Raw genomic sequence first — 45,280 nt, 5'->3', positions numbered from 1 at the left:
GATTGTAAAGGGGGAGACGGTTTTCTCCCCCTTTTCCCGTTCACGTACCTCGATGAGGCATTTTCTGCGACTTGATGGTGAACGGAACCCCTCTACACCCTCCCGGAGGCGGTGCTACGCACCTGTCCGGGCTACTTTTCCCCAGCGTAGTAGCCCATCCGGTTAAACAATATCCACAACTTTGTTAAGTTCTTTTTCGTTATAGATAAGAACTTTTTCTTCTTTGCCGCCGACGGGCGATTTGTGGGAGCGTGATAAACACAAAACAAAACAGGGATTCAGGGGAATAACAATGCGCATTGCAAAAACAAAAATCGCGCTGGCGCTGGGCATGCTGGTGCTCGCCGCGCAGGCTCAGGCCGATCAATTAGCCGATATCAAAGCCGCCGGCGTGGTCAAAGTCGCCACCTTCGACGCCAACCCGCCGTTCGGTTCGGTAGATCCGAAAACGCATAAAATCGTCGGTTACGACGTGGACTTCGCCGAAGCGCTGGCCAAATCACTCGGCGTTAAGCTGGAATTGGTCGCCACTAACCCGGCCAACCGCATTCCGCTGCTGCAGTCCGGCAAGGCCGACCTGATCGTCGCCGATATCACCATCACTCCGGAACGTGCACAGGTCATTGATTTCTCAACACCTTACTTTGTGACCGGCCAGCAGTTCCTCGTTCCGGCAAAATCACCGGATAAGCTCGATGATTACAGCAAAGCGCGCATCGGCGCGGTAAAAGGCACCACCGGCGAACAGGCGCTGCATCAGCGTTTCCCGCAATCGCGCGTGCTCTCTTATGATGATATTCCGCTGGCGCTGACCGCCCTGCGCAACGGCAACGTGCAGGCCATCACTCAGGACAGCACCATCCTGGCCGGACTGCTGGCGGAAGCGCCGGACAAAGCTAACTTCAAAATCATCCCCGACCTGCTGAGCAAAGAAGAGATTGGCGTTGGCGTGAAGAAAGGCGAACCGGCCCTGCTGAAAGCGGTCAATGACGAGCTGGTCAAGCTGGAGAAATCCGGTGAGGCGGCCAAAATTTACGACGTCTGGTTTGGCCCGAGCACCAAAACCCCGCAGCCGCGCGCCTTTACTATCGAAGCGAAATAAGCAGAGAAAGATGATGTTATCGGCTCTATTTTCACGCTCCGCGGCATCGTCCGCGGATTTTTCGCATCTGCAGCGCGCCAGCATTGAGTTTCGCGATGTTGCCAAAAGCTACGGCGACCATCGGGTGCTGAACGGCGTTAACTTACAGGTTGAACCCGGCGAAGTGGTGGCGATCCTCGGCCCTTCGGGATCGGGCAAATCAACCCTGATCCGTCTGATCAACCAGCTTGAATCACTCAGCGGCGGCGAAATACTGATCGACGGCAAACCGACAGCGCAGCTCACCGGCAGCGCTCTGCGCCAGCTGCGCAGCCGGGTCGGCTTTGTTTTTCAGCAGTTTAATCTCTATGCCCACCTGACGGCGCAGGAGAATATCACCCTCGCGCTGGAACGCGTTCACGGCTGGGGCAAAAGCGCCGCCCGCGAACGCTCGCTGGCGCTGCTCAACCAGGTCGGCCTTGCGGATAAAGCCCGGCAGATGCCGGCCCAGCTCTCGGGGGGCCAGCAGCAGAGGGTGGCTATCGCCCGCGCCCTCGCCTCCTCACCGCAGATTATTCTGTTCGATGAACCCACGTCGGCGCTCGATCCGGAGATGATCGGCGAAGTACTGCAGGTCATGAAAAACCTCGCCCATAGCGGGATCACCATGGTGGTGGTGACGCATGAGATGCAGTTCGCCCGCGAGATTGCTGACCGGGTGGTGTTTATCGACGGCGGCGATATTCTCGAAGTCGCGCCGCCGGCCGAGTTTTTTGCCCGGCCGCAGCACGCCCGCACCCGCCGTTTCCTGCAAAAGGTGCTCGATCCGCTGCACCAGGAGAGTGAGGCGTGATCCCGCATCTCGACTGGCATGGCGTGCTGAGCGGGCAGCCGCTGCAATGGATCATCTCCGGTTTTCTCACCACCGTCTGGGTCAGCATCGCCGGGATGGTTCTGGCGACCGTGCTGGCCATCCTGCTGCTGGCACTGCGTCTCGGGGGCGGCAGGCCCGGTCGTTGGCTGGTGGCGGCCTGGGTTTCACTGTTCCGCAATACGCCGCTGCTGGTCCAGCTGCTGTTCTGGTATTTTGCCGCCTGGAATCTGCTGCCGCTGGGGGCGCGGGATTTTATTAATGACGATCGCAGCTGGTCGATTCTCCCGGGCAACGTCTGGTGGCTGACGCCGGAGTTTCTCTGCTCAATGTGGGGACTCGGGGTCTTTACCTCGGCGTTTCTGATTGAAGAGATCGCCTCCGGGCTGCGCGCCGTTAGCCACGGTCAGCGGGAAGCGGCGCTGTCGCAGGGGTTTACGCCCTGGCAGGAGCTGCGCCACATTCTGCTGCCGCAGGGGCTGGCTAACGCCTGGCAGCCGATTATCGGCCAGTATCTCAACCTGATGAAGCTCTCTTCGCTGGCGAGCGGTATCGGCTTTGCCGAACTGACCTATCAGGTGCGGCAAATCGAGAGCTACAACGCGCATGCGCTGGAGGCGTTTGCCGTCGGCACCGCGCTGTATCTGGCGCTTGGGGTGCTGATGGGCGTGGCGCTGACGCGTCTCGGTCCGGGAAGAGCTCAGCAAAGGAGAGCCGGTTATGAACGCTAATCTGGCGGTCATCGTTGATAACCTCGATTATCTGCTGTGGGGGCGGCTGGCGGACGGTATCCCCGGCGGCGTGGTGCTGACGCTGCTGATGGCTATCGGCGCCGCCGCGCTGGCGCTGCCGGGCGGCGTTCTGCTGGCAGCTATCGCCTGGCGCTACGAAGGGATCGTGCGGCGGCTGCTATTTCTGTGGGCGGAAATTATTCGCGGCATCCCGCTGATCTTCGTGATTTTCTGGCTGTGGTATCTGCTTCCTATGCTCACCGGCAGCGATCTCCCGGGCGCGGTCACCGTCACGGTGGCGCTGGCGTGGTTTACCGCCGCCTCGGTGATGCATTCAGTGCTGGCGGGCCTGCAATCGCTACCCCGTGGGCAATACGAAGCAGCGCTGACCCAGGGTTTCGCTCCCGGGCAAACGCTGCGCCTGATCCTGCTACCGCAGGCCCTGCGTAACGTTCAGCCGTCGCTGGTTGGGATATTTATCGGCCTGCTCAAAGACACCTCGCTGGCCTTTATCGTCAATGTACCGGAGCTGACTACCGTCGCCGGGCAGGTCAATAACCGGGTGCAGATCTACCCGCTGGCGATTTTTGTTTTTACCGGCGCGGTTTACTATCTGCTGTGCTGCGGACTGAGTCTGCTGGCGAATCGCCGATATGGGAGAGCGACCGGGTAGCCATCGGCCGTGGCGCGGTGAAGGATTATCGCGCCACGCTGCGTTTCCTGAGCAACGCGTCTCTTCTGCGCCGGAGCAAGGCTGCTTGATACTATTTCAGGTAATGCATTGATTTATATAATATATATTATTTACGACCCATAACATTTACGCTCGCCCGGCGAAGGGATAAACGGCTGCCGAGCTTAAATCTCAGATGGCTAATTTATTTATTTTAAAATCCAGTTTCACCTCCGCGTTACGCTGATGGGTATAAACCGTTTTGACGCTGCAGTTCTCAATTTTGGCAATAGATTTCGGCTGTATCCCCTGCGCAAGATGACCAATGATTTGCATCTCTTTACGGGTCATTTTTCCTTTTTTTATATCACTGCGGCGAAAACGACCGTTTATGGCTCGGGTCAGCTCATGGCGAATAGCGTATAAGGATTCCGTATAAACCACGCCTCTGGCCTGGCTATTGAAATACCAGTAATTGGCCAGCGCCTCCAGCCTGGTTGCGGCAATTAATATCACCTGTTTTTTCTCGGCGATTTTCAGCCATTGGTGTTCATGGCTGATAAAGTGGCTCATAAATTTAGGGCTAATATTAATAAACATAAACCCGTCGCGTAGTTCATCCAGAGATGGGTAGATCAAATCGCGGATATCAAAAATAATCGTGGATAATCCGTCAACAAAGTAGCGATCTTCTCTCGGCCAGATACATGACCGTAAATCAGTGAGATAGTCCATATATCACGCGCTCCTCATCCATGATTTGCCGCTTTCCTTAACGGGAAGAGTACAAAGGAAGGCGACTCCTCTGCCCAAAAAACGCCACTAAACATATATAAGATGAATAATTCAGATTTTATATAAAACAAAATAAAACATACGCATGGCATATAATTTGTATTTAAATGCGCAATCACAATATGAAACAGCCACTTTATGTTTCAGAAGTTATGTGTTTAATTAACACGAGTCAATATGAAGGATGGATGAAATGGCACTTCACAACTAAGAAATTAGAACCCCTAAAATAAAATGATAAAAAAAATTAGAGTATCTTAATTAACTTAAAAACAAGAAATCACAAAAAAACCATTAATTACAATGAGATAGAAAAAACATGACGCTTGAAAATAATTCTCAATTCATCTAATCCAGGAATTTACCCACCAGCCATTAGGAACTTTCTTAGGAAAAAACACATTAATAGAAAAAATTCATAGCCGGAACGATAAAGACAATTAGCATGAATTATTTAATGATGGAATATCATATATATTCGGGATACGAAAACATCATTTCATCACGTATCAAAGCGGACATAATGTTGATATTTTTTCGGCGCAAAATAACATCAAAAAAACATAAAAAATCAAAAATAGATCATTCTCAATGATGAATGTTATCCGGATGGCGAGCGCTGCCCGGCTACTTCACCGGACAGTCTTTTGTCATTTTAATAAATTTGTCGTTATAGATAATATAGTGGTTCCCCGGCTGGCGCAGCGAAGCCTTGCGGACAACGTCCCCGGGCCGCAAATACCATGCATCCCCTTCCTCTTCCGTCGTATCGCATCCGGGCTTGATCAGCAGCTTAAACCAGGTATTGCCGGTGTTGCTGACAGTCCCCGCCGCGCGATCGTAAGCCCATTTGAACTGTACCTCGCGCGGGCGAACGACGAGGATAGTGTCCATGACCACCACCGGATCCATACTCACTTCCGTACCGCTTTGATTACGCATTACGTAATTACGGGTCGGAATTTCCCGGAACGACACCCGATAATAGCGCTCGCGGTTATCTTTCGGGCCATGGTAGTAAAACTTAAAATATTCGCTCTCCCCCGCCTGTAGAGTGAGCTGACGCGGGGCAAACAGCAGCTCGCCGTCCGCCGGACGGGAACGCACCTCTTTGCCGCCGGGGCGGTCGATAGCGACGATAGAGACCCGATACAGCCGGGCGCTTTTATTGTTGTTGATAACCCGCTTAGCAGCGAAATTGTCTTCCGCTGCCAGCGAGAAGGTTAAATTCCCCACCGAGATAGCCTGCGCTGCTGTCGCCAGTCCCAGCGACAGCAGGCAGATCAGCATCCGCAGCAAATTAGTTAATGTTACGCCACGTCGCCTGGACATGAATTTCTCCTGAAGCACTCACTTCACCAAACCAGCCGTTATCATCCACCGTTCGCAGCGATATCGCATTATCCATCGGGATGGAAAACTTCACCGTCGTTTTGTCCATCTGCCCGACATCGCCGGAAATATCCGTCCATGGCGTGGTTAACCACAGGGCATCGGTCATATCGCGCCAGGTATCATCGCATCCGGCATCGTAAGTTTTGGTTGACCCGGTCTGCGTCGTAAACGCCAGCGTCGCCGGGAACGGCACCTTCGCCGTGCCGTCGGATGAACTAAAAATACAGTATGAACGCCCGCCAATAACCTGTGCCGGGCCGGTGACTTTAATCAGCACTTCATCGGCGGCGGTCTTACCGCTGGTCGTCACAATATAGCCGAAATCCAGCGACGGCTCGCCGCTGCCCACGTAGCCCTCCCGGGTCGGCGCCGAGGTGTACTCATCGGAAATAATGCTGATGCTGAAATCACGCGGCTTAATTATCAGGGTGTTAGAGGTTGAAAACTCGTACCAGCCAGACTCGGGCGAGGTGGTGTTATAGAAACGGAAATTAAACAGATCTTTGGTATTCACGTCGCTGATGCCCAGCGTCACCATCTGCTTAAAAAAGTTGCTTGAGAAGAAGACATACACTGAATCTGATGATTTCATCTCATTAAACGTATAGTACTGAGAGATGCCGCTCACCGGCTTCCATGAGTTGCCGTCGAGGCTGAACTGCATATCGTAGCTGCCCACCGCGGAGGCCAGCGCCGAGTTGCTGATAGCCGGGAAAATATGAATGGAGGTATTGCTGAGGCCGTTGGTTTGCAAATTGTAGTTCACCATTTTGCAGCTCAGACCGGAACGGGTACCGATAGTCTGGGTGCGACAGTCGGCATTGCCTTCGCCCAGCGTCGGAACCCCGTCGCTGTTGATAAACACTTCCGCCAGCGCATGGGTGTTAATCAGCTTCAGGTTTGCCGCTTTAGTATGGGTGACGTTACGCACGTACCAATACCCTGAGGCCTGATCTTTGCAGCGTGCGCCGCTGCTGGCATCGTAGCTCACCGACGTCATGCAGGAGTTGATGGTCATTGAGAAGCTGCTGCCCACCGACATCTGCTGCAGATACTGGTAGAAAGCATCGGACATCATGCCGTGCATCCACTTTTGTCCGCCGGTGGTTACCGTCGCGCCATAGAAGCCGTTGGCATCGGTAGTTTGCGGCAAGATCAGGCTGGTGGCCATATCGCAGCCCGCATACCAGTTGATACAGCGCAGGCCGAGTAAAGGGTGCGAAGCCGGTGAGTTATCCAGCCACATATCGAAGAACCAGTTGGCGTACAGGCCGGTGTTATAGCCGTTGTCGATATAGCCCAGGCTCTGCTGATAAATGGTGCCCGAGCCGTTATATTTCAGCCCGGTCCAGCGGTTAGCCCCGGTCATACGCGGGTCCAGCGCGCCGCCCGGGGTGACAAAGAAGTTATCATCCGAGTTGTTTTCCACGAAAACAAACTGCATGGCCGCCGCATCCGGCCAGGTGGTTTTGGTGACCGCGGCGTTGACCCGCGTCACGCACAGCGCCGCCGTTAACATCACTAAACATGCCAGCCACTTAGCTTTCATTACCTTCTCCTGTCGGCTGCACGCGGGCATAGGTGGAGAGGCCGCTACAGACCACATCGCCCACCCATACCGCGCCGCGCGCCTGGCTTAGCTCCAGCGCCACTTCGCAGCTCTGGTTTTTACCGTAACTGAAATCGATGGTGGGATACTTTTTATCCACGTCCATCACAAACTCACCGTTCTCATCGGTGCGGGTACGACCGATATGGTTATTAATCCGCGCATTGGCCAGCAGCGTGCCGTCTTCCGCGCGAATGCGCCCGGAGACCGTGACCATCTGCTTCACTTCCGGCTCAATCACCGCCACGTTCCCCGGATAAAGGGTCAGCTGGCTCTTGCGCCCGGTCACGATATCGTAGCTGTCGAGCGAATTTTTACTGTTCTGCAACTCCACTTCATAGCGGCTGTAGGGCGACAGCGGCAGGTAGTTGCGGTTGCCGGAGAGCTGAACAATGCGACCGTTAACTTTGGCGCTCAGCTTGCCGTCATTTTCCAGTCCGGTGTTGAAAATCACCCCGGCATTGCCGTCGGTGCGGCCGCTGGCGGCGATATTTTTCCCCTGCCAGCCCACGCTGCCGTTGGCGGTCAGGTTGGTGTTCACGTAGCCATCCACGCCGCTGTTCACGTTCAGCGTACCGGTGGAGTAGCGGGTATCAAACTGAGCATATGCGCCGCCGCTGAGGGTTTTATCATCGCCTGTGTCGCCGGAAATCGCCCGCGAAACGTTGGCGCCGATGGTACGGATGGTGCTGCCTTCATCAAACTGTTTACGCGCCGACAGGTTGGCCATGGTGTAGCCGTTCTGATGGGTCATCCCGGCGCTGAACCAGTTGCCGAGCGGCAGCGAGAAATCGAGCGCAATATACTTCCCGGTGCTGGCGCTGCTGTCGCCGTTATTAAAGCGCTGTATCCCTGCGCGCAGGCCCAGCGATCCCCAGGATCCGGTATAAAGCGTCTGGTAGTAATCCGCCGTGTAGTAGTGGCTGTTATAGCGGCGGTCATCGTTATAGCTGATGCTGAACGTCCCCAGTTTTGACCAGAGTGAATTGAGATTCAGCGTACCGCCGATAGCCCGGTTGTCGGCATTACTGCGCCGAATCCGGTCGCCAATCTGCGTTTTTTCCTGGTTGACCCACACCGAGCTGAAGCCGCCGGGCAGCGTGGCGCTGATGCTGCCGATGCTGCTCCACGAGCTGTCGCTGGCCAGCATATTCTGCAGGTTCACGTTAATGGACTCAGTGATCGGCAGGGTCAGGCGCGTCTCAGCGACGGCGTTGTTATCGTAACCGTAGCCGGTCGCCGCCCAGCTTAAGGTGCTGAGCGAACCGGAGGCCGAGGCGCCCGCCAGCCAGCTGTCTTTAGCCGGAAGCGTCTTTTTACCGCTCTCAGACCAGCGGTCCATATGGAAGCTGCCGCCCCAGAACTGCCAGGCCAGCGGCGCGCCGGCGCCGCGTCCGCGGCTGAACAATTTATTGACCCGCTGGGTACGCTTGCTGACCACCCGGCCGTTCACAATGACTTCAACCTCGACATCGTAAATGCCATACGGCAGGCCGCGCGTGTCCACTTCGTGGTTACCCATGGCAAAGTTCTGCACGCTCATCAGGCGCCCGTCGCGGGTGAGATGCACTTCCCCGGCGGCGGGTAAAAAGGCGACCACCGGCGTCGCCGACTGGGAGTTGTCGAACACCGTTGAACTGGCCTGGTTGCCCCATGAGGCGCCGTAAATCTTCCCTGCCGAAACGGCGGTCATCGGGCCGAGGGACTGTAAATTCCAGGTATCCAGCATCCCGCCCGCAAAACGATGGCCGGCAAAATCGCGTTCATACATCGCTTTATAGACTTCGCTGTCCTGATTGCCGGAGCCTATACCGTACAGCGAGCCGTCGAGCACCACGTGATGCTCGCGCAGCGCGGTGACGTTGTTCAGCGACAGATAGCTGGAGGTGTTGTTGCCGCCGTTGCGCATCTGGTTGTTATATACGCCGAGGTTATAGTTCATCGTGCTGCTGAGGGTATTGACGCTGGACTGACCGATATCTTCGCTGCGCGAACGCAGCACGGTACCCAGCGCCTCCTTTCTCACCACCAGCTGCAGCAGCAGCTGGCGCAGGCTGAGCTGTAGCTGCGCATCATCTGTCAGACTAATTTTGAGTTCTTTAGTGAATGCTTCATTGGCCAGCGCGGTCAGCTGCTTGCGGGTCTGTTCACTGACGGTGGCATTGTTATCGTTCTCTTCCAGCTGTATTTGCCGGACGCGCAGTACGCCGTTATCCAGCCAGATAAAAGCGTTGCCGATGCGCTGATCGTCCTGGGTACCGTTGCTGCCTTCGAGGTGAATAAACAGAGGAATGCTCATTCCGTCCTGCAGCGCCTGGCTGAAGGCCTGAGGGATAATGACGCCGCCGATTTGCTGTACTTTGTCAGCCGCGGCGGAAACGCTGAGCGGAACAAGCAAGATGGCCATGCCAGAGGCAAGGAGCACTTTAAGTCCTGGGGCAATCCCTGGTATAAGCATAGTTTTGGTCCGTCAGCACAGTTGTCTATTTCACGGGAACAAACTGCTCGCCCTGCCAGAGCGCGACCCGTCCTTTTTTGTCAGCCACATTGACGCGCGTAAAGCGGCGCTCTTTTCCGGGCATCAGGAAGTAGTTTTCTTTGCAATCCTTACCATCCGCCGGTTTCAGGCACGGGCCATAGGCCAGAATGCGCAGGGTGGCGTTGCCGGTATTGGTCAACGTGCCGTTGGCGTACTGATAGCGGTAATTCACTTTTCTCGGGGCCACCACCAGGATGGTGCCGATGCGTGCCGAAGCCGTGGCTACCGCGCTGCGGGTCGAGCCGTTGCGCTGGGCATCGCTGAGCGCCTGATCGAACCAGACGATGCGGTAATAGCGCTCTTTATCGTCCGCCGGGCCTTTATAGAAAAAGCGGATCACGTCGCTGGCCTTCGCGGGCAGCAGCAGGCTGGCAGGGGTCAGTAAAATCTCGTCCTGCTTATCCATCGGGATCACCTTACCGCCATCCAGCGGCGAAGAGAGGCGTTCCATATGGATGTTGATTAAGCGACCGCTGTCGGTCGTATTTTTGATCTCTTTGCTCAGCGTGCTGCTGTCGCTGTTCATAAACGAAGAGATATCGCCCACATCCAGCGCCAGGGCAGGCGTCATTGTGCTGAGCAACAGGCCGATGGCCAGAATGTGTTTTTTCATATCATTTCATTCCGTGAAAGAAAGCAGGGGGAGAACCCCCTGCCTGGTGCTACGAGAGGATCAGCTGGTCCAGGTGGCGTCGAACTGTACGCTGACGTCACCGCTCCAGATACCTTCCGGCAGCGTGCTGTAGTCAGTAACGGCAGTTGTGCCGTTGGTGGTGCCGCTGATGATGGAGAACGTGAAGCCGTCCTGAGCGGTGGTGCGACCAGCGGTGTTATAGCCGTTAGACAGCGCGCTGAGGTTGCCGCCCAGGGTGCCCGCAGCGGTGTCGATCATGACGGTGTCAGCCGTTTTTTCGACCGCAGCGCCGTTGTAGTCAACGCCCACGCTCAGGGTGGAACCAGAGGTATCCAGCTGAGTCAGGGTATTGGTGATCAGACGAGAGGTCAGCTTGAATGCGGTCGCGGTGGTGTCACCTTCAATAGCCACATCAAACAGGCCTTTCTGTGAGTTAAAGCCTTTAACCCCTTCAGCATACTGGAAAGCCAGGCTGCCCAGCGGAGTCACAACCAGCTTGCTGGTTGTGTCTTTTTTGGCGGTTGCGGACCAGGTAGCGACTGCCTGAGCAGTAACGTCAGCTGCCTGAGCGACACCCATACCGGCAAACGCGGTTACCAGAGCAATTGCAAGAACCTTTTTTTTCATAGCTTTTTCATCCTGAGTTTATTAAGGGACCTGATGTCCCACGTCTGTGTGCATTCCCGCCATAGTTCAGGCCGCATCATTATTATCTGCGACGCAAATTATTTTGGGTGTTACGACCTGGTGCACAATTTTTAAATACAACGTTTATTACTAATTACAGCGCTAACTTATATATTTTTGAATACAATTTGGCCTCAGCATTTCGCCGATGGGTATAGACTGTTTTCACACTACAATTCTCAATTTTGGCGATAGATTTCGGATGCATTCCCTGCGCCGTCATACGAATTATCTGCATTTCCCGGTTAGTAATTTTATCTTTCTTTATATCTTTACGTAGAAAACGGCCATTGATAACGTAAGCCAGCTCCTGACGAATATCCTTAGCTAAGTCTACGTAGACCACGCCTCGAATGGAGCCATTGTAATACCAGTAATTGGCCAGCGCCTCCGAGCGCCTTGCAGCAATAAGTACAATCTGCTTTCCTTTCATTTCAGCCAACCACTCATTATCGCGGCGGATAAAATAATTCAGCGAACTGGCGCTAAGGTTAATAAATACAAATTCCCGGCGTACCTTTTCTAGTGAAAGATAGATTAAGTCATCGATATCCAGAATAAGCTCAGCGAGACCTTTTAAAAAAAAGCTATCATGCGCCGGCCAGATGCACTGATCTAAAGAATATTTATAATCCATATAGTGTTAAACCCCATAGTCCTGGAAATCTTGAACGTATCACAACACTGCTGATAGCCCAGGCCTGCAAAGTCTAATTCAGCAAATTCCCTCTTATAAATATATCCAATCTAAAACCACAAAATAGTATTGCTTGAGGCAAAGAACACTAAATGACTTGCTTGTTTCTTGTGTCACCAAATTTAGGATTTTTCGCCATGTGTGTCAATAAGTGCGCTGGGGGCTAATTACCGACCAGGTCAATTTAAGCCTGAAGAATAAAAATAAGGATATTGAGTTAAACACAAAAAGTATTTGTTTTCATATGGTTATTGGTGGGATATGCGTCGATTCTTAAGTGAATATTATATGTTCCAGGATCTTAGCTATTAGCTGTTAAGACTATTCTTAACCGCACTTTCATTCGAAAAAGCAAAAAAACCGAAGAAATTCAAAAAATAAGAAGAAAAAACCAATAATCAACACAAAAATAGTGGTTAATTTCATTAATTAGCGTAAATAATGAAATTATGCTCCGCACGAAAGGTATAGTCGCCGACAAAAAATTTAGCGCGGTGAATCGTAAACAAGCACGAAAAGATTATCTATTCGGTTAAATCGACTCAGAAAGAAGATTTGCACGAACATCCTGAGGCCTTGCTTTGCGCCAGCGGCAATAAAACCGTTGCGGCTAATGTCGCATAAAACGCGGCATCTCTATCAGATGAAATACGTATCATTCTTAATATCGTACGCATAGCGTATTAAAGGTAGGCTGAGTATTTTCAGACGCCGGATTGCCGATGCAAAAATGTGATCTCTGACGGAATTTTTCGTCATCCGTTACGCTGACTCACCGGTTCGTTCACTATTTGTTCGCCTTATTGTCATCTGGCAGTCATATAAAACACCATTAATAGTGCCCAGTTTACTGACGAATCTGGACGCACTTATGAACAGTTCCCTGGCTGCGGTTGCAGAAACCGATTATCAACCGTTTACGCCGCCGTTTATCGACCGGCAGCGTAAGGTCCTGAGCGTACGCAACCTGAGTAAAGCCTGGCGCGCGCAGCAAACCGTACTGGATAGCATCAGTTTCGATCTGCATGCGGGCGAATTGGTTGGCGTGATCGGTCGCTCCGGCGCCGGAAAATCAACGCTTTTGCACGTCATTAACGGTACCCATCGCGCCAGCGGCGGCGAAATCCTCAGCTTCCCGGAAGGAGGGACGCCGCAGGACGTATCAAAGCTGTCCGGGCGGGCGATGAACGCCTGGCGTAGCCAGTGCGGTATGATTTTCCAGGATTTTTGCCTGGTTCCGCGTCTCGACGTGTTGACCAACGTGCTGCTGGGACGCCTGAGCCAAACCTCAACCCTGAAATCATTATTCAAAATCTTCCCCGACGCCGACCGCGCCCGCGCTATCTCCCTGCTGGAATGGATGAATATGCTGCCGCATGCGCTGCAGCGAGCGGAAAATCTCTCCGGCGGCCAGATGCAGCGCGTGGCCATTTGCCGGGCCCTGATGCAAAACCCGGGGATTTTGCTGGCCGATGAACCGGTCGCCTCTCTCGACCCGAAAAATACGCAGCGGATCATGAATGTCCTGCGCGAAATTAGCGAACAGGGCATCAGCGTGATGGTAAACCTGCATTCGGTGGAGCTGGTGCGAGAATACTGCACGCGGGTTATCGGCATAGCCAAAGGCAAGATTATTTTTGACGACCATCCCACGCAGCTGAATCAGGATATTCTGCATCGGCTGTATGGCGATGAAATTAGCCAATTGCATTAATTTCACTCACACGGGCAAAATAATGAAAAAGTACATCACTGGCGCAGTTCGTTTATCCGCAGCGGTTGCAGGCATTATGATGGCGTGGCAGGCAAGCGCTGCTGAACAACCGAAGGAATTAAACCTGGGTATCCTTGGCGGTCAGAACGCAACGCAGCAAATTGGCGACAACCAGTGCGTTAAGCAATTCCTTGATAAAGAGCTGAAGGTCGATACAAAATTACGTAACTCCTCCGACTATTCCGGCGTCATTCAGGGATTACTGGGTGGCAAAGTTGACGTGGTATTAAGTATGTCGCCGTCTTCTTACGCCTCCGTTTATATTAACAATCCGCAAGCGGTCGATATTGTTGGGATTGCCGTAGATGATAAAGACGGGTCCCGCGGCTACCACTCGGTGGTGATTGTCAAAGCGGACAGCCCGTATAAAAAGTTAGAGGATCTGAAGGGCAAAGCGTTTGGCTTCGCCGACCCGGATTCCACTTCCGGCTTTTTAATTCCTAACCACGCCTTTAAACAGCAGTTCGGCGGCACCGCGGATAATAAATATAATAACTTCTTCTCCAGCGTGACCTTCTCCGGCGGCCACGAGCAGGATATTCTCGGCGTGCTGAACGGTCAGTTTGCCGGTGCGGTGACCTGGACCTCCATGGTCGGTGACTATAATAGCGGCTACAGCGTCGGCGCCTTCAACCGCCTGATTCGCATGGATCATCCGGATTTGATGAAGCAAATCCGCATTATCTGGCAATCGCCGCTGATCCCGAACGGCCCGATCCTGGTCAGCAATTCCCTGCCTGCTGATTTTAAGGCCAAAGTCATTACCGCGATTAAAAAGCTGGATACCGAGGATCACGCCTGCTTTATTAAAGCGATGGGCGGCACGCAGCATATCGGCCCGGGCAGCGTGGCTGATTTTCAGCAGATTATTGATATGAAACGCGAACTGGTTAGCGCGCGTTAATCCCACCCTGACGCTGCCGCCCGGCGAGTGTCGCGGGGGGCAGCGACTCGTTGAAGACACAGCGACGCATGAATAACACCCACACCCAATTCGAACGCTACTATCAGCAGGTACGCTCGCGGCAAAAGCGCGATACCTTTAGCGGGTCCCTGCTGCTGCTGGTACTCTATTTTGCCGCCGGCAGCCTGGCCGAGTTTAATCTCCTTACCATCTGGCACTCGCTGCCCAATTTTCTCGATTACCTGTTTGAGACGTTGCCCACGCTGCACATCGCCGATCTGTTTGCCGATTCGCATACTAAGGGCTCTCTGGCTTACTGGGGCTATCGCCTGCCGATTCAGCTACCGCTTATCTGGGAAACGCTGCAGCTGGCGCTGGCGTCGACGCTGGTTGCGGTGGTGATTGCCACCCTGCTGGCGTTCGTTGCCGCTAATAATGCCTGGTCCCCTGCCCCGCTGCGTGTTGCCGTCCGCGTGCTGGTGGCTTTTCTGCGCACCATGCCGGAGCTGGCGTGGGCGGTGATTTTCGTGATGGCTTTTGGTATCGGCGCCATCCCCGGCTTCCTGGCATTAATGCTGCACACTATCGGCAGCCTGACCAAGCTGTTCTATGAAGCGGTAGAGAGCGCCCAGGATAAACCGGTGCGCGGCCTGGCCGCCTGCGGCGCGTCGCATCTGCAGCGTATCCGCTTTGCCCTGTGGCCGCAGGTCAAACCCATCTTCCTCTCATACGGCTTTATGCGCCTCGAAATTAACTTCCGCTCCTCAACCATCCTTGGGCTGGTGGGCGCGGGCGGCATCGGCCAGGAGCTGATGACCAATATCAAACTGGACCGTTACGATCAGGTCAGCATCACGCTGCTGCTGATTATTCTCGTGGTCTCGCTGCTGGATATGCTGTCCGGCCGCCTGCGGCAGTGGGTTCTGGAGGGGAAAAAATGAGTCAGTGGCAAAATCAACCGGATATCGCCGCCAGCCGTCGCCGGCATCGGCATTTGTATCAGGCCCAGGGGCGCTATCTGCGCTATATCGGCCTGCTGACGCTGGCCTGCCTGCTCTACTATATCTGGTTCTTTATGCAGTTCGGCATCAGCGGCGAGCAGCTCGCCAGCGGACTGGAGCAAATCAGTCGCTATCTGTTGCGGATGTTCGTCTGGCACGACTTTTTTAACTGGCCGTTCCGCTATTACTTCACGCAAATCGCTATTACCCTGGCGATTGTTTTCGCCGGGACGCTTACCGCGACGGTTATCGCCCTGCTGCTCTCTTTCCTGGCGGCGCGCAACATTATGCGTGGCGTGATTCCGGGGACGATTGCCCTGCTGATGCGCCGGTTGTTCGACGTGCTGCGCGGTATCGATATGGCGATCTGGGGGCTGATTTTTGTCCGCGCGGTGGGGCTCGGGCCGCTGGCCGGGGTACTGGCGATAATCATGCAGGATACCGGGCTGCTGGGGCGTCTGTACGCTGAGGGGCACGAAGCGGTTGAGCGCTCGCCGGGACGCGGGCTGACGGCGGTAGGCGCGAACGGGTTACAGAAGCACCGTTTCAGCATTTTCACGCAATCTTTCCCCACTTTCCTGGCGCTGAGCCTGTATCAGATCGAATCGAATACCCGTTCCGCCGCGGTGCTCGGCTTTGTCGGCGCGGGAGGGATCGGCCTGATTTATGCGGAAAATATGCGTCTGTGGAACTGGGACGTGGTGATGTTTATTACCCTGCTGCTGGTGGCGGTGGTGATGGCGATGGATACGCTGTCCGCCTGGCTGCGCCGCCGCTATATTGGCGGCAGCGTGGTGCCGCTGTTTAAAGCGGATTAGTTTTTTCCGGATCGCGCTGCGCCTCCCCGGGGAAGTCTGATATCACAACATTCCCGGAGGCGGCGCTGCGCAGCTATCCGGGTTACCCAAACTGCACGAAAAAGTAGCCGGGTAAGGCGTTTACGCCCCCCCCGGGGGAAAATCACAGCCGCCACGTCAGTACCGGCCACTGATGCTGCGCATTCGCCGCCGTCAGCTGCGGACACGGGTTGACCAGCCGTACGCGATCGGCGCGCAGGCACAGCGGCAGATCGTTAATCGAATCGGTGTAGAAGGTCACCTCGCCCGAACAGGCGGGATGCGCCGCCAGCCACTGCTCAAGACGCACCACCTTCCCCTGCTGATAGCTCGGCGTACCGGCAATCACTCCGCTATAGCCGCCGTCCACCATCTCGACGTCAATGCCCAGCGCCTGCTCGATGCCCAGCTGCGCCGCAACTGCCTGTACCAGCAGGCTGACCGAGGCTGAGATCACCAGTATCTGCTCGCCCTTTGCCTGTAAAGTCCGAATCAGATCCCAGGCCTGCGGATAAACGCGCGGCATAATTTCTTCACGCACGCAGCGCGCCAGTAGCGCATCCACGTCCTGCTTTGCCACACCAACCAGCGGCGCCTGAATCAGAGCCACATAATCGGCGATATTCATCTCGCCGCGATCGTAATCGTCCATCAGCATCGCTTCCCGCGCCAGGTAATCGGCATCGTTTACCCACCCTTCGCGCACCATAAAGCGGCTCCACAGCGTACTGCTATCGCCCTTAATCAACGTATTATCCAGATCGAAAATGGTCAGCGTTTTACCCATCGTTTATTTTCCTTTATCGGCCACAGCGCCTCGCGCGAGCATGCGCAAGTAAAATGACAGCAGAATGAACCGGGCATAACGAGTCTCCTCTTCTATGCCAGTTATAACTGTTACCCATGTATCCGGTCTAAAGTGTTACCCATGTTTCCGGTTCATACCCTACGCTTATCCGGGCGACTCTCGGATGGATGCGCAGCGCCGCGTCCCTCATTATCCCCGCACGCTCATCACCAGCAGTACGGCTATCAGCAATAGCGGATAAATTCTCACATGCCAGCGATCCGGTAAACGCGCCAGCCAGCGGGAGGCTATTTTTAATCCCAGCCAGCTTCCCGCCACCAGCTGCGCCGCCGCCGATAGCCAGATGTTGCCGATAAACCCATTCGGTAACGCCACCGGCGACAGCCAGGCGAGCAATAGCCAGGTCAGCGTCGCCGTTGCCGCCAGCGGCAGCGTCAGCACGTTGGCCATCGCCGCTGCTTCGGACATCAGCACGCCGCGACGGCGCATCAGAGGAACGGTCATCACGCTTCCCCCCACGCCGAGAAAAGAGGCGATCAGGCCAATGATACCGCCTGTCGTAAGCTCATGTGGCACCGACGGCACCACCCGGCGGGAGGGCGGAGTCATAAATCCGGCGCGAAGGTAGCAATCGGCAACGGTTGCCAGCAGGTAGATAACGAACAGCCAGCGGATCCACTCCCCGCTCACCTCAAGCGCCAGCAGCGCGCCGGCGATGCCGCCAACGGCAATGCCGGTGAGCATGGCCCACAGACGACGCCAGCTCAGGGTGCCGGTACGCACGTGCCGCCAGGTCGCCAGCAGCGCGGAACAAAGCATAACCAGCGCCGAAGTGGCGACCGCGATTTGCATCGCCTGCTGTCCGACTGCGCTTTGCGCTCCCCACGCGCCGGTGACCAGTAAATAGAGCAGCGGGACGGTAACGAAACCGCCGCCGAAACCAAAGAGCCAGGTGGTCACGCCGGATAGCATGCCACACAGAAAAAGCCAGTCGCTCATTCGAACTCCTCCACAAAAGGAGGTAACGATATAGAATAACCTCATGGCCGGCTTACGCTTTAAAGCCAATCTATTACGAATTTCAGCCAGGGCAACTTTTTATGCGCAACGTTGCGATTAATGACGTCGATCATCTGCCTCGCCGGGTGCTGGCGCTGGGCAGCGACTACCCGCCCAATACGCTGCTGGAGCGCCACAGCCACCGCCGGGCGCAGTTTCTGTACGCGATGAACGGGTTAATGAAGGTCGAAACGGATGACGGCCAGTGGCTGGTCCCGCCGTTCAGCGGAGTATGGATCCCGGCGACAAAACCGCATCGCGTCTGGATGCCCGGCGTCAGCACCCACAGCCTGTATATTGATGCGCAGATCGCCCCGCGTGATAGCGAGCGCTGCGAAGTGTTACAGGTTTCTCCGCTGACCCATCAGCTCCTGCTGGCCGCCTGCCAGCTGCCGCTGCTGTATGAAGAGAGCGGGCGCGATGCCGCCCTGATTGCGCTCCTGCTCCATGAACTGGGCGCCGCCGCGCCGCTGCCGATGTTTACCCCGCTCCCGCAGAACAGCCACCTCGCGGCGCTATGCGGCGATTTTCAGCGACAGCCCAGTATCCGCAGCACGCCGCAGCAGTGGGCGCAAAAGCTGAGCAAAAGCGTACGCACCTTTAATCGTCTGTTTCGCCGGGAGACCGGGATGGCGTTTTGCGACTGGCGCCAGCAGGCGTGCCTGATGTACGCCATGACGGCGCTGCGTGAAGGGGATTCGATTACCGAAGTCGCGCTGAGTCTGGGCTATGAGTATCCGGCCGCCTTTACCGCGATGTTCCGCAAAGCGATGGGCTATTCGCCGATGGCCTTTATCCGCCAGATCAACGGCGGACCGGCAAACGCCAGTCCGCAATAATCGCGACTTACTCTGCTGCGCGATTCAGCCAGTCGAACAGATTATCCACCGAAAGCTGCGCGGGCGCGCGCGTTGCTGGCTGCCCCGCTTTAAGCAGCAGCAACGTCGGCAGGCCGCGCACGCCGAGCGTGGTCGCCAGATCCTGATGCTGGTCGGCATCCAGATAGCGCGTATCCAGTTGAGCAATTCGCGAGCTGAGTTTCTCATGCGCCAGCAGTTGCCAGAGCTTGCGGCAGTGCACGCAGCGCTCCGCGCCTACGAACAGCAGCACGGGCCTTTTACTCTCCAGCTCGCTCGCCGCGCTTATCGGCGTGAACGCGCTTTCCGCGACGCGGAACAGCTTCGGACTGCGGCGCAGGGTATCGTTATCGGTTGCCACGCACAGCGCATCGGCGCTCTTACTGTACGGCTGTACGCCCGCCACCCGCACCACGCTTTGCGCCGGTCCCGCTGCCGCCGCACCGGGCTGGCGCAGGGTTCGTACATCGACCGCCGCAATCGGCGTCTCCTGCGGCTGCGCCAGCTGCGGGATCCAGGCGTAGGGAATGCGGTAGGCGCGATAGACCATATTGTTGTTCAGCGTCTTGCCCCAGAACGGCGAAAGATATTCCCAGACAATTTCGTGATCGCGGGTCACTTCAAAAATGCGCCCGTTCGATCCTTCGTTAATCAGGGTATTGCCGTTTTCCAGGCGCTGCATATTGCTGATGTACGGGCTGTAAAAGCGGTACGAATCGGTCGGCTGCGGCAAATCCGCTTCATAAGGCGAATAGCGCCATTCGATATCAAGGGTCAGCGGATTGATCTCCAGGATCCGGGAGTAATCGCGCCAGGCGTTTTTCACTCCGTCCGCCGATGCCGGATTCGGCGCGCCGTATCCGGCCCAGCCGCCGTTATCGAAAATCAGGATATTGCCCGCGCCCGGTAGCCCCTGCGGGATCATATGCGCATGATGCTGGCCGATAATCCAGCCGATGTGTTTCAACTCCGGTTTGCTGTAGTCCGGGCCCAGCTGCCAGACGATCTTGCCGCTCTGTTTGTCGATAATGGCGATAATGTTGGATTCACGGGCGTCCCAGATAATGTTGTCGGGATGAAAACGCGCATCGCCAGCGTCATACCACTTATTCGGCCCCAGCGCCGACATCGAATTGATATGCATCCAGTCGCCCATTCCACCGCCGCTGGCGCGCATATTCGGATTGTTGTAGAGCGCGGTACGCGCCGCGTCGTCGAAACCCAGCTCGTGGAAATGGTCGCTGCAGCGCCACTCCCACACCACGTTGCCCTGCCAGTCAACTTCAATAATGGTGTCGTCCAGCAGCAGCTTGTCGGAGATCGCTTCGTTCAGCAGGTTGGTATGGGCGAGGATCAGGGTATTGCCGCCATCCACCTGCGGCTCCAGCCCCGGCGCGTAATAGCCCACCGGATTGCCTGCCCGCTGATAGTCGTGATGAGCTCGCGCCATCCAGCGCGTTTCATTGCCGGGATCGCTCACCTGCTCATAGCGATCGAATTTCCAGGTCACATTGCCTTCCCAGTCCACCTGGATCAGATCGAGCATATCCTGCATGCCGTAGCGCGGATCGCGCTCGCCGCTGTGGCCAAGGATGGCGCCGCCGGGCAGGATTTTATTGGGAAATCCATGCAGTTCAGGCCATTCGCGTACCACGTGACCGTTCATATCCACCAGCACCGCGCCGTGTTCGGTGGCCTGGAAAAGGGTGTAGCCGCTCCAGGCGCGCTGCGGATCGTAGAGGGTGGCGCCGGTCGGGAAGACGGAGGGGTGTCCCATAAGTTGCTCCTTACATTAAAGAATCAGGCAGAAGTAATCAGATTGCGTATCTGGCGGCAGGCGGCGGTAAACGCGGCATCATCGCGCTGGCGCGGATGGGGCAGCGCCAGGCTTACCACTTCCCGTATCCGCCCCGGACGCGGCGAGAGCACAACGACCCGGTCGGCCAGGGCGACGGCTTCTTCCACATCGTGCGTCACCAGCAGCGTGGTGGTTCCCGCGCGCTGATGTATCTGTAAAAGTTCCTGCTGCAGGGTATGGCGCGTCAGGGCATCCAGCGCGCCGAAAGGCTCATCGAGCATCAGAATCTGCGGACGGGCCACCAGGCCGCGGGCAATGGCGACCCGCTGGGCCATACCGCCGGAGAGCTGCGCGGGCAGTGCGTTGGCGAATTCGCTGAGCTGCACGCGTTCCAGCATTTCCAGCGCCCGCTGGCGCTTATCCGCCCGGCTGAGCTTTTCATCCGCCAGACCGAGCATCACGTTGTCGAGCACCTTCAGCCACGGAAACAGGCGCGGCTCCTGAAATACGATGCCGCGCTCTTTGCCCACGCCGGTGACCGGCTCGCCGTTAATGCGAATTTCGCCCTGGGTCGCTGACTCCAGGCCTACCAGCATCCGCAGCAGCGTCGATTTACCGCAGCCGCTGCTGCCCACCAGCGCCACCAGTTCACCGGCGGCGATATCCAGGCTGAAATTCTGTAGCGCCGTTACCTGTTGCCAGGATTTACGCACGTGGCGAAAAGAGACCAGAGTTGAAGAGGTCATAGCTGCTCCTGTTGACGCCAGCGGGTGGCGCGCATTTCCAGTAAACGTCCGGCTTTATCCAGCGCCGCGCCGGTGATACCGACCAGCACCATGCCGCAGAGAATGGTGGGCATATCCAGCAGCTGCTGGGCGTTGATCATCAGGCTGCCGATGCCGACGCCGGAGGACATGAAATATTCCGCGCCGATATTGCCAAGCCAGGCGTAAATCAGCGCCAGCCGTAGACCGGCGAAGATCCCCGGCGCCGCGCCGGGAAGAATAACCCTGCGCAGGCGCGCTAATTCGCCCAGGCGCAGTACCCTGGCCACTTCATCGAGCTGCGGGTTACGCTGCAGCACGGCCTGCAGCGTGCTGAAGAACATCGGAAAGAACGACGCCAGCGCGATAAAGACGATTTTGCCGCCGTTATCGTTGCCCACCCATGCGGTCAGCAGCGGTAGCCAGGCAAACAGGGCGATATGGCGCAGCACGTTTAACGTGGGCGTGAAGATTTGCCCGGCGCGCGGGCGCAGCGCCAGCAGCAGTCCGCAGAGCAGGCCGCTCGTAATCCCCAGCGCGCCGCCGACAAAGGCCCGTCCGAGACTGGCCAACATCGCCGTAGTCAGCTCCCCGCTCAGGATGCCCTGAATAAAGCGCACCGCTACCGCCAGCGGCGAAGAGAACAAGGCTTCATCAATCCAGCCTGACTGGCTGGCCAGCTGCCACAGCGCCAGCAGAACTAACGGCAGCTGCAGCGCCCGCCAGCTGGCCTGCGGTTTCCACGCCAGGCGTCCGGCGGCAGGCTGCGGCCAGAACACCAGCCGGGAACAGGCCCGGTTCGCCGCCCACTCCATCAGCATGCCGCTCAGGCCAACCACCGCAATGGTGACGAAGACGATATCCAGCTGAAACAGCTGACGACCCCAGACCATCAGGTAGCCAATACCTTCCGAAGAAGCCAGCAGTTCCACGACGATAAGCGACACCCAGGCCTGCGATAGCGCCAGACGCAGGCCGGTAAACCAGCCCGGCAGGCTTGCCGGGATCACCAGCCAGCGCAGCCGCTGCCAGCGGGAAAAATTCATTACTCTTGCGGCTTCGCTCAGGGTCAACGGCACGCCGGCCACCGCCTGCTGCGTATTAATGGTCATCGGTACTACGGTGGTTTTGACGATCACCGCCAGCTTGAGGCCGTTATCGATCCCGAACAGCACCATAAACAGCGGGATCCAGCCGAGCGTCGGGATTTGCGCCAGCGCGTAAAACAGCGGTTCCACCCGCTGCGCGGCGGCCGGCACCAGGCCGAACAGCGCCCCGAGCAGCGTGCCTGCGATGGCGCCCAGCAGCAGGCCAAGCACCAGATGCTGAAGGCTGAATCCCCACTGCGCCAGTAGATCGCCGCTCAGCAGCGACAGGGCAGTATCGGCAACCACCGACGGCGCGGGCAAAATTTGCTCCGGCATCCATCCCTCGCGCGCGGCGATGTACCACAGCAGCAGCAGTAACGCAGGCAGCAGCCACGGCCAGCCGTTAAGCCTGAACCCCGGCCTGCCGGGAGCATCCGTTCTTAAGATCATCTGCGACATTTCGGTCCACTTTTCAGTCAGTCATGTCGCTATCAAAACGTGCCTCACGCTTCACCGCCATTGCGTAAGGCGAATAATCGCGATGCATCAAATGCATTTCAGCCTGGCGGGCACGCGGCTTCTGATTTAGCTTTTTTTCGGCAATGCTTGGCGAATAAAAGCATTTAACACGTTACCCGTCGGCTCTTTAGGGTGAGAAAAAACTCAAGGGAGCAACACGTTATGATGAAAGCAATATTCAACCGCACCTTGCTGGCGCTGGTCGCGGTCATCGGCCTGGCGTCCAGCGTCCAGGCCGAAACGCTACGCACTATCCGCATCGGCGTGCCGGACCAGAGCGCGGGCAGTAAACCCTTTATTGAGGGGCCGGTCGGCATGGCGTTTATCCGCCATCAGCTGGAAGAGGTGTTTAAGCCGCAGGGCGTGGAAGTGCAGTGGCAGTTTTTCAAAGGCGCCGGTCCGGCAGTAAATGAAGCGTTAGCCAACCGCCAGCTGGATTTTGTCTACCTCGGCGATCTGGCGGCGATTATCGGTAAGGCCAACGGGCTGCCGACGCGCCTGCTGCTGGGCAGCCGGGGTTCGGAATCTTACCTCGCGGTGACCAAAGCTTCCGGGATTAAAACCCTCGCCGATCTGAAAGGCAAACGGGTGGCGGTTTATCGCGGCACGGCGGACCAGCTGGCCTTTGACCGGGCGCTGCAAACCGTCGGCCTCAACGAGCGCAGCCTGCAGGTGATCAACCTCGACTGGAACGCCGGCAAAGCGGCGCTGGCGGCCGGTCGCGTCGATGCGGTGTGGGGCGGCGTTTCGCTGCTGGCGCTACGCGGCGATAAGATTGATGTGGTCGTCAAAAGCGGTGACTCCGGCCGCCAGAACACCACTCAGGCCGGGTTCCTCGGCACGCAGACGTTTATAGACGCCTGGCCGCAGGCGACCCAGCAGATCGTTAACGTGTTGGTGAAGAACGCCGCTGAAATCAGTGACCCCGCCAATCGCGACGCCTGGTCCGCCGAGATGGCGCAGCAGAGCCAGATCCCGCAGGCGCTGTTTCTCGAAGAGCTGCAGCCGCAGGATCTGAACTTTACCACCTCGCCGCGCATCGACCCGTTCCTGACCGCCAGCTTTAGCAGCAGCGTCGGGCAGGCTCACTCGGGCCGCCTGATCCGCAGCGCTTTCGACGTCAGCCAGTGGGTGGACGGCCAGTTTGTCGAGCGGCGCTGAAAGCCCAGCAGCTGGAAAATCGTTGGCCGCAGTACGATGCCCAAGGCCAGGCGAAAAACGCCGGTTAACTCCCCTCCTCCTGGGCCAGCAGCTGCAGCTGATGCTGACGATCGGTATGGAGGATCATCTCTATCAGTTTCGCAACCAGCGGCGGCTGAGCCGCATGAACCGGAGAGATAATGGCAAACCGGGTCTGCATCAGCCGCCACTCTTCAGGCAGATCGCTGAGCTCCAGCTTAACCAGCCGATGGCTGTGCTGGCATAGCGCGAAGCCATCCTCGCTGGCGAAGCTAATCGCATTGGTTCGCGCCAGGGTCGAAAGCAGCGCGTAGATATGGTCGCACTGAATCGCCGGCGCGAAGTCCTGCTGCTGGCTGAGGGTCGCCAGCACTTTGCGCACGCCCGGCGGCAGATAGGGTGCCGCAAAGGGGTAACGCAGCATCGCCTGAATAGAGACCGGACCCTGTTTTGCCAGCGGATGCCCGGCATGGCAGACGAAAAAGCAGCGCTGCGGGCTGAGTGGCTGAACGCGCAGCTGCGGGTCGAGCTCGGCCTGCCAGCTGTCGGCGACGACAAAAGGATAGCTCTGGGAGGTGAGCGCGTGATGCAGAGCCAGCCAGTTATCAATCTGAAAGCGCACCCTCGCCTGCGGCAAAAGACGATGAAACTCGCCGATGGCAGCCGGAATCAGCCTCGCGGCGGGGGCCGGGCCGCAGCCAAAGGCGACCTCGCCGGTTTGCGCATCGTCCGCTTCGCGCAGCTGGCTGCTGAGCTCGACGTTAAGTTCCTGAAAACGGCGGGCGTAGGGCAGCAGCTTTTGCCCGTGCAGAGTGAGCGTCGGTAGCTTGCTCTGCCGGTCAAATAAAGGATGCCCGACGCTCTGCTCCAGCGCCTGGATGCTGCGGCTGAATGCCGACTGCGACAGGCACACCGCCTCGGCCGCACGATTAAAACTGCCGTACTCAACGAGCGCCACAAAGTTGCGCAGTTGGCGAAAATCCAGATGCATTAGCCCGCCCCACTCTCTCTTTTATTCCTCAAAAGTACTGGAGGGGAGCCTGGCGGCGCAATGGCGGGATGATGAGGATCTTTCACCTTGAAGTGAATCTGCCCGGTTGCGTCACACGCGAATATTTGTGAAATATTGTTTCACGGAGAAAAAATTTATTAATACGATAAGTTCAGGTTGGCGTTAAATAATGCGCGTTATTTTTCACTGCACGATCCTGCCGCTATTAATTACGTAAGGTTTCGTAAATTTTGCGTTTGGTCATTCTGAGGCCGTAGCGAATCGGCTATAAAATATCACGGCCCGTTTTCAGTGACGAAAAACAATGATATGAAGCCCAGACTCTCTCACGCGCTACTGTTTGTTCCTTTTTTGCTTTTGGCAGGATGTTCATCCTCATCGAAACCGCATAAAACCGCCGCCCAGAGTAGTCACTCGACCATCGACGGAGGTTCAGACGATCTGATCCCGGTGATCGCCGCGCTGCACGATCAAATGCATACCTGGGAGGGAACGCCCTACGAATGGGGCGGGACGGAGCAAAGCGGCGTCGACTGCTCCGGGTTTGTCTGGCGCACGCTCAAAGATCGCTTCAACCTGCCGATGGAGCGCATTACGACGCGCGAGCTTCTGCATATGGGCGAGCGCGTAAGCCCGCGGCAGCTGCGGCCGGGAGATTTAGTCTTCTTCCGTATTAAAGGCGGCATGCACGTCGGTTTCTATGATACCGACCGTAATTTTCTTCATGCCTCCACCAGCCAGGGCGTGATGCGCTCTTCGCTGGATAATCCATACTGGCAATCGGTATTCTACCAGGCTCGCCGCCTGCCGAAGGAATATAACGCCCAGATAACCATGAATAACGATAATCTGCATCTGGCAAAAAATCGTTAATCACTCATAACAAAGCCACCCTGTCACCACGGCGGCTTTGTTGTCTGTTAGCTGTTAACTTATCAGAACTGATAGGTCATACCGACAGCAACGATATCATCATCGTTGATGCCGAGCTTATTATCGCTCTTCAGCTGGTTAATTTTGTAATCCACAAAGGCATTCATATTTTTGTTGAAGTAATACGTCACGCCAACGTCAATATAGTTGACCAGATCTTCGCTGCCTACGCCCTCAATATCCTTACCTTTTGACAGCACGTAGCCCAGGGACGGACGCAGCCCGAAATCGAACTGGTACTGCGCCACGGCTTCGAAGTTCTGCGCTTTATTGGCAAAACCGCCGCTGATTGGCGTCATTTTGCGGGTTTCTGAGTACATGGTCGCCAGGTAAATATTGTTGGCGTCATATTTCAGGCCGGTTGCCCAGGCTTCCGCTTTTTTACCCGTACCGCGAGACAGCAGGTTCTGGTCGTTCGTGCGATCGGAGCTGGTATAGGCCGCGCTGACGGCAAAGTCGCTGCCGCCGAAGTCGTAGCTTAGGGCGGTACCGAAACCGTCGCCGTTCTGTTTCTTCGCGTCGCGCCCTTCGTTTTTGCCCTGATATTGCAGGGTCAGATTCAGGCCATCTACCACGCCGAAGAAATCGGTGTTGCGCCAGGTGGCCAGGCCGCTGGCGCGTTTGGTCATAAAGTTATCGGTCTGCGCGGAAGAGTCGCCGCCGAATTCCGGGAACATATCGGTCCAGGCTTCGACGTCGTACAGCGCGCCGAGGTTACGACCATAGTCGAATGAGCCGTAGTTTTTCACTTTCACCCCGGCGAACGCCAGACGCGTTTTCTGCGTGGAGTCGCTTTCGGTTTTGTTGCCGGAGAACTCCGATTCCCAACGGCCGTAGCCGGTCAGATCGTCGTTAATCTGCGTTTCACCTTTAATGCCGAAACGAACGTAAGTCTGATCGCCATCTTTGCTGTCATAGTCGCTCATATAGTGCATCGCTTTGACTTTGCCGTAGACGTCCAGTTTATTACCGTTTTTATTATAAACTTCTGCCGCCTGGGTAGCCGAAGAAGCAATAAGACCCATCATCATTAATGCCAGTGAGCTCTTTTTCATTATTCAGTCCTGGTAATTTATTTATACGCGCTAATCAATTCCGGGCGGAAGCCCTGTCAAAAACTGCAGGTTTTTTAACGCTCTAATATTAAAAATTTATGACAACATGGAACTTTTACTTAAAAAGAGTATTAAATTATTTCCGTCATGAATGTGTCATATTTTCTCGCCAGAATGCCCGATCCGCGCAATGAAGTGGTTCGTCCACCACGCCAGGTGTTGGCAAGCGGGCTCACTCCTGTTACAACATCAACTCGATATCGAAACTCCTTTTTGAACGGCAGAGAATCATGAGTGATAGCCAGACGCTGGTGGTAAAACTGGGCACCAGTGTTTTAACGGGCGGATCCCGCCGCCTGAACCGCGCCCATATCGTTGAATTAGTGCGTCAGTGCGCGCAGCTGCACGCGATGGGACATCGAATTGTGATCGTCACCTCCGGGGCGATAGCCGCCGGACGTGAGCACCTCGGCTACCCGGAACTGCCCGCGACCATTGCGTCGAAACAGCTGCTGGCAGCTGTCGGCCAGAGCCGTCTTATCCAGCTGTGGGAACAGCTTTTTTCTATTTATGGCATTCACGTTGGCCAGATGCTGCTGACCCGCGCCGATATGGAAGACCGCGAACGCTTCCTTAACGCCCGCGATACCCTGCGCGCGCTGCTGGATAACAATATCGTGCCGGTCATTAATGAAAATGACGCCGTGGCGACCGCTGAAATTAAAGTCGGCGATAACGATAATCTTTCGGCGCTGGCGGCAATTCTCGCGGGCGCCGATAAACTGCTGCTGCTGACCGATCAGCAGGGGCTGTTCACCGCCGACCCGCGCAACAACCCGCAGGCCGAGCTGATTAAAGACGTTTACGGCATTGATGACGCCCTGCGCGCTATCGCGGGCGATAGCGTGTCGGGTTTAGGTACCGGTGGTATGGGCACCAAGCTGCAGGCCGCCGACGTCGCCTGCCGCGCGGGTATTGATACGATCATTGCCGCCGGTAGCCGCCCTGGCGTGATTGGCGACGTGATGGAGGGGGTTTCCGTAGGCACCCGCTTCCACGCCCAGGAGTCGCCGCTGGAAAACCGCAAACGCTGGATTTTCGGCGCGCCGCCGGCGGGCGAAATTACCGTTGACGCCGGTGCGACCCAGGCAATTCTTGAACGCGGCAGTTCCCTGCTGCCGAAAGGGATTAAAACCATCACCGGCAACTTCTCGCGCGGCGAAGTGATCCGCATTCGCAGCCTTGAAGGCCGCGATATCGCCCACGGCGTCAGCCGCTATAACAGCGATGCGCTGCGCCGTATTGCCGGGCAGCACTCGCAGCAGATCGATGCCATTCTGGGCTATGAATATGGCCCGGTCGCCGTCCACCGTGACGACATGATTATCCGTTAAGGAGCTGAAAATGCTGGAACAAATGGGCATTGCTGCCAAAGCGGCCTCGTACAAACTCGCGCAGCTTTCAAGCCGCGAAAAAAACCAGGTGCTGGAAAAGATTGCCGACTATCTTGAAGCGCAGACCGACGCGATCCTGCGGGCTAACGCTGAGGATCTGGCGGAAGCGCGCGCTAACGGGTTGAGCGAGGCGCTGCTCGATCGCCTGGCGCTCAACCCGGCGCGCCTGAGCGGGATTGCTCACGATGTTCGTCAGGTCTGCAACCTGGCGGACCCGGTTGGTCAGGTGATCGACGGTGGCCTGCTGGACAGCGGCCTGCGCATTGAGCGCCGCCGCGTGCCGCTGGGCGTGGTCGGCGTGATTTACGAAGCGCGCCCGAACGTGACCGTCGACGTCGCCTCTCTGTGCCTGAAAACCGGCAACGCGGCGATTCTGCGCGGCGGCAAAGAGACCTGGCGCACCAATGCCGCCACGGTGAAAGTGATTCAGCAGGCGCTGCAGGAGTGCGGCTTACCGGCAGCCACCGTCCAGGCGATTGAGAGTCCGGATCGGGCGCTGGTCGGCGAGATGCTGAAGATGGATAAGTATATCGATATGCTGATCCCGCGCGGCGGCGCAGGTTTACATAAGCTGTGCCGCGAACAGTCGACGATTCCGGTGATCACCGGCGGGATCGGCGTTTGCCATATTTATATCGACCACTCCGCTGACGTTGCCGAAGCGCTGAAAGTGATCGTTAACGCCAAAGTGCAGCGCCCGAGCGCCTGTAACTCGGTCGAAACGCTGCTGGTACATCAGGATATCGCCGAACGCTTCCTGCCCGCGCTGAGCAAGCAGATGGCGGAAAGCGGCGTCAGCCTGCACGCCGATGCGGCCTCCCTGCCCGCGCTGCAAAACGGCCCGGCCAGCGTAGAGCCGGTGAAAGCGGAGCAGTATGACAATGAGTACCTGTCGCTGGATCTGAACGTGAAGGTGGTGGCCGATCAGGATGAAGCGGTAGCGCATATTCGCGAGCACGGTACTCAGCATTCCGACGCCATCCTGACGCGCACCCTGGGCAACGCGAACCGCTTTATCAACGAGGTGGACTCCTCGGCAGTGTACGTCAACGCTTCTACCCGCTTTACCGACGGCGGCCAGTTCGGCCTCGGCGCGGAAGTGGCGGTCAGCACCCAGAAGCTGCACGCGCGCGGCCCGATGGGGCTGGAAGCCCTGACGACCTATAAGTGGATTGGTTTCGGCGACGATACCATTCGTGCTTAATGCTCATTGGGTGATGCAAAAGTAGCCGTTTGATTCACAAGGGCATTGACGCATCACCCACTTAGTTTTAACCTTCTAACCCGTGCTTACGCTCGTCAGCACGTCTTGCAGGGCCGATATAGCTCAGTTGGTAGAGCAGCGCATTCGTAATGCGAAGGTCGTAGGTTCGACTCCTATTATCGGCACCATTTCAAACTCTTCCCAAGTCTACCGAAATCAACTTAAAGCCCGTATACTGCGGCTTCAAGCCCGTATCTTATCTCCTGTTATCAACTGGACTCATCCGAAATCAAGACATAGTTGAGGGCATAAGTGGGGGCATTTTGGGTTCAGTCCTGAGAGATGCCCCCAATGAAGCTTAATGCGCACGCTGCTAAACCCAGAGAGAAAGCCTATAAGCTGGCAGATGGTGCTGGTTTGTATCTTGAAGTCGTTCCCTCAGGTTCCCGATACTGGCGGATGAAATATCGCTTCAATGGAAAAGAGAAGCGTATGGCTTTTGGGGTCTATCCGGCAGTATCCCTTGCACAAGCGAGAGCACTGCGTGATGAAGCCAAGAAAAAACTGGCCGAGGGTATCGATCCATCGTTTGTCAAGAAAGAAGAAAAGCTGGTTCGCGATGTGCAGCTCAATAACACGTTCCAGTCTGTGGCGCTTGAGTGGCACGGTACGAAGGTGAGCAGATGGTCAGAAGGCTATGCCTCCGACATCATCGAAGCCTTCAATAAAGATATTTTCCCCTATATCGGCCAGCAGCCAGTGAATGAAATCAAACCGCTGGTTCTGCTAAATGTGCTGCGTCGAATGGAAAGCCGTGGTGCGACAGAAAAGGCCAAGAAGGTTCGACAGCGCTGCAGCGAAGTCTTTCGTTACGCCATCGTGACTGGTCGTGCGGAATATAACCCTGCAGGGGATCTTACCAGCGCGATGTCAGGGCATGAATCGAAGCATTATCCCTTCCTTACCGTTGAGGAGTTACCAGACTTCTTTAAAGCTCTCTCAGGCTATACAGGAAGTCCGCTGGTTGTTCTTGCCGCTCGTCTGCTGATCCTTACGGGAGTTCGCACTGGCGAGCTTCGAGGTGCTTTCTGGAGTGAGTTTGATCTTGAAAAAGCGGTGTGGGAAATACCTGCAGAGCGTATGAAGATGAAACGGCCTCACCTGGTGCCCCTCTCTACCCAAGCGCTGGAAATCGTACAGCAACTCAAAGTGATGTCTGGGCAATATCCTCTTGTGTTTCCTGGAAGGAATGACCCCCGTAAAACGATGAGCGAAGCGAGTATAAATCAGGTGTTCAAGCGGATTGGATATACGGGGAGGGTTACTGGACATGGTTTTCGGCACACGATGAGTACGATTTTGCATGAGGAAGGGTTCAATACGGCGTGGATTGAAACTCAGCTTGCGCATGTCGATAAGAATGCGATTCGCGGGACGTACAACCATGCGCTGTATTTGGAAGGCAGGAGAGAGATGATGCAGTGGTATGCTGATTATATTGATAAAGTTGGAAGGGTTACTCTCAGGAGTGCTTCATAATTAGATTTCTCTAAGCCTAACTGGATCGTTAGGAATACAGGAAAACTATACAATTATTGCTCCTCCATAATGGAGGGGCTGAAAATAATAATTTTTTTTATGAATCACACTCAAGTTGATTATTAACTTCCTCAACTATTAGATATAAGGTTTCTAAATTCCAGAACTATATGTAAATTATAACTTATTTATTAGTTAACTTGAGGGGGCGATAAATAAGTTCACATTTAATGATGCTACAAACCTCGAAATACTATCCCTTAATATGTGAGTTGGTTTTTATATGTAACTAATTGACTTATATCACATTTCATAATACACAGCATTCATTGTTTTAGGTATAATAATCCGATTACAGCATTTTAGATTAGTACATGTTCCTTATAAGGGTGTTATCTAAATGGATGATTTTGAAGATAAAAAAAGATTTGAAGAGGCAATCGAAGCTGGTCAACGAAATCTCCGTGCTGTACACCTACTTAGTAACTGGTGTTCTCACTCTGAATTCATTCGATCAGAGGGGAGAGGCATGATTGAGGCTGAAACAGGGTTACCCATTGGTCACATGGGAGTTCAATGCAAATTTGTTAAGCAAAGTTCAATGCTTAGCTGGCTTCTGGAAGACTCGGTTTACAGCTTCTATAAACAGAACTGTAAACATTGTAATCAACGAGTTCCGGTGGGATTTCCCAATATTTTAGAGTTTGTAGGCCCAAGAGAAAAATCTGCCGAAGAACGAAATTTGGCTCGCAAAGAAGAAGAAAGGCAGAGAAAGCAGAAGCAGCTCAATAGACAACAAGAACGAGCAGTTTTACGTCTTTCACTTACTCTAGAAGAAACGTTTGTGCTTGATTTGCTTGATGAACTCGATCAAGAAGATATAGAGAACAACGATCCCCGTTTGGAACAACTTGCTAATCTGGCACCTGAGACATTTACTAGTAAAATAATTGAACACTTGTTGCCTGCACTGTTACATGAGAAATTACCATATTCAATGCCAGCAGCAAAAGCTTTAATAAGAACTGAATTATCACAAGCGGAAAAACTGGCAATTTCAGTATATTTAATAAACAACTTCGAATATTGTCCACCTGCTATAGAAGCAATCCTCTTGGAAGCAGAGAATCTATCTGAAGATGATTTCTTAACAGTCCTTTACCACTTTGTTAGAATGGCTGTTGAATCTCCTCCTGGAATGATGATTGGTACATTTGAGCGAAAAGTACTTAATAAAGGCCCCATTCAGTCACTTTTTAAAAAAAGACAAGCTGATATCTATGATGTTGTTGATGAATACATAAAAGATACTCACCGGGGAAAATTTCAATTTGCTATTGAGATAATTATTGCATCGGATGATGATGAGCTGCTTCTAAGACATATTAGAAGTATATTTTCTAAGCTGATGCGTCGACGGACTCTACTCCCGGAGGAGCGGAGAGATAGCAGCATTCTTTTCTTTCTTCGGGAGGCTGCTACGAAATGCTTAGATAGATTTCCCGATGAAAGCGATAAAGTTATTCAATCCTATCTTGCTGACAAAGATGATATTGGGAGACATGAGGCCAATAGAGCTTACAGATCTGTACTGCGAAATAACTATAGAAAAAAAAGTAAAATAGGAAAGACGCAAAAAATAGCTTTTAGGCGTTTGCTCTGGGCTGCAGTGGAAAATCCAGAGGATAGCATGGATGATGCAGGACAATTCTTTAGACACTCTTGGGACGAATTTTCTGAGCTTGCAGTTGATAATTTTGACGATTTGATCGGAGCGGCTGCAACGCTAAGCGAGAAATTTGAGGCGTTGAATAAAGAAAAAATCATAGAAATAAATGAGAGTTTTCTTGATCATTTAGATAAAAGTAATAAGCGTAATGCTATTGATGGCTTACAGGGTGCATTGATTGAATGGGCCGCGATTGGAGCTAAATCTAGAGGGAGTGAAGGAATCGATGATTTTCTTCAGCTCTATAGAAGCTTACCAGAAGAACAAACTCAAATGCGTGGGAACATGATTGCCCATGTTTCTAAGTTATTAACTGGTATTGACAGCCTAACACTAGTGCTCTCTGATTGGTATCGTGCTCTTATGGATGAGAGTACATTGATTCGAGCACGTGCCGTACAAGCGTGGGAAAATGTTCCCTATGATTTAGTGAAGAATTTCCCAGATTTATTCTTCGAAGCATATTCAGTCTTGCTATTAGATCAATATGTTATGGTGCATCAGTATGCTGTTCGCGCTTTGAGCCGTAGATCTTTTCCTGAGGAGAAACGGGGACTTGTGAGATCCCGGCTATGGAATCTAATTTGCTATTATACTCAACAAGATAAAAAAGATAATTTCATTGTAGAATGCATTGACGTTTTTGCTTCTCTTTGCTTATCAGATGAAGAGAGAAAGGGAAAAATTGGATTGCTTCTTTCTAATATATTATTAATTTTAGAAGGAAGTGCACTTTATGATGCTATCAATCGATTGCGTTTTCATTTTGATGATATTCACGGTTTTGTCAAAGTCGCACTCAAAGCAATTCAGGATAAGTATACCCGCAATATTTCTATTGATGACTGCATCTCAGTGATATTAAGAGCGCCACTTGATGAGCTTCGAAATTGTAAAGACGATCTCCAAAAAGCATTCAATGCTCTGAAACCATTTAAACCTCAACAATTTATTGAAGCATTAGTGTACGTGGCTGCGTTAAGCAAGTGTGGTGATAACGTAACTGCAAATGTTTGTTTAAAGGAACTACTGGAAGAAATTCCAAATGATGAAAGAAATACACAATGGAAACTTAAGGCTGCTTTAGTTACAGAAGCAGCTAGCATTGAACATGCCATAAGTGTTTGCGAACCCTATAATGACTTAATTGAAAAATGGAATGGCCTTACGGCTGAGTTGGAGAAAGAATATGAAGAACGAGCCAAATTTCGAGATTTTCCGCCAAGCTTTTTCTCCGAGAGTTGAGATTGCAGCAGCGTTGGATGGTGCACTCAAGTCCATTCCGAATGACTTGGTGAAACTTAAAGAAGCGTGTCAAAAACTCAATGAAACGCTCGATGAGCTCGGTCAGGGATATGTTGAAGATCAGTATCGTGCATATTACATAGCAATGACTATATTTGTATCTCTAGCTGAGTGGAAACATGCTATACGTAATGCTGAGACTGATGCTCAAAGGTTTTTAAATTCAGCACAATTAAAAGCATCAGAGATCGACATGACGACGAGTCTCTCGGAGAACAAACAATTTAATGAATTTATAGAGCAAGTCCGTTCAATCAGTAAATTAGATTCATTAAAACAAATACAAGACCAGTTAACAAGCTGGTCATTGCCACTACTCTTATTCGCAAATCTTCGCGATAAAAATATTGAGGGGATTAGGCAAGGAATATCTAGTAAAGGGACAAAAGAGAATAAAACACAAGAATCAACAGTTGCATTTCTAAAGTTTGATATTGATGGGGAACCAGCTCAGCAATGGAATTATCTTAAGCCGGGTACGGCTTATGACCTTAACATAGAGGTCAGGGTTTCAAATTGGCCAAAAAGTGCAAATTTCCTCTCATTAAAGCCAGTGACAATTGATGCTCGTGAGCGAGACTGGTTGCCTGATTTTAGATTTGAGAAACCAGAGGGGGAAGGCCCCTTCACACTGAAGGGGATCGGTCGTGTCGTCTTGGAAGTGGCAAATTCATTTGGCTCGAGACCTTACGAATTCCTATATGCTGCCGAGTTTGACAATTTAAGTAATTGCCAAAATATTGCTATCGTAGGACATAGGCGCTTACTACTTGAAGGGAGTGATTCCGCTCAAGCTCCATTAACTGGATTTTCAAACGTCGATAGGCATCTTATAAAAATTCGTAACATATTACGAGCTTTCCCTGGATTACACTCAGATGACATTGCTAATACAATGGTTATACTTGGCGGCTTAGGAAATGTTGCAGCACAAGCTCTTAAAGCTAGTTTATTTATTGCTGGCACATCAGAGCAAAAATTTCAGCGTAAAATAGCCGAAATGCTTAGAAGTAGGAATGAGATTGGCGAGAACTTACAAGGCCATCCAGAGGCTGCTGGCGGGATAACGGATCTCACATTTGAAGACATTCCGATAGAACTAAAAGTTGAAAATAATAAGGTTCTTTTCCCCAAAGATTTTCAAAAATATTTCGATCAAACAGCAGCTTATGCCATTGGATTAGGTAAGCGTATCGGTATTTTGGTTGTTCTGGAATCAACGTCAAAATCAGCGCCGGTGGGAGTAATAGAGGATGATATTGAAGTATTCACTCATCCAACAGGTCAATCTCAAGTTGCAATTGTTGTTGTCGTCGTAAGAGGTGGTTTCCCTAAACCCAGTTCTTATTCTCGATAGCCATTTATATCAACAATTAGTAGAATATAAAGATTATAGGAAATTGTATTCTGTCTATATAATTTTATTTTTTTATGCAGAGGGCTGCGTGTGAAAAGAAAAGTTGAAATAACCAAGAACAGCTTTTTTGAACTTTTTTCTGATGCAATAACTCTTTATGAATTATCAGCTGCAACAAAAAAATCACACATCAAAAAAACACTTGCCAAATCAAGTGTACTTTCAATTAACTACGCTATTGAGGCTGCAGCTAACTCATTTTTATCTTCTATAGAAATAACGCAAAAGTTAAAAGATCAAATTGACAGGTTCTCTTCACTTGATAAATTTGACTATACTCTTCAATGGCATAAAGACATATCTTTACCTCGTGGAACCACTCAAACACAAATAATAAAAGAATTAATAGCACAACGAAATGCATTGGTACATCCTAAGATTAAAATTTTCACTGATACAATAGAAACTAAACCGGGTGAAGGAAAAATTGCTTATCAACACCAGTCTAATATTAATTCCGAACAAGCTAAAAGTAATATATCAGGTATATCCCTCGATCCTGAAACATATACTGAAAAAGATGCTTTTATTGCGATTAAGGCTCTTGTTGATTTTTTAAATTGCTATGTTAACGATTGGTGGGGTATTGATTTGGAAACATCTGCTTTACTGCTTTTGCCATCATGGAACGGCTCAATACAAGCACAATCAATAATTTATGAGCGGAACTCACTTGAGACTGTTCTAAGGCATGATCCTGCACTAAAAATAAAATTTATTGGGTTGCATGGTATATTTGAGCAATTTCAATAATACTCCAAAGATTATTTCTACCAGAAGGAATGGTTAGAGGTTCTCCTTTAACCAAACTTTAACGCCTGCTTCTCATCTTAGTCAAGAACAGGCGGTAAGCGCTACGGCATGTCGAAAAGTGTTGCTGAGTAATCAACAACGGTAAAAAACCATAAATGCTAATTTTTCTCAACCAGTGCAATAAGCCGTAAGTACCGAGAGTCCTTGATCAGACTTGTATCTGTATCTTCAATTAGCTCAAGAATCTTCTGCAACTCTCCTGATGTACGCGTGAATATCTGTGGTATTATTTTGTCCATTAAATCAAGTGTGGTTTCTGGAAAAATAGCTGCAATTGCTCCTTTACCACCGAGCTCCCGAGTGAATCTGTAGAACAAATGATCAATTGTCTCGATTGGTACTAAGTATGTTTTTACTGAATCGTAAACCTCCGGAAACTTATCGCCAGTATCGTCAAGTAAACCAACCCATGCTTTTACAGAGCTCGTGGTTCTATATTGGCGTTCTTTGGGCCAGTCCTCTCTGATTAATGGGATCACATACTTAACCCAGCCACTCTCGTTTTTCTGCCCGACCAATCCTAACCAGGAAATAAAACGATTTCGAGCCTCGTCAGATAATGCTCGTAATATGGAGCGCATTTCATTCCTGGAAGGACTGGAGGGCTCATCAGGGTGAAACATTCTCATTAAGCCAAGCCATTGCGAAGCTCGAACTGAATAATCTTTTTCCCAAGAAAGAGATTCGATCCAAGGGATAAGGTTAAGAAAAGCTGGTTTAATAAGTTCAGCTACTGCAATTGAAGGCATAGCATTGCACTGAAGGTAACCATTCCATGCTGGTTCTGCCGCAGGATGTTTTAAATCCAAAAGGGGTATAAGCCATTCCTTTACCCATGCAGGATCAACAAACATTAGCCGATTTAGATTGCGAGACGTTATAGCTATAGCGTGGTCCGCACCTTCTCCTGGTGCAGTAAAAAGACGTTCAATACGAGACTTAATAGAATACGGAATAAGCGAACCAGCTTTTTTTTCTTCACTTGGCATTACTTGAAAAAGCGCTTGAGTACATTTACCGACAGGACCATTGATTGCATGGCTGAATGTACGCCGAGACTGTATTACAACCTCACCATTTCGGATAACTTCTCCGAAACCACTCCGTGTTGCATCAGCCCCACCGCTCAGTATGCCCTCTATGACATGATCGTAAACTGCCCACCCGAGATCCTCATCAAATTCAAGAGTCGCAGCTAAATTTTGTTCAAGCCAGTTACTTAATGTATGTCGTAACTCGACCAAAGCTGTAACTGGCAACCGCACAATTCGGTTCAGGAATACTCGTCTCACCCTTGGTTTAAGATCTGTAGGTAACTCACTTATCATTGGCGACCAAAATTCCTTAGGGTAATCACCGCCTCTCCCTGCAATAGCTAGTGCAGATAAAGCCTTACGCGGGTTTTCTTTTATCAATCCGACAAAGGGTTGCCTACTAGTAAAGCTGTCATCTTCTCGTTTAAGTATCTCTTTTACTTTTGGGATTATTTCGTTTGCTGGAAGATCTAAGATTATATCTGGCTTTTCGTCTGTACGAACCCAACCTGTCCGTGACCCCCAATTGATGACAACAGATGTAGCCCAGCCATCATTCCAGTCAGGAATTCTTTTAATCATCGCAGTTAGTTGGTCACGATGAATAGTGGACATTTTACAGCCGCTTAGTTCGAGATAGCGAGCGTATCTAGCTGCCAGTATCTCCCTTTGTTTTGGAATGTCTTCCTCGGGAAAATAAAGTAAATGGTTCGGGCCGGTTAAAATATGCTCTATAATTCGATTCTGATTTTCTTGCGAGAATTCTTCCCAACGATCAGTGAGCAGAAAAAGAAGTTCGCGGGTAACATTTGTGTCCCAAAATTCACTTTGATCCAAAGACAAAAGCTCTTCGGCAACACGGTCAGCCTCAAAGACGCCTGTTTTACTGAATGCATAAAGTCTAAGCTTTCGGAAGAAAAACGGCTCCTTTACTGGCCAAGTTGTTACGTGTGCCTTAGCCAATTCTGGCCACTTCATAACAACTCGGTCTAAAAGGTGGACAAACCATGTCAATATCTCCGCACCTTTCGCGAAATGTTCTTCTCCTTCAACCGCACGTTCTGGATAACAACTTGGGCTTGGAAAGTAGTACGTATCAATATCCTCTAACATTCCGGAGGCAATTATTATTTGCGCTTCTAAAGCACTAAATACTTGTAGTAATACATTGTCAGGTACGTCTAAATCGTCATCATGTCTTTCGGTGAACACAACTTCAAATTGGCCTAATTCGCTGAACTGAATTTCCTCCCAGGAGCCGCTTGGCGGTCTGACTTCACCCAATCCATACGGCAACTTCTTTTCCAATCGGGGTGTCATTACCCTACGAAATTCTCGTAAGACACCAGCTGTCCAGCCTTGGTTTGTAATTCGAGCTTTTAAGTCGTACCAATCGACGTCATAACGACGATTGCGGGGATCTTTATGATGTTCAAGAATTAAGCTCCACAGTTGACGAGAGCGTTTGTGGATTGATGTTGAATGCTCAATATTGCGTTCAATATTTTGTAGTAGTAGAGGATGAATACTGATTTTTCGGATAGCCCACCAAGCCATCACGGGGCTATCAAGAGATTTGCAGAACCAGACCATGAGATGGCTCAATCGTTTCGGCATTGTCTCCAAACATCCAGCCAAGCGATGGTAATCTGACGGATTATCATCTTCGTCGCGCCATTCAAGGAGATTATCGTTACTCACTCCACGTTTACGTTCATCGTCAGCGATATCTTGCAGATCGTCATCAAGCCCATAAGCTTCTTGTGGATCGAAGGTCTCTGCATCATTGTCATCAAGTTCGTAGTATCGTTTCTTCTGTTTGGCTGACCGAATATTTGCATCCATCACACAAAGCCACTCTGGATGGGGAAGAGGAACAGCTTCAGAGAACAATTTCGCACCTTGTGTAGTGCGAAGTATATGGGCAAGTTGACCACGTTCATACGGTGCTAGAACTTTCGGATCTTGCTGGCTTTTAGCGATAATAGAAGCTCGCCATCGACGTGGATCATCTGCTCGCTCAGCCCATGCTTCCAAAGTCTTCCAAAGAGCTGGATGATCGGAATAGGCTATGGCTGTAACTCCTCTGTCACGCCATTTGGCTTCGATATCCTCGGCAAGGCCGCGATCAAACGCATAAAGTCTGGAACGATCATACTGGCCATCATGATTGAGACCCTGAAGGAGGTATTTAACTGGTGGGTCTTCTGCCTGATAACCGACCAAAACAACGATGTATCGTTCCAGAAGAAGCTTAATAAAATTGGTCGCCCATCCTTCTGAAAGATATGCTCGTCCAAAGTCTGCACTGCTCAGTACATAAGGATGGTTTACAGCATTTTCGTCGACCAGGCGGCCGTGAAGATATGTTATTCCCTCAATTGTCGAACCGAAATTCAGATTTGGAAAAGCTGGCGGCACATATCGAGTTAGATTATCTTGCGCTTGGTTATCCTCGAACAGTCGGTCAAAGTTCGTTGTGACAATCTGTGGAACACCACTCTGATTTGAGGAAATTCTTTTAATCAGGGCATGCTCTCGTCCAATCTCTATATCAGTTCTTGCAGTCCCCAGACGCTTTGATACCAAAGCATTCACCTCATCCTTGCCATATTCCAGATGTAGGAGGTTGAAAATTTGGTCGAGAGGGACATTAGCCGAAGATTGGTCGTGAAGCCATGGGCGAAATGCTGCCATGATTTCTGAATCGTGTGGTGGGTCAAAGTATTCAATTACATGCTGGGTAAGCTCTACAAAGCTTGGCATCCCTGAAGGTAATGAAACCCCAGCGCCACAGAGAAATACAACTCGACCTGTATCACAGCGTTCTAAGAGGATATCGGGTATGGAAGGCCCTTCAGGGTGGAATCTCATGAGCTCAACTTTTCTAAGCGTTAATTTATGCTTGGATTCTACTATTCATAGCCATGTGATGAACACTGGTAATGAAAAAACCTTGGTCATTCAAGTGATTCATCTCAAAGTAAACGATATGAATTGCCACTGTTTTGGTAGTCATCCTTTTAGGTGGCTTAAGTCAGGAGGTATTTAAATAGGCCTCATCGTGAGGACCCGAAGTATGTACGGTTGTGGGGGCAGCCCAACCATAGGGCAGGATCGTTTATCGGGGCGGGGTCAGTCCAGATGTCTTCTGTTCTGAACATAAATCAACGCTCACTATACGAAAGCTGTGACTCATCCTGTTCAAGATGCTAATGATTTACTTATATATTTCAGCAACCCCATGTAGCCTGTTATCCCCCGTTGTCGACAGGATTTTGAATGATGTTGCCCCTTGCTCATCAGCCTTACGAGAAAGAACATCCGATAACTCATCAAGCGTATAGGCATTGCTGGCTGAAATTACACCCATCTTTTCTTTCCCATCTGCGTGGTTAATTTCCTGAGCGGCAAATGCGGCATTCACTGAAATAAATCCCATGACCAATGTAGTAATAAGTAGTGCTTTCATATCTCGTACCTCTTTAACAATATGCTTGAAACTGGACTTGTATCAGGAGTAACTTCCTCCATCTGTGTATTCAAATATACAGACTTAAGCTGTCATGAGGCTGACTGCTATATGACAAAATTGTCAGGGTTGTAGATTGGTTAATTTTTTTGAATACAAATTCAGCTCGTTAATAATGCATTCAGGTTCTTCACGCAGAGGCATATTGTCTATGTCCAGAACCCCATCATTTTTTTGTGGATCATCAGTCTGCAAGTCTGCAAAGAGTGGGGAAAGATACTGCTGTGCTTCACCTCGTTCAGCTACCAGCTCGAACGTTTTATTTTTTGCCTCGTCGTGGGTCAGGGCACTGACCAGAACCTGGGCGATTTGCTCCCGGGATATCACACCATCTTCCGGTGTTCCCGTATGGCGACGGTCCCCCTGAAGCATAACGATTCTGTGCTCATCATCATTGTTGTAATCAAACCAGCCGGGCCTGACGATGGTATAGTGGTGACCACTTGCCCTTACCAGACGCTCGGCACGTCTTTTCCAGTCATGGACCTCAGTGCGTTGATTCCAGGTGCTGAGTCGTTCAGTCACGCCAATCGTGGTCATCAGGCCGATACGAACAGGTGTATCCCTGAATATTCGTAAAATATTGCGCACTCCGCCGTAATCTATCGCCCTGGCACCAATACGCCCCTGGCCATCGGAACCGAGCGTGAAGATGATGGCATCAATATCTTTCGGCAAATCGCTGAGGGTTTCAGGTAATGAAACATCGCCGTAAAAAACATCCGTTCCCCGAGGAAGCGATTTCACTTTGCGCTTATTTCTGACCAGCGCTACAGGCTGATGACCCATTTTGATAGCGGTATTGACGACATGAAGGCCAATACTTCCTGTCGCCCCTGCAATAAGTATTTTCATGATAAACCTACTGATAATTCAGACTTATTTTCGATACAGTCAGAATATCAATTATCATTATTGTCAGTAATGGGGCTAAAATGATTGTGTCTATGAACACCTTTCATGAGTGTGCGATGAAGGGAATGCCTCCATAAGGAAATCGCCGATGCTCAAAGAAAACTTCAACGAACTGCAAATCTTTCTTGTGGTGGCAAGGGAGCGAAGTTTTACCAAAGCAGCGGGCAAACTGGGCGTCTCTCAGTCTGCCCTCAGCCATGCGATGAAGGCCCTGGAGGAAAGGCTGAATATACGCCTTCTGACCCGTACGACCCGAAGCGTTGCCCCTACAGAAGCCGGTGAGAGAATTATTGCCTGCCTTGAACCTCGTATTGCCGATCTTGAACAGGAACTGGAATCGCTGGTTCAGCTGAACGGCACCGCCTCCGGCAATATCCGTTTATCTGCCGGGGAGCATGCCGCTCGAAGCCTGGTATGGCCGAAGCTAAAACCCTTCCTCAGGGAATATCCGGAAATTAATCTCGAACTGGTGGTGGATAACGGCTTTGTCGATATTGTTGAGGGGCGTTTTGATGCCGGGATCCGCCTGGGCGAAAGCGTGGATAAGGACATGATTGCGGTAAGAATTGGGCCGGACATGAGAATGGCCGTAGTGGGAGCACAGTCCTATTTTGCTGCTAATCCTGCGCCCCAAACGCCGCACGAGCTACAACATCACCGGTGTATCAATATGCGCCTGCCAACTGCCGGTGGGCTTTACCACTGGGAGTTTGAGAAGGATGGGAAACCGTTAAGGGTCAGAGTGGAAGGGCAGGTCACGTTTAATCTGCAGGCGGAAAGAATTGATGCGGCGTTATCCGGTTTTGGCATCGCCTGTATACCTGAAGACAGGGTGCAGGATTATATAAAGTCAGGAGAGCTTATTCAGGTTTTGCAGGACTGGTGCCCATCTTTCCCCGGATATTACCTCTACTACCCGAGCCGCAAGCAGCATCCCCCCGCTTTTGCGCTGATGATCGATGCACTTCGCTATCAGGAATAACGGGTCCGCCAATTGCAGCGGACCCGTCCGGGTATTAACGTCCTGTGCGAGCCTGGTGCTCAGGAGAGTAACGTTCGCCGACGATTTTAATGGTTTCAAGCGCCTGGGTTATCTGTCGCGAGTCATCCTGAGAAAGGATGATGTCGGCGGCCCCCAGGTTTTCCTCCAGCCGGTGCAGTTTCGTAGTTCCAGGGATAGGCACAATCCACGGCTTTTGTGCCAGCAGCCACGCCAGCGCGATCTGTGCAGACGTCACGCCTTTCTCTGCCGCCAGTTCACCCAGCAATAAGACCAGCTTTTCATTGGCTTCAATCGCCTGCCCGGCGAAACGCGGCACCTGGCTTCTGTAATCATCCTTGCCAAAAGTGGTTCCTGGCTTAATCGAGCCCGTCAGGAAGCCCTTGCCTAATGGGCTGAAAGGAACGAAACCAATGCCCAGCTCCTCCAGTAACGGCAGGATCTCCTGCTCAGGCTCGCGCCACCACATGGAGTATTCGCTTTGCAGCGCCGTGACAGGCTGTACGGCATGCGCACGACGAATGGTTTGCGCACCCGCTTCGGACAGACCGAAATGTTTAACTTTGCCTTCAGCTATCAGGTCTTTTACCGTACCCGCAACATCTTCAATCGGGACATCCGGATCGACACGGTGTTGATACAGCAGGTCAATGACATCAGTCTTAAGACGGCGTAATGATCCTTCCACAGCTTGACGGATATGCTCCGGACGGCTGTTTAAAATCTGCTGCTTGTTGTCGTCACCAAAAGTAAAACCAAACTTGGTGGCGATGACCACGCGGTCACGGAATGGTTTTAAGGCTTCGCCGACAACTTCTTCATTGAGGAAGGGGCCATACACTTCAGCGGTATCGAAGAAGGTGACGCCACGTTCAACCGCTGCGCGAATGAGCTCGATAGCCTGACGGGTATCGGTCGCCGGGCCGTAGCCGTGGCTTAAGCCCATGCAACCGAGCCCAAGCGCGGATACTTCGAGTCGGGATTTACCCAGATAACGTTTTTGCATTGAATGAATACCTCTTTTATCGCGACTTAAACATCAAGTTTGCGGCCAGTCAGCCATTCCACCATCGCCGGGTCGCGGTGAGAGAAGAAGGCGCTGGTTGCGGTGTCGAGGGCGGAAATCTGCAGCATATCTTCAGCGCTGAGTTCAAAATCGAGAATGTTGATGTTCTCTTCCATGCGTTCTTTGCGCACCGATTTCGCCAGTGAAATGATGCCTCGCTGGAAGATCCAACGCAGCACAACCTGACCCACGCTTTTGCCGTACTTCTGGCCAATTGCCGTTAACACGGGATGCTGGAACAAGCCATTTTTACCCTCAGCAAATGGTGCCCAGGCTTCCGGCTGAATGCGATGGCTTTGATTCCATGGAACGGCATGTAGCTGCTGGTTGAAGGGGTTAACTTCAATCTGGTTTACCGCAGGGACCACTTTGTTGAATGCGATAAGGTCAGCCAGTCTGTCAGGATGGAAATTGCTGACACCAATGGCGCGAATTTTTCCTGCCTGATGCAGTTCTTCCATGGCACGCCAGGCTCCATGCACATCACCGTAAGGCTGGTGAATCAGATACAGGTCGACGTAATCAAGCTGCAGCCGATTCAGGGAGCGTTCGAACTGGGCTTTAGCGCCTTCGTAATTCGTATCCTGTAGCCAGAGTTTGGTCGTCACAAAGAGCTCGTTACGGGCGATACTGGTCTGTTTCAATGCATTCCCGACCTGGGTTTCATTCTGGTAAGACGCGGCGGTATCGATCAGGCGGTATCCCGTATCGATGGCATCAATAACTGCTCTTTCGCATTCAGCAGCATCCGTCATCTGGAAGACACCAAAGCCCAGCAGGGGCATTTCAATACCGTTGTTCAGTTTTACAGTTTGCATGACGTTATCCTTCAGCTGTCGTGTTGGAAAAGCATAACGCAAACTGATTTATTCGATTAGATGGGGTAATTAGCTAGGGTTTATTAGATGTGTTCATTAATTTAGAAAGAGCTGAAGGTCGGCTTTGTGCTGTGAGTTCAATGGGTCGATGCAAC

36 protein-coding genes, 1 tRNA gene and 1 pseudogene are annotated in these 45,280 nt (G+C 52.3%); 19 read left to right on the top strand and 19 right to left on the bottom strand.

The window, feature by feature from the left end; all coding sequences use genetic code 11:
• Positions 1-292 precede the first annotated feature (292 nt).
• From HMPREF3178_RS10920 to HMPREF3178_RS10905, 4 genes are read left to right on the top strand one after another with little or no spacing between them, the layout of a single operon-like run.
• Positions 293-1,102: an ABC transporter substrate-binding protein gene (locus HMPREF3178_RS10920; protein WP_004099328.1), complete on the top strand. Its 810-nt coding sequence runs from the start codon at positions 293-295 to the stop codon at positions 1,100-1,102.
• 13 nt (positions 1,103-1,115) lie between these two features.
• Positions 1,116-1,934 (top strand): amino acid ABC transporter ATP-binding protein, encoded by an 819-nt coding sequence (locus HMPREF3178_RS10915; RefSeq protein ID WP_004099327.1) that lies wholly within the window; start codon positions 1,116-1,118, stop codon positions 1,932-1,934.
• On the top strand, positions 1,931-2,683 hold the full coding sequence (locus HMPREF3178_RS10910) for an amino acid ABC transporter permease (RefSeq protein ID WP_004099326.1): 753 nt from the start codon (positions 1,931-1,933) through the stop codon (positions 2,681-2,683). Before HMPREF3178_RS10915 ends, HMPREF3178_RS10910 begins: the two co-directional genes overlap by 4 nt.
• Complete coding sequence (locus HMPREF3178_RS10905) at positions 2,673-3,356, top strand: amino acid ABC transporter permease (RefSeq protein WP_004099324.1); 684 nt, start codon at positions 2,673-2,675, stop codon at positions 3,354-3,356. Before HMPREF3178_RS10910 ends, HMPREF3178_RS10905 begins: the two co-directional genes overlap by 11 nt.
• A 192-nt stretch (positions 3,357-3,548) precedes the next feature.
• Here HMPREF3178_RS10905 and ecpR (HMPREF3178_RS10900) read toward each other — a convergent pair whose 3' ends face one another.
• The 7 genes from ecpR (HMPREF3178_RS10900) to ecpR (HMPREF3178_RS10870) all read right to left on the bottom strand — a co-directional run bounded on the left by ecpR (HMPREF3178_RS10900) (position 3,549) and on the right by ecpR (HMPREF3178_RS10870) (position 11,652).
• Positions 3,549-4,091 carry an ECP biosynthesis operon DNA-binding transcriptional regulator EcpR gene (gene ecpR / locus HMPREF3178_RS10900; RefSeq protein ID WP_004099323.1) on the bottom strand — a complete coding sequence of 181 codons (543 nt, stop codon included), beginning with the start codon at positions 4,089-4,091 and terminating at the stop codon, positions 3,549-3,551.
• Between the two features lie 687 nt (positions 4,092-4,778).
• Positions 4,779-5,483 (bottom strand): fimbria/pilus periplasmic chaperone, encoded by a 705-nt coding sequence (locus HMPREF3178_RS10895; protein ID WP_004099322.1) that lies wholly within the window; start codon positions 5,481-5,483, stop codon positions 4,779-4,781.
• Positions 5,452-7,065, bottom strand: a complete 1,614-nt coding sequence (gene ecpD / locus HMPREF3178_RS10890) for a fimbrial adhesin EcpD (protein ID WP_224226431.1) — start codon at positions 7,063-7,065, stop codon at positions 5,452-5,454. The genes HMPREF3178_RS10895 and ecpD overlap by 32 nt, the downstream gene beginning before the upstream one ends.
• Before the next feature lie 19 nt (positions 7,066-7,084).
• The gene (locus HMPREF3178_RS10885; RefSeq protein WP_004099320.1) at positions 7,085-9,613 is read right to left on the bottom strand and encodes a fimbrial biogenesis outer membrane usher protein; all 2,529 of its coding nucleotides are present in this window, start codon (positions 9,611-9,613) and stop codon (positions 7,085-7,087) included.
• A 25-nt stretch (positions 9,614-9,638) separates the two neighbouring features.
• On the bottom strand, positions 9,639-10,307 hold the full coding sequence (locus tag HMPREF3178_RS10880) for an EcpB family pilus assembly chaperone (protein ID WP_004099319.1): 669 nt from the start codon (positions 10,305-10,307) through the stop codon (positions 9,639-9,641).
• Between the two features lie 60 nt (positions 10,308-10,367).
• Positions 10,368-10,955: a common pilus major fimbrillin subunit EcpA gene (ecpA, locus tag HMPREF3178_RS10875; RefSeq protein WP_004099318.1), complete on the bottom strand. Its 588-nt coding sequence runs from the start codon at positions 10,953-10,955 to the stop codon at positions 10,368-10,370.
• A gap of 154 nt (positions 10,956-11,109) precedes the next feature.
• Complete coding sequence (gene ecpR / locus HMPREF3178_RS10870) at positions 11,110-11,652, bottom strand: ECP biosynthesis operon DNA-binding transcriptional regulator EcpR (RefSeq protein ID WP_004099317.1); 543 nt, start codon at positions 11,650-11,652, stop codon at positions 11,110-11,112.
• 931 nt (positions 11,653-12,583) lie between these two features.
• Here ecpR (HMPREF3178_RS10870) and phnC point away from each other — a divergent pair.
• The 4 genes from phnC (at position 12,584) to phnE (HMPREF3178_RS10850) (ending at position 16,209) form a co-directional block, all read left to right on the top strand.
• Positions 12,584-13,426 carry a phosphonate ABC transporter ATP-binding protein gene (gene phnC / locus HMPREF3178_RS10865; RefSeq protein ID WP_004099316.1) on the top strand — a complete coding sequence of 281 codons (843 nt, stop codon included), beginning with the start codon at positions 12,584-12,586 and terminating at the stop codon, positions 13,424-13,426.
• 22 nt (positions 13,427-13,448) lie between these two features.
• Positions 13,449-14,390: a phosphonate ABC transporter substrate-binding protein gene (gene phnD / locus HMPREF3178_RS10860; RefSeq protein ID WP_026056037.1), complete on the top strand. Its 942-nt coding sequence runs from the start codon at positions 13,449-13,451 to the stop codon at positions 14,388-14,390.
• 68 nt (positions 14,391-14,458) lie between these two features.
• Positions 14,459-15,331: a phosphonate ABC transporter, permease protein PhnE gene (gene phnE / locus HMPREF3178_RS10855; protein ID WP_004099314.1), complete on the top strand. Its 873-nt coding sequence runs from the start codon at positions 14,459-14,461 to the stop codon at positions 15,329-15,331.
• Positions 15,328-16,209 (top strand): phosphonate ABC transporter, permease protein PhnE, encoded by an 882-nt coding sequence (gene phnE, locus HMPREF3178_RS10850; protein ID WP_017146542.1) that lies wholly within the window; start codon positions 15,328-15,330, stop codon positions 16,207-16,209. Before phnE (HMPREF3178_RS10855) ends, phnE (HMPREF3178_RS10850) begins: the two co-directional genes overlap by 4 nt.
• Before the next feature lie 142 nt (positions 16,210-16,351).
• Here the strand turns inward: phnE (HMPREF3178_RS10850) and HMPREF3178_RS10845 are convergent, their stop codons facing one another.
• Positions 16,352-17,014, bottom strand: coding sequence for an HAD family hydrolase (locus tag HMPREF3178_RS10845; RefSeq protein WP_017146543.1), 663 nt, complete (start codon positions 17,012-17,014; stop codon positions 16,352-16,354).
• A 210-nt stretch (positions 17,015-17,224) separates the two neighbouring features.
• The gene (locus HMPREF3178_RS10840) at positions 17,225-18,034 is read right to left on the bottom strand and encodes a sulfite exporter TauE/SafE family protein (RefSeq protein WP_016809785.1); all 810 of its coding nucleotides are present in this window, start codon (positions 18,032-18,034) and stop codon (positions 17,225-17,227) included.
• 101 nt (positions 18,035-18,135) lie between these two features.
• Between HMPREF3178_RS10840 and HMPREF3178_RS10835 the strand changes: the two genes are divergently transcribed.
• Positions 18,136-18,933 (top strand): AraC family transcriptional regulator, encoded by a 798-nt coding sequence (locus HMPREF3178_RS10835; RefSeq protein ID WP_004099307.1) that lies wholly within the window; start codon positions 18,136-18,138, stop codon positions 18,931-18,933.
• A gap of 7 nt (positions 18,934-18,940) precedes the next feature.
• Here the strand turns inward: HMPREF3178_RS10835 and HMPREF3178_RS10830 are convergent, their stop codons facing one another.
• Genes HMPREF3178_RS10830 through HMPREF3178_RS10820 form a run of 3 tightly spaced genes read right to left on the bottom strand, consistent with a single transcriptional unit; the run spans position 18,941 to position 23,060 of the window.
• Positions 18,941-20,728 (bottom strand): aryl-sulfate sulfotransferase, encoded by a 1,788-nt coding sequence (locus HMPREF3178_RS10830; protein ID WP_004099306.1) that lies wholly within the window; start codon positions 20,726-20,728, stop codon positions 18,941-18,943.
• A 23-nt stretch (positions 20,729-20,751) separates the two neighbouring features.
• The gene (locus HMPREF3178_RS10825; protein WP_017146544.1) at positions 20,752-21,495 is read right to left on the bottom strand and encodes an ABC transporter ATP-binding protein; all 744 of its coding nucleotides are present in this window, start codon (positions 21,493-21,495) and stop codon (positions 20,752-20,754) included.
• Positions 21,492-23,060 carry an ABC transporter permease gene (locus HMPREF3178_RS10820; protein WP_017146545.1) on the bottom strand — a complete coding sequence of 523 codons (1,569 nt, stop codon included), beginning with the start codon at positions 23,058-23,060 and terminating at the stop codon, positions 21,492-21,494. The genes HMPREF3178_RS10825 and HMPREF3178_RS10820 overlap by 4 nt, the downstream gene beginning before the upstream one ends.
• Positions 23,061-23,282: 222 nt before the next feature.
• On the opposite strand from HMPREF3178_RS10820, the pseudogene HMPREF3178_RS10815 reads away from it, so the two are divergent.
• Positions 23,283-24,349 (top strand): annotated as a pseudogene (locus HMPREF3178_RS10815) (ABC transporter substrate-binding protein).
• Here HMPREF3178_RS10815 and HMPREF3178_RS10810 read toward each other — a convergent pair.
• Positions 24,346-25,290 (bottom strand): LysR family transcriptional regulator, encoded by a 945-nt coding sequence (locus HMPREF3178_RS10810; RefSeq protein WP_017146547.1) that lies wholly within the window; start codon positions 25,288-25,290, stop codon positions 24,346-24,348. The pseudogene HMPREF3178_RS10815 and the gene HMPREF3178_RS10810 sit on opposite strands and share 4 nt — an antisense overlap.
• A 330-nt stretch (positions 25,291-25,620) precedes the next feature.
• Between HMPREF3178_RS10810 and HMPREF3178_RS10805 the strand changes: the two genes are divergently transcribed.
• Positions 25,621-26,184, top strand: coding sequence for a C40 family peptidase (locus HMPREF3178_RS10805; RefSeq protein ID WP_004099299.1), 564 nt, complete (start codon positions 25,621-25,623; stop codon positions 26,182-26,184).
• 62 nt (positions 26,185-26,246) lie between these two features.
• Here the strand turns inward: HMPREF3178_RS10805 and phoE are convergent, their stop codons facing one another.
• The gene (gene phoE / locus HMPREF3178_RS10800; RefSeq protein WP_004099298.1) at positions 26,247-27,299 is read right to left on the bottom strand and encodes a phosphoporin PhoE; all 1,053 of its coding nucleotides are present in this window, start codon (positions 27,297-27,299) and stop codon (positions 26,247-26,249) included.
• A gap of 290 nt (positions 27,300-27,589) precedes the next feature.
• Between phoE and proB the strand changes: the two genes are divergently transcribed.
• From proB to HMPREF3178_RS10765, 7 genes are all read left to right on the top strand, one after another.
• A complete protein-coding gene (proB, locus tag HMPREF3178_RS10795; protein ID WP_004099297.1) occupies positions 27,590-28,693 on the top strand; it encodes a glutamate 5-kinase in 1,104 nt (367 codons plus the stop codon).
• Positions 28,694-28,703: 10 nt separating this feature from the next.
• Complete coding sequence (proA, locus tag HMPREF3178_RS10790; protein ID WP_004099295.1) at positions 28,704-29,957, top strand: glutamate-5-semialdehyde dehydrogenase; 1,254 nt, start codon at positions 28,704-28,706, stop codon at positions 29,955-29,957.
• Positions 29,958-30,069: 112 nt separating this feature from the next.
• A tRNA-Thr gene (locus HMPREF3178_RS10785) sits at positions 30,070-30,145 on the top strand.
• 163 nt (positions 30,146-30,308) lie between these two features.
• A complete protein-coding gene (locus tag HMPREF3178_RS10780; protein ID WP_017146548.1) occupies positions 30,309-31,496 on the top strand; it encodes a tyrosine-type recombinase/integrase in 1,188 nt (395 codons plus the stop codon).
• Between the two features lie 400 nt (positions 31,497-31,896).
• Entirely contained in the window at positions 31,897-34,470 is a 2,574-nt protein-coding gene (locus tag HMPREF3178_RS10775; RefSeq protein ID WP_032757181.1) for a hypothetical protein, read from the top strand.
• Positions 34,415-35,887 carry a hypothetical protein gene (locus HMPREF3178_RS10770; RefSeq protein ID WP_017146551.1) on the top strand — a complete coding sequence of 491 codons (1,473 nt, stop codon included), beginning with the start codon at positions 34,415-34,417 and terminating at the stop codon, positions 35,885-35,887. The genes HMPREF3178_RS10775 and HMPREF3178_RS10770 overlap by 56 nt, the downstream gene beginning before the upstream one ends.
• Positions 35,888-35,977: 90 nt before the next feature.
• On the top strand, positions 35,978-36,700 hold the full coding sequence (locus tag HMPREF3178_RS10765; protein WP_017146552.1) for a hypothetical protein: 723 nt from the start codon (positions 35,978-35,980) through the stop codon (positions 36,698-36,700).
• Positions 36,701-36,858: 158 nt separating this feature from the next.
• Here the strand turns inward: HMPREF3178_RS10765 and HMPREF3178_RS10760 are convergent, their stop codons facing one another.
• From HMPREF3178_RS10760 to HMPREF3178_RS10750, 3 genes are all read right to left on the bottom strand, one after another.
• Positions 36,859-40,668, bottom strand: a complete 3,810-nt coding sequence (locus tag HMPREF3178_RS10760) for an SIR2 family protein (protein ID WP_023320395.1) — start codon at positions 40,666-40,668, stop codon at positions 36,859-36,861.
• 346 nt (positions 40,669-41,014) lie between these two features.
• Positions 41,015-41,266, bottom strand: coding sequence for a YdgH/BhsA/McbA family protein (locus HMPREF3178_RS10755; protein WP_017146554.1), 252 nt, complete (start codon positions 41,264-41,266; stop codon positions 41,015-41,017).
• A 123-nt stretch (positions 41,267-41,389) separates the two neighbouring features.
• Positions 41,390-42,181 (bottom strand): SDR family oxidoreductase, encoded by a 792-nt coding sequence (locus tag HMPREF3178_RS10750; RefSeq protein WP_017146555.1) that lies wholly within the window; start codon positions 42,179-42,181, stop codon positions 41,390-41,392.
• Between the two features lie 148 nt (positions 42,182-42,329).
• On the opposite strand from HMPREF3178_RS10750, the gene HMPREF3178_RS10745 reads away from it, so the two are divergent.
• On the top strand, positions 42,330-43,223 hold the full coding sequence (locus tag HMPREF3178_RS10745; protein WP_017146556.1) for a LysR family transcriptional regulator: 894 nt from the start codon (positions 42,330-42,332) through the stop codon (positions 43,221-43,223).
• 34 nt (positions 43,224-43,257) lie between these two features.
• Here HMPREF3178_RS10745 and HMPREF3178_RS10740 read toward each other — a convergent pair whose 3' ends face one another.
• Positions 43,258-44,247, bottom strand: a complete 990-nt coding sequence (locus HMPREF3178_RS10740) for an aldo/keto reductase (RefSeq protein WP_017146557.1) — start codon at positions 44,245-44,247, stop codon at positions 43,258-43,260.
• Positions 44,248-44,273: 26 nt separating this feature from the next.
• The gene (locus tag HMPREF3178_RS10735; RefSeq protein WP_023320393.1) at positions 44,274-45,125 is read right to left on the bottom strand and encodes an aldo/keto reductase; all 852 of its coding nucleotides are present in this window, start codon (positions 45,123-45,125) and stop codon (positions 44,274-44,276) included.
• Positions 45,126-45,280: the final 155 nt, after the last annotated feature.

The sequence above is a fragment of the Klebsiella sp. HMSC09D12 genome, assembly GCF_001808475.1.
Lineage (GTDB): Bacteria > Pseudomonadota > Gammaproteobacteria > Enterobacterales > Enterobacteriaceae > Klebsiella > Klebsiella oxytoca.
Note: the sequence above shows the minus strand (reverse complement) of the source record. Positions and strands in the feature narration are given on the sequence as shown.

Coding starts and splice junctions, on each gene's coding strand:
- HMPREF3178_RS10920 (WP_004099328.1), top strand. CDS start 293: ATGCGCATTGCAAAAACAAAAATCGCGCTGGCGCTGGGCATGCTGGTG.
- HMPREF3178_RS10915 (WP_004099327.1), top strand. CDS start 1,116: ATGTTATCGGCTCTATTTTCACGCTCCGCGGCATCGTCCGCGGATTTT.
- HMPREF3178_RS10905 (WP_004099324.1), top strand. CDS start 2,673: ATGAACGCTAATCTGGCGGTCATCGTTGATAACCTCGATTATCTGCTG.
- ecpR (WP_004099323.1), bottom strand. CDS start 4,091: ATGGACTATCTCACTGATTTACGGTCATGTATCTGGCCGAGAGAAGAT.
- HMPREF3178_RS10895 (WP_004099322.1), bottom strand. CDS start 5,483: ATGTCCAGGCGACGTGGCGTAACATTAACTAATTTGCTGCGGATGCTG.
- ecpD (WP_224226431.1), bottom strand. CDS start 7,065: ATGTTAACGGCGGCGCTGTGCGTGACGCGGGTCAACGCCGCGGTCACC.
- HMPREF3178_RS10885 (WP_004099320.1), bottom strand. CDS start 9,613: ATGCTTATACCAGGGATTGCCCCAGGACTTAAAGTGCTCCTTGCCTCT.
- HMPREF3178_RS10880 (WP_004099319.1), bottom strand. CDS start 10,307: ATGAAAAAACACATTCTGGCCATCGGCCTGTTGCTCAGCACAATGACG.
- ecpA (WP_004099318.1), bottom strand. CDS start 10,955: ATGAAAAAAAAGGTTCTTGCAATTGCTCTGGTAACCGCGTTTGCCGGT.
- ecpR (WP_004099317.1), bottom strand. CDS start 11,652: ATGGATTATAAATATTCTTTAGATCAGTGCATCTGGCCGGCGCATGAT.
- phnC (WP_004099316.1), top strand. CDS start 12,584: ATGAACAGTTCCCTGGCTGCGGTTGCAGAAACCGATTATCAACCGTTT.
- phnD (WP_026056037.1), top strand. CDS start 13,449: ATGAAAAAGTACATCACTGGCGCAGTTCGTTTATCCGCAGCGGTTGCA.
- phnE (WP_004099314.1), top strand. CDS start 14,459: ATGAATAACACCCACACCCAATTCGAACGCTACTATCAGCAGGTACGC.
- phnE (WP_017146542.1), top strand. CDS start 15,328: ATGAGTCAGTGGCAAAATCAACCGGATATCGCCGCCAGCCGTCGCCGG.
- HMPREF3178_RS10845 (WP_017146543.1), bottom strand. CDS start 17,014: ATGGGTAAAACGCTGACCATTTTCGATCTGGATAATACGTTGATTAAG.
- HMPREF3178_RS10840 (WP_016809785.1), bottom strand. CDS start 18,034: ATGAGCGACTGGCTTTTTCTGTGTGGCATGCTATCCGGCGTGACCACC.
- HMPREF3178_RS10835 (WP_004099307.1), top strand. CDS start 18,136: ATGCGCAACGTTGCGATTAATGACGTCGATCATCTGCCTCGCCGGGTG.
- HMPREF3178_RS10830 (WP_004099306.1), bottom strand. CDS start 20,728: ATGGGACACCCCTCCGTCTTCCCGACCGGCGCCACCCTCTACGATCCG.
- HMPREF3178_RS10825 (WP_017146544.1), bottom strand. CDS start 21,495: ATGACCTCTTCAACTCTGGTCTCTTTTCGCCACGTGCGTAAATCCTGG.
- HMPREF3178_RS10820 (WP_017146545.1), bottom strand. CDS start 23,060: ATGTCGCAGATGATCTTAAGAACGGATGCTCCCGGCAGGCCGGGGTTC.
- HMPREF3178_RS10810 (WP_017146547.1), bottom strand. CDS start 25,290: ATGCATCTGGATTTTCGCCAACTGCGCAACTTTGTGGCGCTCGTTGAG.
- HMPREF3178_RS10805 (WP_004099299.1), top strand. CDS start 25,621: ATGAAGCCCAGACTCTCTCACGCGCTACTGTTTGTTCCTTTTTTGCTT.
- phoE (WP_004099298.1), bottom strand. CDS start 27,299: ATGAAAAAGAGCTCACTGGCATTAATGATGATGGGTCTTATTGCTTCT.
- proB (WP_004099297.1), top strand. CDS start 27,590: ATGAGTGATAGCCAGACGCTGGTGGTAAAACTGGGCACCAGTGTTTTA.
- proA (WP_004099295.1), top strand. CDS start 28,704: ATGCTGGAACAAATGGGCATTGCTGCCAAAGCGGCCTCGTACAAACTC.
- HMPREF3178_RS10780 (WP_017146548.1), top strand. CDS start 30,309: ATGAAGCTTAATGCGCACGCTGCTAAACCCAGAGAGAAAGCCTATAAG.
- HMPREF3178_RS10775 (WP_032757181.1), top strand. CDS start 31,897: ATGGATGATTTTGAAGATAAAAAAAGATTTGAAGAGGCAATCGAAGCT.
- HMPREF3178_RS10770 (WP_017146551.1), top strand. CDS start 34,415: ATGAAGAACGAGCCAAATTTCGAGATTTTCCGCCAAGCTTTTTCTCCG.
- HMPREF3178_RS10760 (WP_023320395.1), bottom strand. CDS start 40,668: ATGAGATTCCACCCTGAAGGGCCTTCCATACCCGATATCCTCTTAGAA.
- HMPREF3178_RS10755 (WP_017146554.1), bottom strand. CDS start 41,266: ATGAAAGCACTACTTATTACTACATTGGTCATGGGATTTATTTCAGTG.
- HMPREF3178_RS10750 (WP_017146555.1), bottom strand. CDS start 42,181: ATGAAAATACTTATTGCAGGGGCGACAGGAAGTATTGGCCTTCATGTC.
- HMPREF3178_RS10745 (WP_017146556.1), top strand. CDS start 42,330: ATGCTCAAAGAAAACTTCAACGAACTGCAAATCTTTCTTGTGGTGGCA.
- HMPREF3178_RS10740 (WP_017146557.1), bottom strand. CDS start 44,247: ATGCAAAAACGTTATCTGGGTAAATCCCGACTCGAAGTATCCGCGCTT.
- HMPREF3178_RS10735 (WP_023320393.1), bottom strand. CDS start 45,125: ATGCAAACTGTAAAACTGAACAACGGTATTGAAATGCCCCTGCTGGGC.